Origin of the sequence: Echinicola pacifica DSM 19836 (genome assembly GCF_000373245.1) — a bacterium.
Classification (GTDB): Bacteria; Bacteroidota; Bacteroidia; order Cytophagales; family Cyclobacteriaceae; genus Echinicola; species Echinicola pacifica.
This window is the reverse complement of record NZ_KB890741.1, coordinates 1-57,671: the sequence shown is the minus strand read 5'-3', so window position 1 is coordinate 57,671 and position 57,671 is coordinate 1. Positions and strand designations below refer to the sequence as shown.

The following is a 57,671-nucleotide window of genomic DNA, read 5'->3' as shown; positions in this document are numbered from 1 at the left end:
CGTTCATAGCCAGTTTGATACCTTCTATAGAAGCTATCCAACTGCCGACTTATTGACTACAGAAAACACCGATATTCAAGGCCTACTTACCTTTGGCTTTAATTTCTAAAATAACTCATCATTTCTGATGAAAGATGCTCAGTGGATATATCATCTCCGCTGAGCATTATTTTTGCCTGTCGGTAAAACTCTTCCCTTCCAGTAAGCAGATCCTGCAATTTAAGGGTAATTTCCGCTGTATCTAGGCCCTTAAACATTGGCCGCTTACTAATCTCATCCTTTGTCAACCTTGCTAATAGTTCATCAAGACTAACCTCTAGGTAAACGGATACAGCAGAGGCATTAATAAGGTTAATATTATCATTGAAACAGGGCGCTCCCCCTCCTGTTGAAAGCACCATCCCTCCAGGGAGGCCCAGAAGTTTCTGTAAAACCTTGGTTTCCAGATTCCTGAAATACCCTTCACCTTTTTCCATGAAGATGGTTGGGATATCGCTTCCCTCCTCCTTGACCAGTTCGGCATCAAGGTCATAAAAATCAAAGCCCAGCTGGCTGGCCACGGCCCTTCCTAAGGTGGATTTGCCACTTCCGGGCATACCCATCAAAACTATCTTTACTGCGTCAATCATCTATTTTATTATATCAAGAACTTCTTCCGGAGAAGGTGCATTATTAATATGATATTTCTCGATCACGGTACCTTCCGCCAAGACGATCAGACCCGGGTTTGACCTGATCATAGTCTTCAGGACAGTCGCATCACCATAAAACGATGGAACCTGCCACCCATGCTCCTGGAGCAAAGCTTTGGTTTGCTCTGCCGAGGCGGCACTTATTACCCAAGTCTCGATTCCATCAATATTCATCAGTGCATCTAAGGCATCGAGTTTATCCCGATTCATCTTCTCAAAACTACTGATACATACCAATAGCTTATTCCCTTGGAGTGCCTGCTCAGTAAAATCTCCCTCGTCATTCCAAATCGCAAAATCTGATATCTTTGGTAAAGCCTCTGGGTTTTTAAGTTTCATATCTACAAACTCATAACTTTCATCTGTCGGGTATTCATCCAGAATAAGCTCCTCCCCCTCTTTTTTCATGATATAGCTATATTCCAGAACTCCAGAGGGTAACATTCCTTTCTGAATATTCACTCCATTCTTATAGGCTCTAAAATCAATGAAAGGCAGATTACGAATCGCAATAATGGATAAGATAAGAGATAATACTAGAGAGGAAACTACGATCACACCTCTAAATCCCCCTTGATGGTCTGCCAACTTTTTCTGCTGGAGAAATAATACCCCAATCATCACTACAAGGATTATATCTTTGATAAACGACTCCCAGGGAGTCAGTTTTATAGCATCCCCAAAGCAGCCACAATCTGTCACCTTATTAAAATAAGCGGAATAAAAAGTCAGAAAAGTAAAGAAGATGATCAATGCTAATAAGAGACTTAAGGTTAATTTTTTGCGATAATTAAGGAGCAGCATAACTCCTAAGCCCACCTCTAATACGATAAGTATGACGGAAATCGATAGAGAAAAAGGTTTCAACCACTCAAAGGCAGGCGCAATATCATGAGCGAATACCTCAAAATATTCCTCCATCTTGATGGAGGTTCCTACAGGGTCATTCACTTTTATTAATCCAGAAAAAACAAATAGGCCACCCACTAAATAGCGGAAAATATGGAGCAATACCTTCATCAATCGGTTATTTAAAATTCAACTTAATCAAACAAAACACAGAATAATTGATCATATCCTGATAGTTGGCGTCTAAGCCTTCGGATACTATAGTTTTGCCGCTATTATCTTCGATTTGCTTTACTCGATATAGCTTCATCAGGATAATATCGGTCATGGAGGAAACCCGCATATCTCGCCATGCTTCATCATAATCGTGATTTTTATTCTCCAGTAAACTTCTAGTATTCTCGACCCAATGGTCATAAAGAGGCTCCAGCTCGGCATAGGTAAGTTCCATACGATCATCCCCCAAAAGCTCCATCTGAATAAGAGCCATGAGGCAGTAGTTGATGATGCCAATGAACTCATCCTGAATGGGATCTTCGACCTTTTGAGTCCCTTTCTCTTGGATAGACCTGATGCGCTGCGCTTTAATAAAAATCTGATCCGTAATAGACGGAAGCCTTAAAATTCGCCAGGCTGTACCATAGTCAATGGTTTTCTTCTTAAAAAGTTCTTTACAAAGGGTGATAACTTGATTATATTCGCTTACAGTTTGCGTTTTCAAAGCAATAAATGGTTTTTAGATGAATAATATTCCCAGCGATACTTCCCAGATCGAAGATAGCTTATTTCCCACAAAAATAACACTTCAATCGAAAGGAAAGCTATTTCTGCTCGATGAACCTTGGGTAATGGGAATAATTAATATTACCCCTGACTCCTTCTATGCGGGCAGCAGGGTAAACCCACACACTGAGCAACTATTACGCAGTGCGGAGAAGCAGCTGCTGGAAGGAGCAAAGATTTTGGATTTAGGAGGCTACAGCAGTCGCCCAGGTGCAAAGGACGTCAGTACAGCGGATGAGCTGCATAGGATCATACCGGCTGTGAAGCTGCTAAAAAAAGAATTTCCCGAGGCCCTTCTATCCATCGACACTTTCCGCCACCAGGTGGCTGGAGAGGCGGTCAGCGCAGGTGCCGATATCATCAATGATATTTCTGGCGGCGAATTGGATCCGGAGATGATCCCTACCGTAGGCAAAATGGAGGTCCCTTATGTATGCATGCATATGAAAGGCAATCCCCAGGACATGCATGAGAAAACGGACTATATAGACCTGGAAAAAGAAATTTTATTCTTTTTTAACAAAAAACTGAACCAATGTCGACAAGCTGGCATTAAAGATGTAATACTTGACCCAGGTTTTGGCTTTGCTAAATCTCTAGATCAAAACTATAGGATTCTTAAAAATTTATCTTATTTTAAGAATATTAAATGCCCTATATTAGCAGGAGTATCAAGGAAATCTATGATTTACAAAGTTTTGGAGATCACTCCTGATGAAGCCTTAAATGGTACTACTGCACTGAATATGGCTGCACTGATAAATGGGGCTTCCATATTGAGAGTACATGATGTAAAACAAGCGTTAGAAACTATTAAACTATATAAACAAATTTACCCTTGAATCTACTTTTTAAAATAGGATTCCTTGACATTTCGATGGTCAACATAATAGACATTTCGCTGGTAAGCGTGCTGATTTATCAGGTCTATAAGTTGATGCGTGGAAGTGTGGCCATCAAGATTTTCTTAGGTTTTTTGTCAATTTACCTGGTTTACCTCGTAGTAAATGCCGCCAAGATGGAGCTTTTATCCAGTATTCTTGGGCAGTTTATGGGCGTTGGGGTGATCGCAGCTATTATTCTATTTGCCCCTGAAATCAGGAAGTTTCTCCTCATCATCGGTAGAAGTTCGATTTTATCAAATGAAAATGTTCTTCAAGAGCTCCTTTTTTGGAGAAAAAAAGAATCCAATGCCTTTAATATCACTCCGATCATTGACGCCTGCAAAAGTCTATCCGGTACCAGTACCGGCGCATTGATGGTGATGTCTAGAAATTCAGAGCTAAAATTCTATGCAGAAAGTGGTGATCTTATTGATGGGATGGTTTCTAAGAGGCTTTTGATAAGCATCTTCAATAAATACAGCCCGCTCCATGATGGCGCCGTAATCATCTATAATGGCAAAGTCAAAGCAGCAAGGTGTATCTTGCCCGTTACCGAAAAAGAAGTGCCTGCTCAATTTGGCCTTCGTCACCGCGCAGCTATAGGCATGTCAGAAGCTACCGACACCTTGGTACTTATCGTATCCGAAGAGACAGGGCAGGTATCTATGGCTAAAAATGGAAATATACTTCACAACCTATCCTTTCAGGAGGTCCGTGAAATCCTGAATAACTACCTTACTGGACAGGATATTGACGAGAAATTTGACTTTCTCAGTCCCTTTGAAAGCAAGAAATTTAAGCAAAGGCCAGCGGAAGCCTAAATAAAAGACAGGCTGCTAAAACATTAAAAGCAGGCCTTCTATCATTTGATGATGGAAGGCCTGCTTTCTTTTTATTCAGAATGATACCTCAGTATTGCTAAGCTGCTGAATCATGATCTGCTAATTCTTAATTGATTACTCCTAACTCCTTGCCAACTTCCACAAATGCCTTGATAGCGGTATCAAGGTGTTTTTGCTCATGGGCAGCAGAAATCTGAACTCTTATCCTTGCCTGCCCTTTAGGGACTACTGGATAATAAAAGCCAATCACATACACCCCTTTTTCCAATAACTTCTCCGCCATTTTCTGCGAAAGCGCTGCGTCATAGAGCATAATAGGCACTATCGGGTGCTCCCCTGGCTTAATATCAAACCCAGCTGCAGTCATTTCTTTTCTAAAATAAAGGGTATTTTCCTCCAATTTGTCTCGGAGCTCAGTGGTTTCGGAAAGCAAATCAAACACCTTAATTGAAGCACCAGTAATGGAAGGAGCTAGGGTATTAGAAAATAAATAAGGTCTGGAACGCTGGCGCAAAATATCAATAATCTCTTTTCTCCCTGAGGTAAATCCTCCAGAAGCTCCGCCTAGGGCCTTACCCAGGGTGCCAGTGATGATATCCATCTTCCCCATCACTCCTTTGAGCTCATGGACACCTCTGCCAGTCTTACCAACAAAACCTGTACTATGGCATTCATCAGACATGACCAGCGCATCATATTTCTCAGCCAGTTCCACTATTTTATCCAATTGAGCAACGGTACCATCCATAGAGAAAGCCCCATCAGTCACAATTATCTTCACTTTTGCACCTTTAGTATTAGCCTCCTGCAGTTGTGCTTCTAGGTCCGCCATATCATTATGCTTATATCTAAATCGCATGGCCTTACATAGACGAACGCCATCAATAATGGAAGCATGATTTAAAGCGTCAGAAATAATCGCGTCATCAGGCCCTAATAATGGCTCAAATACACCACCATTGGCATCAAAGGCGGCAGCATACAAAATAGTATCCTCAGTCCCTAGAAACTTAGATATCTTCTCTTCTAGTTCCTTGTGAATATCCTGAGTACCACAGATAAATCGAACGGAAGACATCCCGTAACCATGGCTATCGATCGCGGCTTTGGCCGCCTCTATTACCTTGGGGTGACTAGAAAGCCCCAAATAATTGTTAGCGCAGAAGTTTAGGACCTCCAAACCCGCTTCAGTGGTAATTTCTGCACCTTGGGGAGAGGTAATTACGCGCTCGTTTTTATACAAACCAGCCTCTTTAATTTCTTTCAGTTCCTTTTCTAATCTAGGTTTTAAACTTTCGTACATAGCATATTTGGATTTTAATTCGTATCATTATAGCTGAAAAGCTTTCATATAAAAGTAGTCCAAAATATTTACAATTGGTAAAAATGAATTTACTAATTTTGTTTTACACTGAATAAGACATTATTGGTCGCCTAATAAGGAGGAAAGTCCAGGAGTTACAATTATATAAAGTAAAAGCTCATGATTCAGCATGAGTTCATTGCTTAGGAGCATTTCATAGTTAGGAAAATAGTAAATCTATATTCATTTAGACATCCCCAAATATAAGAAAGTCCTGAAGTGCATAACTTGAGGTTTACAGAGATTATGGAAAGAATACTCATCACAGGAGCTGCTGGCCAATTGGGCTCCGAGCTTACCAGAACTTTGGCAGATATCTATGGTGGAGAGCAGGTAGTCGCCACTGATATCAATGCCAAGTCCGCTCATAAATTTGACTATTGCCAATTTAGGACCTTGGACGTAATGGACAAAGAGGCTATAGCTAGTATGGTGGAGACTGAAAAAATCACCCAGGTATATCACTTGGCAGCGATGCTCTCAGCTACTAGCGAGAAGAACCCTCTGATGGCCTGGAAGCTGAATATTGACAGCTTATTGAGCATATTGGAACTCGCTCGAACCAGCGGCTTAAACAAAATCTATTGGCCTTCCTCCATTGCCGTCTTTGGCCCCAATACTCCCGCAGTCAATACTCCGCAAGACTGTATCATGGATCCTAACACCGTATATGGCATCTCGAAACTTGCAGGAGAAAGATGGTGTCAATACTACTTCGAAAAATATGGGGTGGATGTGAGGAGTATTAGGTACCCGGGTTTAATAGGATATAAGTCTCTGCCTGGTGGCGGCACGACCGATTATGCCGTGGAAATTTTCCATAAAGCCTTAGCTGATGAGCATTTTGAATGCTTCTTGGAGGAAGACACCTCCCTTCCGATGATGTATATGGAAGACGCAATCCAAGCGACGATTCAGCTTATGCAAGCCCCGGCTTCTCAGGTCACGGTGCGCTCCAGCTATAATCTTGGTGGTATAAGCTTCACCCCGGATGATCTTTATCAGGCAATCAAAGTTCATCATCCAAATCTCAGTATTTCATACCATCCGGATTTTAGACAAAAAATCGCCGATACCTGGCCGGATAGCATTGATGATAGCATCGCTCAGAAAGACTGGGGATGGAAGCATAAATTCGATTTGGAAACAATGACTAAGGAAATTTTAGCTAATTTGCCTGCTCAATTGGCACATTTCAAATAAACTAATATGAGCAATCGTTTTCCAACTATCCTGATCCTCTTCAGCTTGCTAATCTGGAGCTGTGACTCTCCCACTTCTGAGACTACCAATGAAGGAGTCAGCACGGCCGATGCCCCCGCTGAACCCGCAGACAAGGCCTTAGAAACCGAGTCAGCAAAGTGGTACAACTATGAGGGGAACCTCCCTTGCGCCGACTGCAGCGCTATCAAGACTACCTTGCAACTGGAGAATAGTCCCGGTAAGACTTCTAGGGAGTACATTCTGGAGGAAGTATATATGGAAACGGCTGATGGAAATCGTAAATTTCAATCCACAGGTAAATATGAGGTCAGCTATGGCCTGGAAGGACACCCTGGCGCAATGGTGATCAGCCTTTTGGATGACCAGGGCCAAAAAATCAGACACTTCATGCAAGAAAATGATACCAATAAATTAACTCAATTGGACCAGGAAGGTATGCCGATAGAATCCGAATTGAACTATAGCTTGGTATTGATTAAATAACAAATATAAGTCTAGAAAAACATTTTTCATCTCGTGATAAAATCAAAAAAGGAGAACCAATAGATGGTTCTCCTTTTTTGATTTTTGACTAAAGATCTATGTATTATTTGCTCTGAAGGATAACTTCCGGATCAAGGCCCACAGATATCATTCCACTAGGATAAACAATCAAAGGTCTTTTGATCATACTGCTATGGCTTGCCAGAAGAGGCACAGCGGTCTTAGCATCCTCCAAGTGCACTTTTTCTTCCTCGGATAACTTCCGGAAGGTGGTGCCTCTTTTATTCACCACTTTCTCCAGGGCTATCGAATCCAAAAAACCATTGATCAGTTCTTCAGAGGGAGGATTTTTCTTATAATCAATAAATTCGTAGGCCACATCATTTTCTTCCAAAAGACGAAAAGTCTTTTTCATGGTGTCGCAATTTTTGATTCCATATACTTTGAGCACAGTCTTCGGCTTTAGGGATGACACATAAATTCCATAATTAAAGAGATAAGATCTCTTTTAGGGATTCTTCATTCGCCTGAAGAATATGATTGATCTCTTTATCTTTCAATGCAGTGCTAAGGAAGAGACTTTCAAACTGAGAAGGAGGAAGGTAAACGCCTCTTTTAAGCATGGCCTGAAAATACTTTCCAAACAACTCTGTATTTGAGGATTTTGCGGTTTCGAAATCTATCACTTCCTGATCCGTAAAAAACAGGCTATACATACTTCCCAGATGAGTCATAGTATAGCTTAAGCCTAGCTTCTCCAACGATTTTTTTACGCCAGTCACTAAGCGTGTACCGATGGTCTCCAGCTGCTCATACACCTCTGGGTGGTCGTTAAGATGGTCTAGCATCGCCATCCCGGCAGCCATAGCAATGGGATTCCCGGACAAGGTACCTGCTTGGTAAACGGGTCCAACCGGAGATACATAATCCATAATTTCCTTTTTGCCTCCATATGCGCCGACAGGCATTCCTCCACCGATAATTTTCCCCATGGTAGTAAGGTCAGGAATAACGCCAAAACGCTCTTGAGCACCTCCTGCAGCAAGGCGGAAACCTGTCATCACCTCATCAAATATCAATAGGATTCCTTCTTTGTCGCACAGGCTTCGTAAGCCTTCCAGAAAACCCTCTTTTGGCAAAACCAAACCCATATTCCCTGGAACAGGCTCTAAGATTATTGCAGCAATTTCCCCCTTATTAGCCTCAGCAAGCTGCTTTACTGCTTCAAGGTCATTATAAGGAGCGAGCAAAGTGTCCTTTGCCGTGCCAGTGGTGACCCCTGGGGAATTGGGAGCTCCCATGGTAATCGCACCCGAGCCGGCAGCGATCAAAAATGCATCTCCATGGCCATGGTAGTTACCTTCAAATTTGACGAATTTATCCCTACCTGTATATCCACGGGCAAGGCGAACGGCAGACATCGTCGCTTCTGTACCCGAGTTTACCATTCTTACTTTTTCTATGGATGGCACCATCTGGACGATTCTCTCAGCGATATGCACCTCTCTTGCTGTTGGCGCGCCAAAAGAAGTTCCATTTTCCATGGCTTTGATTATGGCTTCCTTAATTTCAGGATGATTATGACCAAGGATCATGGGCCCCCAGCTATTGATCAGCTCAATGAAGGCATTATCATCTTCATCATATAAATAGGCTCCATCTGCCCGCTTGATAAACAGGGGATCACCCCCTACGGCCTTGAAAGCCCTAACGGGGGAATTAACCCCTCCAGGAATAGAATGCTGAGCTTGGGAAAATAACGTCTTACTTTTACTGATATTCATGAAGTCAATTATTTTATTTCGATGAGTTTTCCTTTTTCCATTTTCAATACCGGCACATAGCGATTGGAATGGCTGTTTCCAAAATCCACCCCATAGCCTAGGCCACCAGTAGAATAGCCCCTCTGGTTTAAGTTCTTTTGGAAATCAAAGCCTTTGTTCGGGTTTATGGTGCTTGCCACCCATGAGGTCACATCGTATCCGATATAAGTGTTCGGACCAGGATAGGATTTATATTGTTCGTAGAATTTGGCTCTAAACTCCTCTGTTTCTGGATTATCAAAATTCACCATATTATTACCTAAATAATTAATATTGGCATCATCAAGCATCTCGAAATTGGCAAAATTAAAATACAACCAGCTGTCCATCACAAAGATGGGAACGGTGGTGCTGAGAGATTCCATTAGCGCAAGTGAAGGAGATGCGATATAAGGATCATCTGAGAAGATCACCACTTGATCCACTTTGGCGGTCATCCCAGGTTTCATGCCCGCACTTTCTAGGAAGCCTCGAATATTGCTGGAAGTCACTTTCTGGTTCAAGATAACCTGGTAGCCTTTTTTCCGCGCCTCATCTGCAAACTGGCTAGCCATCAACTCATCTCTTGAGGAGGCTGAGTAGGCCAAAGCTATGCGATTACCTTTCAGGTGCGATTTGGAATGAGCCAAAATCTTGTCCACAATAATTTCGGTGGAAGGTCTAAATAAGTAAGCGTATTCACTAGATCCTAATGTGGTACTGATATTAGAAAGGGGATTGATAAAGGGAATCTGATGCATATCTGCAAAGGTGGCCACCAGCTCTGTTTCCTCCGGATATATCGGGCCAATAATTATATTAGCCTGTTTAAAAAATGGATCCTGAAGTACTTTTCTGACCACATCATCTTTTCTCTCCGTGTCAAAAGTACGAACATTGATTTGGAGCCCTTTAGCTTTGGCTTCTTTCACCGCTAGTTCTATCCCTTGGTAAAGTTCAAACACAAAGTTATTAGACTTCAATCTTTTCACTCCCGATCCACCTTGATAATTAAATGGCAAAACCACGGCAATATCTAGGGTATTATTCTCCACTTTCTGCCAAGTTTGCTCTGTGCTTCCATCACCCGCCAGGTCCCTTTGATTAAGGTCATTAAGAATCTGCTTTTCGTTGGTGGTAAGAGAGGATTGTTTCAGTAGTAATTCTTTCAAAGCCAAGCTATATCCCTTATTGGACTGGTATGAGGGGAAATTGGCCACTAAAAGGCTCACACTGGCATTTTGACTGAGGTATTGATAAGAAGCCTTCGAGGCTTCTTCTTGGACCTCCGGAGATTTGATCTGATTGATTTGTTTTAGTCCATCTATGGCCTTGTTTTGGGCAAAATAAGATTGAGCCAATAGGAAATAAGCATCATCTTCCTTTTCCCATTTATAATTATCGATCAACTCCTGGAGGGTTGCCTGAGCCAGTTGGTATTGGTTATTCTTATAGGCTGCTCGCGCAAAGTGATAACGAGCATAAAGGGCCAATTGACCATAATTCTTGTAATCAAGATAGGGTCTCAACTCTTCCATAGCCTGCTGGGTCTGCCCGCTATCGATTAGTCTTACAGCGGAACTATAGCCCTTACCCGTCTGCTGCGCCGAAGCTGCAGTAGCAAAGAAGATCATGCAAGCGAAGAAAAGAAAATGTATTTTTTTCATAAGTATATCTACAATCATTTTAAAGTCAGAAAAGATCCTTGCTGTCTAATCTTCAAGATCACCTCCACCGTGGAGCGTCCAAAGAATCCGATACGGAGCCTATTCCTGAGGGACAATTCAAATTTTATTCCTTTTTTCAGATGGACTACGAATTTAAATGATTTTGACTCAAAAGCCCATAAAAAAAGCCTGATTTACATCAGGCTTAATTCATTATTCCCATTCGATAGTAGCCGGTGGCTTAGAGCTAATATCATATACTACTCTATTTACCCCTTTTACTTTATTGATAATTTCATTAGAAATCTTACCTAAAAACTCATACGGCAGATGCACCCAGTCAGCGGTCATGCCATCCACGGAAGCTACAGCCCTTAAGGCCACCACTTTCTCATAGGTCCTTTCGTCTCCCATAACCCCTACAGATTGTACAGGCAGTAAGATCGCTCCGGCTTGCCATACCTCATCATATAACTTATCATCTTTCAAGCCTTGGATGAAGATATGATCCACTTGCTGAAGTGTGGACACTTTCTCCGGAGTAATATCCCCCAAAATCCGAATCGCTAATCCCGGTCCCGGGAAAGGATGTCTTCCAACAATGGCTTCAGGAATCTGCAAGGCACGCCCCACTTCCCTTACTCCATCTTTAAACAAGGTATTCAAAGGCTCCACCACTTTCAACTTCATAAAATCTGGAAGGCCGCCCACATTATGGTGAGATTTGATGGTCGCTGAAGGTCCATTTACGGATACTGACTCGATCACATCGGGATAAATCGTACCCTGCCCTAACCACTTCACGCCTTCAATCTTATGTGCTTCATCATCAAACACCTCGATAAAGGTGTTTCCTATGGCCTTGCGCTTATCTTCAGGGTCGGTTTTCCCTGCCAAGGCATCATAAAAACGCTGAGCAGCATCGACTCCAATCACATTAAGTCCCAGGTCCTTATAGGAATGAAGCACTTCTTCGTATTCATTCTTTCTCAATAACCCATTGTCCACAAACACACAAACGAGGTTTTCGCCTATGGCTCGGTGAATCAGGGTCGCAGCAACAGAGGAATCTACACCTCCGGAAAGCCCCATAACCACCTTATCATTACCCAGCTTTTCTTTGAGCTCGGCGATGGTGGCATCTATAAATACATCAGAGGTCCAGTCCTGGCTACAGCCACATATCTGGACTACGAAGTTTCTTATCAGGTTTTTACCTTCTACAGAGTGCGTCACCTCAGGGTGAAATTGAATCCCATAAGTATGCTCATTTGGCACCTTAAAAGAGGCAACCTTTACCGATGAAGTACTGGAGATCACTTCCCATCCCTCAGGAAGTTCTTTGATCGTGTCACCATGGGACATCCATACCTGGGAGCCATGCGTCACTTCATGAAACAAATCATTATGCTTATCTATAAAATTCAGATTGGCGCGGCCATATTCTCGGATTTCTGAAGGAGCTACTGCTCCACCATACTTCTGTGCGAGAAGCTGAGAGCCATAACATACGCCCAAAAGAGGGAGTTTGCCTCTGAATTGATCAAGGTCAAGGTCTGGAGCACCATCATCTTTTACCGAGCATGGGCTGCCCGAAAGGATTACTCCTTTGATGTCTGAGGTGATTTCAGGAATGTTATTATAAGGGTGGATTTCACAATAAACGTCGAGTTCTCTAACTCTCCGTGCGATGAGCTGTGTGTATTGCGAACCAAAGTCAAGAATGAGTATCTGTTCTGCCATGCGCAAAGGTAATCACACTTACATTAATGGAAAAGCGCAACCCAAAAATTTCGAAATTATATTTGGAAAAAAAATATCCTTAGCCAATTCCATACTCATACCTCCCAGGCCATTTCTCAACCTGATTCTCAAAATCAGTCATCACAAATCTATGTCTTAAACCTAATCTATCTATTATAGCTTTTCCTCATTACTTTTAAAATCACGGCTAAAAAAGCTCGAAAAAAGCCTGCCTGAAAGTGCATTTCGGCATTGCTTGTTATTGTAATGGAAGATGTATTACTTTTATCAAAAAAATATTTAGTCTTGAAGGGGGAATTAGAAATCATCAATAATATCAGAGAAGGAGACGAGAAATCGTTCCAACTGCTATACCATGATTATTCTCCCAAGGTATATAATACCGCCCTAAGTTATACCAAAAGCAAGGAGGCTGCGGAGGAAGTCTGTCAGGATGTATTTATGAAGATTTATAAGAACGCCAGGCAATTTAAGGGCGAGTCCAGCCTCTCCACATGGATCTACCGCATCACGGTCAATACCGCCCTCAATCATCTCAAAAAGAACAAAAGGTTCTCTTTTTTCAGGACCGAACTTAAGGAGAAGGATAAGATTGACTTTGAGCATCCCGGCGTTCGTCTGGAAAATAAAGATTTATCTAAATTCCTCTTTAAGGCAATGGATACCTTACCGGAGAAACAAAAAACGGCCTTTATTCTTAGCTTTATAGAAGAGCTTCCGAGGCAAGAAGTCGCCGATATAATGGATCTAAGCCTGAAGGCTGTGGAGTCTCTATTACAGCGGGCAAAGAAAAATATGAGGCCGGTATTGGAAAAAATCTACCCCAACCGAAGGAAAAATTAATTAGCGCTGTCTAAGGAAACAAATGACTATAGGTAATCATGGAAAACGATAAAGAAAAATGGATTGAATCGGTCTTTTCAAGTATGGAAGGCAGCCAAAGGGCCCAGCCCAGCCCAGAGCTATTTGACAAGATCAGCGAGCAGTGCTTTACCCCTGAAAGGAAACTCAGTCCTTTTCAGTGGAAGGCCTCTGTAGCGGCTGCCGCAGCAATCATAATCATGAATACTTTTGCCTTTATCCAAAGCATTGACCAAGCAAAAGTCACCAATACGAGCCCCTCCAATACTGAGGAACAATCGCTAATTTCAAATTATAATTATTACGAATAATGACTCAATATCAACTATATAAATATGGAGCTATCGGCTTATTGATCATTAATATCCTGATGATAAGCTTCTTTTTCATCACTCGACCAAGCGCGCCCCCTATGCCAATGGGCCATGGTACCAATGCCGTGGATATCCTCCATTTATCCGAAAGCCAAAATCAGGAATTTCTGACGCTAGCAAAAAGCCATCAACAACTAATGCGTGAGCTGGATGGAGAAAAACGGGAACTACTTAAGCAGTATTTCGCCACGCTCAATACCAAAGATGAGGCATCATCAGAGGCGCTTTTATCTCATATAAAAGAAATAGAAGGCCAAAAAACTAAAAAAACTTTCCAACACTTAGAGGAGGTAAAATCCATCCTCAATGAGGATCAGAAGGCGATTTTCCCTGAATTCATGGATCAGGTTCTACAAATTATTTTAGGAAATCAACATAAAAACCCTGCCCCACCGAAGGATTTTTAAATGATGAAGGTCTAAAGGAGAAATTACTAACCTAATAATTTCTTTTATGAACCTTTCTAAAGCATCCCTTTTGATCCTGCTCCAAGTGAGTCTTAGCATGTGTGCATGTGATACTGACAATAATGCAGAAATGGATAATTCAGGTGAGCTACATCCAGCTTTTGCGGAATTTGACCAGGAAAATTTCACCATTTATCTCGATGGAAATAATGTGGTCATCGAATCCAACGGAATGCCAAACCACACCTCGCCCTACTGGTCAAATACTACGGAAAGATCCACGACAGATCCAATGGGAAATCAGATGGTCACTGAAGCAAAGGCAGAAAACCACCCGCTATTTGTGGAGCCCACCGTGACTTCCTTTGCCAGTATGGCCCCTGGCAATATTGATGATTTCAATGGATCCTATACCTTACGAGTGCCTGCCACGCCCGCCCTGGCAAGCTCCAGCTCCTCCACCGGCCTAGGTCCAATCGGGATAGCTATCAGCGGTGCCATGATTTATAATGACGAAGAAGGCCCCAATGTACCTTTAAACGACGCTGTGCCTTCTCTAGATTATTCTGCCGCACATACAGGCCCTCAGAGTTATCACTATCATCTGGAGCCACACGCCTGGTCTGAGGATGATGACACATTGATCGGGATCATGTCAGACGGCTTTTTCCTTTATGGTAGAAAGTGCCATTCTACCGCAACTTATCCCAGCGACTTGGATGAATCAGGAGGGCATATCTCCACCACGCAGCATGCAGAAGTGGCGGAATATCATTACCATATCCAAAATGAGCTTTTCTTAGGATCATTCTATTTATTATTCCCGGGCAACTATCAAGGAACACCTAATGCAATTCAATAGATTAATATTGATTTTAATCCTCCTAGCCTTTGGCTGCTCGGATCCTGGATATCTGGGATCCGGCAGTCCAGAGGCGTCGCAGGAAGTAGTGGCAGACTCGCTGCAGCTATATGCCAATGAAGGCTTGGTATATTATCAGGGAGCGCCATTCTCGGGCATTTCGGTTGCTTATTATCCTGACGGAACCAAGGCCGTTTCCATCGAATACAGTGAGGGCAAAAAAGAAGGAAAAGAATATCGTTGGTTCGAAAATTCCTTATTGAGCTATGAGGCGAATTATAGCCAAGGCAAAAAAAATGGAGCATCCCATACCTGGTGGCGCAATGGCCAGATGCGCTCCTCTTCACATTTCAAAGAAGGAATAGCCAATGGCACCCAGAGACAATGGTATGCCTCCGGAGCAAAATTTAAAGTCATTCAAATTCAAGACGGGAAGGAACTAGGTTTACAGCAATCATGGAGAGAAAATGGCAAAATCTACAATAACTATGAAGTGAAAGATGGGCGTATTTTCGGACTCAAACGATCTAAATTATGTTTCCAATTAAAAGATGGTGAACTCGCTGATTTATGATAAAACATACCGCAACGCTACTACTTATTATGGTCTGTCTATCTTGCAGCAGCCCTTCTAAAAAGGAAGCCAGTAATCCCAAAAATACACTTCCCTACTATTCGGAAGCCAGCTTCACCCCTATCTGGCTGGACTCCGACGATCCTGCAGTGAACCAATTGCATCGTATCCCGGAATTTAGTTTCACTAATCAAAATGGAGATACTATCAGCGAAAAAGACATGGTAGGAAAAATCTATATCGTGGATTTCTTCTTTACCAGCTGCCCGGGAATATGCCCAAAGATGACCTCCAATATGGCCATTTTACAAGAGAAATTCCTCGCTGACCCTAGGGTATATCTATTGTCTCATTCGGTAACCCCCGAAATGGATTCAGTACCCGTACTTAAGGAATATGCAGAAAGAAATGGAATTCTCGCCGAGAAGTGGAGCTTACTCACGGGGGATCAACAGGAAATATATCAGCTGGGAAGGCAGTCCTATTTTGTGGAGGAAGATTTAGGCTTAGAAAAATCCTCCACAGAATTTCTTCATACCGAAAATTTCGTCTTGATAGATACAGAAAGGCATATCAGAGGGATCTATAATGGCCTTAATACCGCTTCTATCCAACAGCTGATCGCAGATGTCAACACTTTGGGACAAGAACTTGTGGAAGAATGATTGACTTTCGACAATTTTCTTCTCATCAGAATCACTGACTTTGAGGATCCTACCCTTAAGCCACAGATTAGTTAATTGATTTTAAACTCCCGAATTCCAGAATCTTTAGTCATTACTTGGATGATTTTTTCAGCTCCTCTGGTGATCAACTTCAATTCCAAAATCTGATTGGAGGCATTGACGGTGACCTCATTCTTTGCATCGAAAGTACCATGAGTTTCCAAGGCGGAAAGGAAATAGTGTTTACCCTCACTTTGAGTCCTAAGGACCAGCCCCCTTTCATTCCTCAGGCTGAAATCTGGATCATGTGCCCCCAGCTCCACAAGTATCAACTTATCATCGCTGTCCGTCTGGCTGCTCCAGGTATAAAATCGATCATTCAATAACCAAGTAAACTGAGTCAATTCAGCATTGGCCTGTGCCTCACCCAAATTCCATAAATGCTCATAACCCTCAGCATTTCCTAAAGGTTTAAGCTGATTTTGGTGCGCCTGAATTGGGCTATTCAGATGAATGAATTGGCCATTAAAGTACAAGGGCAAGTCATATTGATGCGCTTCTTCTGATTCCACTTCAAATAAATCCAGAACCAGTGGATATTCAAAGGCCTCATCCTGCACCAAGGCCATGGTCCGAATAAACTTCACTCCAGGGTAAACTTCCGCAAGCTCAGCGCTGGCGACCTGTAAATTGGGCTCAGATACATCATAAAGAATCTCGGTAGGATAGGCCGCAGAGGCGACCTTATATTTCCCTTCAAAGTGACTTTTCTCATCCACCACCACGGTAGTATGGGCAATGGATTGCTTTGCCCAGGTGTTGTTCTCCTTCAAGTAATGGCCGCCGTATTTTGCCTCAATATTCAAGAACCGAGCGGCTCCATAATCACGAATCACCTCATTGCCATTGTCATAAAAAAGCCAGGTAAGCTTATCAAAATGCCCATGCCCCATACCCTGAGAAGTGTACTTATAGATCAAGGCGGCATCGTCCTTACTATTGGCTGAATATGGCCGGAAAATGGCTAATCCTCCTTCTTCGCCTTCTTTTCCATCTCTAAATCGGATCGAATTATAATCATAAGGAATGGCCTCCGACTTCGTAAGTGCTGCCATCGTCTCAAATCCAGCATCTATGGGAGCAAAACTCCCCTGATAAGCGGCAATGGAAAGTAATCTCGGATCTCCAGTTTCCTTATAGGCAATATCTATCCCAAAAACCATCTCCGAAGTTGTAAGATTCTTTTCCTTTAGCGCATCATTGATAGGAAAGAAATGACCATTATACGTAAGATCAATCGCCGCGTAGATGGCTTTGATCAAAATTCCATTTCTATATTCAAATATTTCCAGATCGGGATTATTATTAGCGATAGCCTGAGCAAAAACCACAAAAGGCATAAGCGCATATCGCTGATAGTAGGGCCCTTCAGTATAATATCCATCCGGTGAAAATAGCTGATTGAGCTGATTCAGAAAACCTCCTGAACCATCTGCGGCGCTGCCCTTGAGTGCCATTTGTACCCAATCGTCCTCCTCTAAGCTATACCCTGCCATCCCCACAGCCGCCAGCGCCCAGGTTCCATGGTTATGGATCTTATTAAAAGTCTCCTCACCATCCACAGAAAGAAAGTGAACATAGGGCTCAAAAAGCTCGGTCTTTAGATATTCTCTTTCCACAGGGCTTAGGTACGACTTGATCGCATCAAAACCTTGAACAGAGTACACCAACCAAACCGCATCATTCAGGCTCTGCCAAAATAGCTTGCCCGGCGTTTGCTCTTTTTTCTCAGGGTGCAAAGGCAGGCTTTTATACATAGCGGCATAGGCATCCAATAATTGCTTGCAATGCTCCGCATATTTATCTTCGCCCGTAAGCTTATAGAGCACTCCTGCCTCAAAAATCGCCTTTTGGTTTGCTTTATGCTGCTCATGAGTATAGCCTCCACCAGCATCTTTGGGTAAAGGAACCTGGAGGGGCTGAGCTATCAGCTCGGCCAAGTTCCTCTTCATCTTCTCGATCTGAGTCAGGGCCTTGGGCGAGCGCTTAGCCAATTCGGTATATAAGTCCCGCCCAGATTGCGTCAAAAGCAAGTGACTTTCCGCTGAAGGAATAGCTCCCTGACCAAAGCTCGCCCCTATCGATAGCCAAAGCAATAGCGTCCAGGCAACAGCATAGTGCATAGTTTATTATTAATTTTTGGGTGTCAACCTGAGCTCGGGCAAGTCGCTGGTATTATTAGAGAATAAAACCACTGGCTCACCCACCGTATGCGTCACCATCACTGGCTTAGACTTGGTCAGAGAATTGTCCTCAAACGACAACCACTGAACCCCATAAAAGTAAAACGAGGTCTCGTGTAGATTACGAGAGCTATTGCCCACTTCGCTTAGTTCGTTGCCTTTGGCATATACATAGGGACCAAAGGTACTCTCATCCGTTCCTCCACGGTAAATATCAATTACCTTATCCCCTATTTTGTCAAAGGAATTTCCATTCATAATGACATATTCCGCATTGTATTTTCCCAGATCGTCGGTTTCCTTTTCCAAACTAAGAATGGACCCGGTAAACTGCTTAAAAGCGGAGTTTTCGATCATTATAGTATCAGCAAAACTTCCTTTGGAGGCTTCTAAGAAATTAAAGGAATGATTGATGGTCATATCCACAAACTCACTATTGAGGACCTTGACTTTATAGTTCTTAAGGGTTCCCGCAGGTGTCACCTTGATCACGGCATTGCCCGCTGCATCCGCCGCCTGCCTTCCCGAAACCTGAAGATTTTCCAATTGTAAGCCTCCACCATTAAGGATTTCAAATAGGTGGGTTCCCTCAAAGCTAATACGGCTGTCCGCCGGAGAATCTCCTTTGATGGTAATTGGGAAACTAATATTCAGCACTCTATTTTGGTTATATTCACCTTCTGTCAGATGTAGAATATCCCCAGGGTTGGCCTCTTTTAGTGCTTCCGAGATGCTATTTAAGCCTGGCACCACCTCGATCTGCGTGCCTGTAGAGAAAACCATTTCCTGATTGGTCTTTGGGTACCAAGATACTCCGGTTAAGGACTTGTCCAGCATCACCAAATCTCTCGGTGCTCCCCTATCCTGACCCGCTGATTTAGGATAATAAAGTCCATTTTCAGCTTTCTCCAAAGGTATTTCAGCGATTGCAATCCCAGAAGGGATTAGTGGGGTGGAAACATTCGCACTATTATCCTCAAAGGAAATTCCATCAATCTTATCATAAGCCTTAAAAGGACTCTTCCCATCTTTATTAAGGATCAGATTATGTGTAAATAAACATCCCTCTGGAGTAGCCGTCCGCTCCTCATCACTTCCCACTGCCAACTCCATATGGGCCACATTAATGAATGAATTGCGGGCGATGGTTGCATTTTTTACCTGATGGTACCTGTTGATGGGTGAATCGTAGATCCCATTCATAATAGCAATACCAGCGCGGAATTTATCTCCTTCCAAATCCTGGAAATAGTTTTCCACGACTTTATGTTCGGCATTGATGATCCGCACCCCACCTGTTTCGGGCACATTATTGCCCAAAAAAATATTTCTTTCAATCAGATTTCCATTGCCATGACGAAGAGTAAGGGAGCCCTTTGACTCTAAAAACACATTGCCACGGATAATATTTTTACCTGACTTGATGGAAACAATCTCTGTTTCACCATTACATTTTTCGAAATAGTTATTCTCAATTACCGTATGAGATTCTGTCAGAGAATACTGACTCGTGCCCACTCGCAAGGTTTCACCACCATTGGAACCCAGAACTGGTCTTGGACCAAAATAATTATGATCGATGCGGTGGTGGTTATTTTGGCTGTCCTCAGAATTTAGACGAACCGCCATGGTCACGCCTTGATTTCTTTTTCCTTCCAGGTGATTATGGTCAAATCGATTATTCTGACCGTACATCATTACCCAGGAATCCTGATCATTTCTATTCGGCTTATTATAATTATCGATCACACACTCGGTCACCCGGGAGTTGAAAGCCAGATTTTTGCTGTCTTTACGGAAGGAAATCACCTCGCCAGTTTGGGTAAAGCCATTTTTAAATATCAGACCTTTCACCACCAAATACTGTCCGCTAAGGCTTAGATTGGAGTTGCCCTCCATACTGACCTTGCCCGGCTCTTCAGCCATCAGGACAATGGGTGCTTCTGCAGTCCCCGTTCCTTGAAACACCAATTCGGCATCTTTCCACACCCCATTGGCGAGTTTCAGTGTATCTCCAGGCCTGAGCTCTCCTAATGCCTTTTCGAATTCCTCCACATTATGAACGATCCTCCCCTCATCTTTACTCTGACAACTAAAAGGCATCACCAAGAGTGCCAATAGGAGAAAATAACAAGAGCTTACTTTAATGTTGTTAATCATTGGTTTGGGTTTAATTTTTGTGATTCTAAGGGCTTTAGCGACAGCGCTCGATCAGCGCCTGTCAGGCTAATTGGTTTAGAATCGAATGATTTAAGAGTTAATGTTTGATCATCAATTTCTATCAATAGATCAAATGTATTTTCAGGAATAAATTCATCATCACCAAGCTTAAGCACCTTCAAACCTATCACACAGAGCTGCTTTCCTTTGATGAAAATATAATCTGCCTGTACCGACAATTGCCGCAGGCTCAAGGATTGATAATGGAGATCCCAATCTCCCAATTGCATGGCTTCTCCCTCAGTAGAGATAGAAGTGCGCTCATCATATTTGCCATAAGGACGGATGATGGACACAAAATCAAATTCCTTCATGGGCTCAGACTGATAGGTAAGTCTATTTTTACCTTTGTCACCACCTATTAGCGCTTGAATTCTATTATTATTAAGCTGTATAATATCTAAACCTGAAGCATCCATATAATTAGCCCGCGCTATATACGGCGCATCTTCCAAGGTATAATTCCCTTGGAAATTCTGATAAAACTGATGAGGCTCTCCCCCTTCAAAGACGTCTTTGACCAACCAAAATTCGCCCGGGAAAAAGTAAATAGTACGCTGATAACTGACTCCCAAATCTGCATAACCATCATGAGTGGCGCTAAAAGCCTGAACATTCCCTTTAGGTTCCCAGACGGACACCGTGGAGCGAGGTAGTTTATTAAACTTCCCAAATCCACTTCCTCCCTGATTTCCACTCCACTCCAAACCTTGAGGAATGGAGTCCACTAGGGCCACATTTTTCACCCAAGAATTTTTGAAAAACTCATATTCCGGAAGTGGATATCGAACTTGATAGTTTGGAAGTACGGTGTTTCCATTGGCATAAATCTGAAATCCCAGAGCATCCCCATGTTGGTGATCGGGCTTAGTATCGGACAGTCCAGTACTGATGAGCATATAGAAGGAATCATCATTCCAGCCATCTCTGAACACGTAATATCCGGTGGAAGTCAGCGCGCTGGACTTATAAGTAGGCTTCTTCGTCTTTTTGTGCTGCAGCTGGGCGATGTCTTTTTGGCTCATGAGCCAATAATATTCCTCGGAAGGAACAGAGGAGGCAAAATAACCAAAAACTTCATCCTGAAATAAGGTATAGCCCAAGGCCATGGTTTCATTGAGGACATTGGTCGTGGCCATCGGCTGATCGGTATCATCCTGAATGACTGGAGCTTCTCCATTGGGAAAAGCAATCAAACTAATCGCCTTGAACATATCTTCCAGCTTCGCCTCCCAGGTTTTGGAGATGGGGCTATGGGTCAGCTGAGCCAGTTTATATACTCGGAAATAATTGTCAATATCCCCAATATGGTAATGATATGAACGCTCAAATTGGAATCCATCCTCATTGATTTCCTCTTGCAAGTGCTGTCCTAAAAGGTCAATAGCCCGGTCAAAGTATTTCGTATCCGCATCAAACTCAGAATATAGCATGGCAATTGAGGCTAGTGCCACCATGCCTTTGGTCTGATGATTGCCATATTGAAAATCCGTATTCGTCTGATAAAGGACCTCTGCATGATGCAGGAATGTACGGATAAGGGTGATCTGATCTTCCGGAAGATAATCCTCTGAGCCTAGAAACAGATGATGGGCAAGGAGCCAATTTTCCATTCTATTCCCTCCCCTGAAAGCCTCATAAGCGCCATTTCCATCTGCAATTATCTCAATTTCATGGCCTTGATAGGCGGCATTTAGCCCCTTCACTTGCTCCACAAAATACCCTAAAAGCTCCTTCTTGTCTTGTAAATAATAGGCAAAAGCCAAGTCTCCTGCTTTATGTTGTCTGAATAGGTGTCGGATGGCATAGGCATTCATCTCCACTCCTGCCTTATTAGTAAAAGGCAATTTCCAGGCCGTGGGAGCAGTAAAATCATTAAAATAGGAAGAGGCATCTTTTGCATGGCTTTTGGCAGCGGAAGGGTAAATGCTGTCATATTCGGCCATTCGGGAAGCTATATTCTTCCATGAAAAATAAAATCGTTCGCTAGATTTCTCTTTAAAATAATTCGCCAGTTTATCAATGGCACCTGCGCGGTCACCGCTAGCATACAATTCTTTAATCGCTTGGGCATTGGGAATGGTGCTCGGCAGTCCCTCAAAAAAAGCCTGCTCACTGGGCATAGGTATATCGTAGGTTTCAGTCTGTGCCTGGGCAACAAAACCTAGATGGAGGGCGAAAAGAGCTATAAAAAGGACGTAATATTTCATTAACTCAACAATAATAAAGATGAGGGTTCAACATGGATTAGTAGTTGGAATCGTATTCGCAAGTTTCGGTTTAAAATACCGAAGGCCTTATAATGTGCTTAAATCAATTCGGATGGAGACAGGGGCATAGCAAGGCTATGGAAATGTCGATGGTAAAGCGATCGGGCAGAGTTGAGGTCAAATCAGATCTTATGATCTATTCGCTATGCTGCGGGATGCTTGATATTGGTATAGGGTAAGATGAAAGTGCTGCGCACTAAAGCGGTAATCAGAGGGATCAAAAGCCTCATTAATATAGGAAAAGGGTGCCGGCCCAGTAAACCCAAAACATCCAGGCCGGCTTTCCCAACTCCAAATAATTACGGTGTCTGGTTAAATATATCCACCTCTCTTTGAGGAAGTGGGAGGTATAGTTTGTCGGATTGAACAGCGTCTATTCCGAAGGTGTATTCTGAATAGAATGCTTCCGTCTGAAACTGCTCGTCCAGGGTTTGCTCTACCAATCCATAATGGAGGAGATCATACCATCTTTGGTTTTCGAAGGCCAGTTCCAAGCGACGTTCCTGCAATAATTTATCAGTAAAATCATCTGCGGAAACAATTTCAGAAGCCTGATAAGCCTCCAAGCCGGCTCTTACTCTTACCTGGTTGAGGTAAGGAAGTGCCTCGGAGGTTCTTCCAACCTCATTGAGCGCCTCTGCATATAATAATAGGATATCTGCAAAACGAATAATCGGGAAGTCATTTTCTCCATCTTCACTAATGGCAACATCAGAGAAGAATTTATAAACATATGGATCGGCTATGAAAGAGCCATTTCCACCGAGATAACCGGTTTTGAAAGTAGTTTCTTTACGAAGATCAAAATCAGTGTATTGGCTTAGCAACTCATCTGTAGGACGATTGAAGTGATCTCCATCGCCGTTGACCACAAAAGAACCACTATTTAAGGGTGCAAAGTAATTTGCAAATGGAGAACCGATTCCCAGACCTCCCGCCTTATAGCGAACGGCAAATAGGATTTCATTATTCATCTCATTATTGATAGAGAATACCTGCTGGAAGGCATTAGTACCAGTGAGCAGTTGCGCACCACTATTCTGAATTAGGTCCTCGAATAGCGGGATCGCCGCATCGTAATCTTTGAGATCCCTATATACCTTAGCCAATAAGGCCTTGGCTGACCAGGAAGTAGCTTTCCCGATATCAGAAGAACCATAGCTAGTGGGCAATAAATCCACCGCCTTCGTAAGGTCCTCGATGATAAACTGATACAATGATTCCGTGCTGGCTACATTCATCTGGGTAGCTTCCTGAGCGGATATTCTTCTGTCCACCAAAAACACCTCACCAAATAACCTTACCAAATTGAAATAATGATAGGCTCTGAGGAAAGAAGCTTCGCCTTCCAATTGGTCACGAAGGCTTGGACTTTCTATATCCTGGAGACGGTCAGTCACCGTGTTGATTCTGGATATATTCTGATAAGTGTCTGCCCAGTAATTATAGATATGAAGATGCTCAGAGGTAAAGGTCATAAGATCCAGCTCCCGCAGGGGGATATAAGTATTACTGGAAGTCTGAGAATTATGCAGACGGGTATTGTCAGATCGCAGTTCCGTCAGGGCCCATTCATTGGCCAGTGGTGCCTGCAATCCATTATAACAAGCAACCATGGCGGTCACAAAATCGGCATCGGTCTGATAAAAAGACCCCTCACCTATTTCCGAAATCGGCTGAAGATCTAAGGACATATCACAGCTGGTGATCAGGCCTACCGAAATCAGAAATGTATAGATATGTTTATTTATATTTTTCATGGAAATTTGGGTTAAAAGCTAATGTCTAAACCGAACACAAATGCTCTAGGTACCGGGAAAGCTCCCCGCTGATATCCACTCACGAGAGGGGATTCATAAGATCCACTTGTAGATCTTGCCTCAGGGTTAATGCCTCTGTAGCCTTTGGAGGTGAAGTATAGAGCATTCTGAGCAGAGCCATACACCCTTATATTCTGCAGTTTGATCCGCTCCACCAGTGATTTCGGTAAGGTGTACCCAAGGATAATATCACGTACAGACACATATGATCCATCTTCTATCATATAATCCGTAAACTGCCAGCCTATACCGTTGGTGCTATAAGGGGTCTTACCATCACCTGGGTGCTCAGCAGAGATCCATCTGTTTTCGACATAAGCACGATTCATCCTTTTTGATTCGTTATAGTGGCCATCACCGTTGAACACATCGAGTCCTTGTACACCCTGAACTAAGATACTTAGGTCAAAATTGAAGAAGTTAAATGAGTTAGTTATACCCCAGGTAAAATCTGGAAAAGGATTTCCTAATACCACGCGATCATCATCATCGATTACTCCGTCACCATTTTCATCCGAAAGCCTCAGGCCTCCTGGACGGTCCAGACTGTTGCTGGCATTGGCGTCTATTTCCTCCTGAGAATTCCATACCCCGATCGTCTTGTATCCAAAAAACTGGATATACGGCTGACCTACCTGGGCGAGGTAAACTTCCTGTCTTTCACCATAACTTAGCAAACGATCCTCACCGCTGAATTCCACGAGCTTATTCTTAACCCTTGCAAAATTGAAGGAGGTTTGCCACTGGAAATTACTGGTATTGATATTATTAAGGCTCAACTCCAATTCGAAACCATTGTTTTCTACCTTACCGATATTATTCCAGAACTCATTATAGCCGGTAAAAGCCAAGGTCGGTTGTTTCAGCAATAATTGGTCGGTAACAGAATTATAAAATTCAGCAGAAAGGAAGAATCGGTTACTTAAAAACCCAAGATCCATTCCTATATTATAAGAGAAGGTTCTTTCCCAGGCAATAGCCTTATTTGCCAGCGTTTCGCCAGACTGTGCTAAGCCCGGTACGAGAACTCCAGTACCAGAGCCGAAGCTGTAGTTATTCGAATAAAGTCGGTTTACAGAGGCATAATTTTCAATATCATTATTTCCCGTCACCCCGTAACTACCTCTAAGCTTCAACATATCGATCACCTGGCTGGACTTCAGGAAGTCTTCCTCAGACAGCACCCAGCCTGCGGAAACAGAAGGGAACCAGCCCCATCGATTTTCCGGACCAAATACTGAACTACCATCAGTACGTGTACTTGCGGAGAACAAATACCTGTTTTTGAAGGAATAGGTCACCCTCGCAAGATAAGATAAGAGCAGGTTTTCGTCCTTAAGGGTATAGGTATCACCAAGATCCAGGACAGTGGCGCCATTCAAGGTTGGCACATAGTCTGTAGGGAAATTGGTACCCACAATGCTTGCATAAGTATTGGTCACACGCTGAGCCGTGAAGCCTGCCAAGGCCGAGAAGTCATGCTCACCAAAGGTTTTGGCGTAGTTCAGGATATTTTCTGACAACAAATCGATTCGCAATCTGCTTTCATAAGCCCCGCGATTAGGATCACCCGCCCGGTTTGTTCCTTCATTTCTGTACTCCTCCCCTACGGTATTGGTGACATATGCACCTTGAGTGGCTTTGAAGAATAAGTTCTTGTTGAAGTCCAACTGGAAATAGGTGGATCCCATCAGGCGATATTGATTTTTGGTACGGCTATCATTATCGCTGATGAAGCGTGGGTTATTATTGGAAGTATTCCAAGGTCTGGCCACGACGGACATATCCTCTCCCGCGGGAGTGGTATAGACATAAGTCAAGTTATTAAAGTGGCGGCCGTGAGCCCAATCTCCTTCAGGGATTCCTGTAAGGGCAGAAGTTTCTGCTGTATGTCGTACCGGCATGAAAGAGGGCGTTCTGAAATAATCTGTAAAATTAGACGCCGGAAGGATATTCTTCGTATAAGAAGGGTTTACATTGACCCCGATTTTCAATATTTTATTAAGTCTGGCATCCAGTTTCAGACGAGCGTTGAAGCGTTGGTAATCGTTATTGATTAGCATGCCCTTCTCATCATTATAGCCACCAGAGATCATATAGGTCACATCCTTTTTGCCTCCAGAGGCACTTAGCTGATAGCTGCTGATAACTCCCTGACGGAGACCTTCTTGCTGCCAGTCGGTATTATCACCTACAGACCAAGCGGCTTCCTCATGGGAGGTAGGACCGACTCCGCCCAGCGCCTCTTCTGCCCACAGCATCTCGGTATATTCCGTAGAGGTCAGCATATCATGGACCTTATATGGGTTCTTTACCCCGGCATACATCTTGAAGTTGAACTTAGGCTTATCTACTACGCCACTTTTGGTGGTGACGATGATCACACCATTTGCACCTCTAGACCCATAGATGGCAGCAGAAGCAGCATCTTTAAGCACTTCGATGGATTCTATATCATTGGGATTGATAAAGGACAAGCCATCAGGAGTAGGATAGCCATCCACAACTACTAAGGGCTCATTACTTGCTCCAATGGAGGCATTGCCACGCACCCGGATGGAGGGGGATACGCCCGCTTCAGAAGTCGTGTTTTGAATTTGCACGCCGGCGATTTTACCTTGCAGTGCTTGGTCAGCTTGAGTTACCGGGATCTCCCCTAGACGCTCATCCTGCAATTTTGATACTGCACCGGTAACGTGAGATTTTTTCTGGGTACCATACCCTACTACCACAAACTCATCCAGCTGCTTCAGGTCCTCCTCAAGCACTACGTTGAATTGATTTTTGTTTCCTACTGGAATTTCTTGGGTTGCATAGCCGATAAAAGAAAAAATAAGAATATCTGTTGGCGCTGCATTGATCTTAAAATTACCTTCAAGGTCTGTAACTGTGACATTTGAAGTGCCTTTGACAATAACGTTGGCACCAGGAATGGACTCCCCTGTATTGTCTGTAACTTGGCCTGAAATAGGCGAGGTATTGGCGGTTTGGAAAGCAAACCCTTGGGCTAATTGGCTAAAAAACAGGCCAATTATTAATGAAACGACGGCTATATAATTCACCTGCCCATTCCGTTTTTCTGATGGTAATGGTTTTCTCATTTTGGGTATGAAATTGTTTAAATAAAATTAGTTTGTATGAGAGGAACCAGGAATGGTAAAGAGGGCGAAATTGATATTCCTATTTTTTTTGTACTTTTGAATATCTATTAGGGAAACTACAATGAAGGACCTCGACAATCTTTAAGAGTAGCTCTTACATTCCTGATGGTAAAACTTGGTGGATTCTATCCACCATTTTTTTTTATCATAGGCATTTTACTTTTTAGAAATGATATCTGATAAATGGTTTTTCATTGCAGCTTCAGCTGCAGATGCATCCTGATGGATAATGTGCTTCAAAATCTCCTTGTGTTCCAGCAATGCTCCGAATGGCTTTCCTCCTCCGCATACATTATGCTTGGTGAAGTGCGTCAGAATATCGGGTGTCACGACCAGCATTAGCGATTTCAGAACGTTGTTCTTACTTGCCTCAGCGATCTTAATGTGAAACAACAGATCCTCATCAATCCCCTGAGCTCCGGATTTAACCTTGCTCTCATAGAGCTCCAAGGCCTCCTCCATGGCGATCACATCCTCGGCCGTTCTCCTTTCAGCTGCTAAACGCACCGTCTGGGACTCAAGGATAAGTCGCGTCTCAATCAATGAATGAAAATCGCTGCCTTCCATCTTCAACACATCCGTAATCAAGCCCTCCAAGGCCGTGATGCCCAAACCGGCAATCACCGTCCCACTCTGAGGTTGCGTTCTTACTATGCCATAAAACTCCAATTTCTTGATCGCTTCACGCACATAGGTTCTGCTGATACCTAATTTTTCGGATAACTTGCGCTCGGGAGGTAGCTTATCTCCCGGATTCAGCTCGCCTGAAAGAATTAAATCACGGATCTGACTTATAATCACATCTACGGGATGCTCAAGTTTAATCTCCTTAAAATTGTTTAATGCTTCCATAGGTGTTTTGGTTAACCAATTTTTGGTTGACCAATTTTAAGCAAAAAATTCACTTCCACCAAAAAAAAATAACAAATATTTTACTTTATTTTTTAGGCTCTGGTGTAAAAGCCCTCAATTAGGGTTTTTAACCCTATTTCAATATTTCAGGCCCATCAGATTTGTGCACAAATGGATGACCACCAATTAGCTATAACGCTATGAATTGGTGAGAAAGATACTGTAAATATATCATCTTTTGAAAATATATCTTCTCTATAAATTATATTTAACACTCTGATCCTCTTTATTTCCTACCAAGTCTCTTGAAATTATAAGTCCAAATTTTACCTAAAAGAAAACGAGGATCTTCATCACAGAAGTGGGCTTGCAGACCATGTCTTCCCCACGGGGCAATATTCCTTAAAAAAACACACCACGTCCCTCGCAAAAATTAATCCAGGCTTAGCTAAATTTCCGAATCTAATACCTGCTCAGGCTGAGCCAAATCATTAATGCATCTTTTGGCTTGAGTGCGGTAGTTTTTATTCAGCCTTCGGCAAAAATAATCAAGTTCACAGGACAAGCTTCCGCCTAGGTAATCAAAAAAAAATGCCATTGCAGGGAAGCTGATGATAATCTTGCATGATAGATTATTCATCAGCCGCTTACAATGGCAAATCAACAATAAACAAAAGAGGCTTATTACTTATCCTCCGCTTCCACGAGCTCAGGCCAGCAGCAGGGGCCTGGAATACGGGGACTTCGGGTAGGCTAGTCCGAATTGGACTCCACTACCTGAGGTCTCCAAGCTTCCCTGAGCTCCTCCACCGATCGCAAAAGGAAGGGTTTATAGTGTCATCAATTAAACCACCACTTTAGTAGTTCCACCACCTTCGAGGGTGATACTTACCGGAGCGTTGGTTTTCCATGAACCGCCAGTGAAATCAGGCACATCGATAGAAGTGGCGCGGTTAGCGACAGACCACTCAGAAAGTGGCGATATCGCGCTCCACAATGCGGCATCATAGACATCCTGGTCTAATGGCAGGCCATTTCTCAGGCAATCCACCAGTCTCCAGGTCATCATAAAGTCCATCCCACCGTGACCACCAATTTGCTTGGCCATCTCACCTACTTTTTTGGTGATTTCCGGGGTATATTTTTCTTCAAGGTCTTTCATTTGCTCATCAGTAAACCACTGATGGCCTGTAGCGACTCCTTGTTTTGGCCATTTCTGAGCAATTCCCTTGGTACCGCTTACCAGGTGAATTCTAGAATACGGGCGTGGCGAGGTCACATCATGCTGAATCATGATGGACTTACCTTTTTTGGTTTTCACCATAGTGGTATTCATATTTCCACGGAAATCCATATTGGCATAGGAGGCAAAGAAATCATCCTCTTTGGCCAGGTCCTGAGCATGACTTCTCATCATAAAATCATTGCTGGACAAGGAAGTAAGGTAATCCATTTGATCTCCTCTGTTGATATCCATAATCTGGCAGATCGGTCCCAGGCCATGGGTGGCATATAGATTACCATCTCTGGTAGCATTTTCCTTCAATCTCCACATGTCTTGGTAGCCCTTCTTGCTGAAGTTTAGCCCAAGCAAATCATGGAGGTAAGCACCTTCTCCATGGATAACATCCCCAAAGAAGCCATCTCTAGCCATGTTGAGTGTCATCATCTCAAAGAAGTCATAGCAGCAGTTTTCCATCATCATGCAGTGCTTTTTGGTACGCTCAGAAGTCTCTACCAGCTCCCAGCATTCCTCTAAGGTCTTAGCCGCAGGCACTTCTATGGCCACGTGCTTACCCGCTTCCATGGCATATACAGCCATTGGAACGTGCCAATCCCAAGGGGTAAGGATAAAAATAATGTCGAGATCATCGCGGTCCACCATCTGCTTCCATGCATAGGCAGAGCCTGAATAGGTCTCAGGATTATGGTCAGTTCCTTTCAGAGATTCTTTTACTTTGGCGACATTGTCGGGCAGCAAATCACAGATTGCTTTAATCTCCACGCCTTGGATTTTACTCATTCGCTCTACATGACCTGGGCCACGCATACCCAGACCTATAAAGCCAGCACGAACCACATCGAGTTTTGGTGCTGAATAGCCTGACATATTGAAGCGCTGCTCATGGCCACGCTTGCTTTGAACCAACACCTTGTCGAGTTCTTTTTGATTGAAACCAGTCAAGCCTGAACCAACTAATCCCATTCCGGCGAGTCCGGAAAGCTTAAGAAAATCTCTTCTATTATTACTCATAATCCCTTTTGTTTATTATTGCTATATATCTATAAGTATCTTATTATTCAAAATTATAAAGTGTCACATTATGGTCAGGAGCAGCGAAATACAGATTATTCTTTGTCAAAACTTCTGCAGCCACTAAACTTCCATTCATTCATTCATTAAAATAAAGTTTATGGAGATCAAAATGTAAATCCATAAACCTCCTTAGCATTGGAATAGAAGATCTTTTCCAATACTGAATCCGGCAAGTCGAGCCCCTTGAAAGTCCCCGAAAATTCCGGGGCTTCCAACTCTTCTTTTCCGGCAAAGAAAGCCCAATGAAATTCCCAAAGGTGCTTAAATCGCTGGGCGACCTCCACGGCAGGCATTGATCCATCATCGATCAGGTCGGTACCGTACATGATTCTATCCTGGTACTTAATCATAAATTCCCGTACATCCTCCCAGTTGGTTTGAGCCTGCAGCTGCAGGTGGCAAACGCGCTCGGCCAGGTCAGTAAGCAGCTGAGGATATCGATCCATGCGCTGCGCTACTTCCTCTATACTCCACTCCATGCTCAGCAAGTGTAAACCTACAAATCGCAGCTTAGGGTGGCGCTGGAGGATAGCATCGCGTGCCTCCATTTGTCTCTGATAAGAGGGACATTCCGGATGCAGATGCATATGGTATTGGGGATGTTTAGAAAAATAATCTCTATCCGAATTAACGGTCATCTCCTCCAAGGGCAGCCAGCAATTCTTGGGTTCTCCCTGATGGCCAATTAGCAAAATCTGGTTTTGTTCCAGAAAATCAAGTACGGGCTTCAGCCTAAGGTCATCGATCATAATATAATTCCCCTGAGCATCCTTGACGTCCATTCCGATATTCTTCCAGATTTTCACACCTGCAGCGCCATTATCCAAGCCTTTTTGGATTTGATGAATGGCCTTTTGGGCCCATCCGTCCTCATGCATACCTTCCGCATCAAATGAGGTAATAAACCTAACCCGACCCGGATACTTCTCCTCTATTGCCCGGGCAGTTTCTCCTTGCTTCTCCACGCTATCGAAATGCGGGATTTGGGTATTGATCGAAAGGAAGCCCGCATTATACCTTTCCGCTAATTTCATCTTTTCCTCAGAGAGGCTATTTAAGTGCACATGTGCATCAATAAAAGGACGAATCATGAAGGTATTATTTTTTGTTTTTCATTATATTAAGCTTGTATTCCACGAGTTCGGTAACCGCCTTGGTTGCGAATGGGAACACTTTACGCAGGTCAATTTCCTCATTATCTCTCAGCTGTTGCTGCAAGGTTTTCATGAAGATATTTTTGATTTCTGTGGCCAGGTTTACTTTCACGATTCCTCGGGAGATGGCCTCTCTCAGCTGGCTTTCGGGCACCCCAGAGCTTCCATGTAACACCAAGGTGGCCTCTGTCACTTCTGCGATGGCACTTAGCCTATCAAACTGCAATTTAGGCTCCTCTTTATAAAAACCATGGGCTGTGCCAATAGAAATTGCCAAAGCATCTACACCGGTAGCTTCTACAAAGGCTTTGGCTTCGTCAGCTGTGGTAAATCCAGCATGCTCATGAGACTGCCCCAATTTGGCGACATAGCCAAGTTCGGCCTCCACATTAGCACCATATTTATGGGCCCTCTTCACCACTTCTGAGGTGATTTTTACATTCTCCTCAAATGGCAGCTCGCTCCCATCTATCATGACTGAATCGAAACCCGCATCCAGGCATGCCTGTGCGAGATCCACACTTCCGCCATGGTCCAAATGAATCCAACCTTCTACCCCATGCTCGGCCAAAGCCGCGCGTCCCAAGGCCACCGCTGTATTCAGCCCCATATAGTCAATGGAGCTTTTGGTGAGCTGTAGGATTACTGGCTCACCGAGGTTGGATGCTGCAGTAAGCACGCCGTTTAAGGTTTCGTAATTATAAAAGTTGGTTGCCAATAGCCCACGTTTATGCTGTTGGAATTCCTGTAATTTACTTTTTAATTTCATCACGATTGATTAGATATCTTCTTTGAAAATTTTTTGTGCATTTGTTTTCAGGTCGCTGAAGGAGGAGAATGCTCCCGTGCCCCCATGACCTGTTGTATTCAGTGCTCCCATCAGGTTGCCGTATTTCAGTGATTCCTCCCAGGAGGATCCCTGAATATATTTGCAAATAAAGCCGGCATTGAAGGAGTCTCCTGCTCCGATAGCATCCACAAAGTGCTTATGAGAATAAACGGGGGCAGTGATCCGCTCGCCATTTTGGGCGAGCAGTGAGCCTTCCGTTCCCATCTTTACCGCAATGGCCTTTGCGTAAGGCTCCAATACGGCAATCCCCTCTTCCACGCTGGCCGCATGACTAAGACCAAGAAGCTCTGACTTATTGGGCATAAATACATCCACATGAGGCAAACAGGCTTTATAGTCAAAATCCCATTGCCCGTCAGGGTCCACTTGTAGGTCCAGGGAAGTGGATAAGCCATATTCTTTTGCTGTGGCAAAAATCTTGACAATATCCTTTTGCAGTCCTTTTTGCAGAAAGTAATTGGACAGGTGAAAATGCTTATACTTTGAGGCTTCCTCCCAGTCTATATCCTCTAGGCTCATCTCAGACATTGCTCCACAATAGGTGACATTTGCCCGGTCCTGATCGTAATTCATCACCACAGTAAGGCCGGTTTTGGAAGCCGTCGCCTCCACTATGCTGGAGGTATCCACGGATTTATCCGAAAGGGAATCGATCACTAATTTCCCGAAATCATCCTTACCGATCTTCCCGCAGAAGGCGGTGCCGGTGCCTAATACCGAAATATTGGAGGCAAAAATTGCGGATGAGCTCCCCAAGGTAATGGTCATATCTGAAGCCACTTTTTCGGAGCCCATCTCAGGAAAACCATCTATATGATTGAGGATTAAATCCACATTCAATTCTCCAACCACAAACAAGTCCTTATTACGCATATTTCAATTCATTAATCTCCACCATGGGGAGGAGTTTTTGTACATCTGATTTATGGAGCATCCCGAGTTCGGGTCTCAGGCAGTTGGCTGCGCCAAAAGCCACCCCGTAGCGGGCGATCTCAGCGACCGAAAGTCCACGATCCAAGGCATAAGCAATGCCAGCAGTGAGGCAGTCTCCGCAACCCACGGTGCTGATCACTTCATCCAAATGCAATCTGGCATGGAATATCTTCCCTAAATAACTTAAATATAATCCTTCTGCTCCTTTGGTATAGGCTATTAGATCGACCTTGGTACTTAATTTGCCCATCACCTTCTCCACTTCTCCTGATCCGCAAATATCCTCAGCCTCGTGGGCATTTAGATGCATGCCAAACACTTTTGACTCGAGGGCTTTGGAAAGGTGCTTACCAGAGCAGTCCACGATCACTTTTCCACCTGCATCAGCAGAGGCGGCTACTGCCAATTGATAGGCATTTTCAGGACTGTCTTTTGGCCATGATCCAGAGATCACCACCACATCCCCTTGAGACTGGGACTTCAGGATGTCTGCTATTAATTGGTCAAACTCCGACTTAGAAATAGAAGGTCCAGGCTCCAAAAGCTCGGTATGATGCAGGGACGGATTTGCGGAAATAAAGGTATAGCTCTTTCGGTTATTCGCTGCCAGCACCGGCCCGGCCGTGCTCACGCCATAGGCTTCGCAGGCTTGACGCATCCACTGGCCTGTCGCTCCGCCCCAAAAGGCCAGCAAGCTACTTTCACCAGCAAACTCCGCGATAGCCAGGGCTACGTGGGTTCCTTTGCCACCGGGAAACTCCTGAACGCTGTTCATCCTATTGACTTTCCCCAGCTCCATGGAATCTAGGCTGGCGTAGGTATCAACCGAAAGGTTTGGACAGACTGAAATAACCATTATATCTTATTTTGAATAAATTTTCACTCCTTGAACTACCCTGGAAATGGCCCCGCTGGTGGAAGGATTATCCGGCTGCAAGCCCATTTCTAAGCATTTATAGAAACCTAATAATTGGCCCATTAAGGTAGCAGGAAGTACGTTAAAATACCCTGTTGAATTTTGTTTTTCTGAATCGATTTTCAATATCGAGTGCGGCGTAGCCCCATTGGTAGCCCCAAAGCTTATGGTCGCAATGGACCTTTTGTCAGCGGCGATATTCCCCACCAAGTCTTCCTCGTATTTTGCCACATGAGGGTCCGAGGATAATAAATACACCACGATGGATTCTTCATTGGCCACTGCCTTAGGACCATGCCTGAATCCCAAAAAGGAATCGTGCTTACAGACCACTTCTCCATCGGTAAGCTCTTGAAGTTTCAAATGGCATTCTCTTGCGATCCCGAGCATAGGTCCGGAACCTAAGAAGATCACTCGCTTGAATTCGCGCTGAGCGACCGCAAGAAAGTCCCCTAATCTATTGGTCAGCATATCGTCCGTCACGGCAATCGCCGCTTCTAAGGAACCTTTCAACTGAGCTCTTTCCTTGCCTGCGGACACCAAGAGGGCTGTCAAAAGCATGGAAGTAAAACTCCCCGTCATCGCCAAACTCACATCATTTGCCTCTTTTGGCAGAACCACTGCATGACAATTGCCCCCACATTCGCTGGCATATTCTGCCAGCTTTCCTTCTGGGTTGCAGGTAATAATCAGATGATAGATATCGCTAATATGCTGATCTGCCAATCTTACCGCCTCCACACTTTCGGGGCTATTGCCTGATCGCGCAAAAGAAACTAAGAGCGTGGGCGCATCTTTAATGAAAAATAACTCTGGATGCGTCACCAAATCTGTAGTCGCAATCGCCTGAGTCAACACACCCGTCATCTTCTGGAATGGGCCTTGGGCAGATTCACCAATGAAAGCGGAGGATCCTGCGCCTGTCAAAATCACCCTAGCCTTAGCCTTAGATAAAAAATTGTCCATGAAGCCATCCAGTGCGTTGGACTGAGATAGTACCAATTCATAGACGTCTTCCCAAAGTGCCGGTTGGCCAGAAATCTCCCTTGCAGTATGCTCTGCCCCAGATTTCCGAACTTCCTCTACTCCTAAATTTAAATAACTTGTCTCTATCATGAGTTAACGTTTTTTAAAACCACTCCACTACTTTCGTTTTGTTACTAATCAAATTAAACGAAATAAAACGAAAACTAAAAACCTTCACTTCATTTTTTTAATATTTTTTCACTTCTTTTAGGATAAAAACGACCTTCAGCTCAAGCGCTAAATTATAGTCACCAGGGAGCATTGCTTTTTTCAGCCCTATTTTTCCCAATAAAAAAGGCCACTGGAATCCCACTGGCCTTTATAAAAGCATACTATTTCTGATGAACAAATAAGTGCTATTATTCTATATACTTAAAGTTATAATTGGGGTCAAGGTCCGTCAAAAATGAATAGATCAGGTCGATGACGGCCGTGATATCCTGCTTACTGGCTGTCTCCACGGTGGTATGCATGTATTTTAGTGGCAGCGAGATAAGCGCTGAGGGCACGCCGTCATTGGAATAGGCAAAAGCATCCGTATCGGTACCAGTGGCACGGGAGGCTGCTGCACGCTGAAAGTCGATCTTATGTTTCTTAGCTGAATCAATAATAAGATCGAGAAGTTTCTTATGAACCGAAGCCCCATAGGTAAGCACGGGGCCTTTACCGGCGACCTGCTCTCCGCTCGTGATTTTATTATACATCGGAGCGGTGGTATCATGGCAGACATCCGTGATCACGGCCACATTTGGTTTGATGCGATTGGCGATCATTCCTGCACCTTTTAGTCCTATCTCCTCCTGTACAGCATTCACCACGTATAAGGCAAAGGGGAGTTTCTTGCCCGTTTCATGTAATTTGCGAAGCACCTCAGCGATCATATAGCCGCCGATCCTATTATCCAAGGCTCTGCCGGCATAGAACTTACCGTTGAGCTCCATCAGGTCATCTTTGAAAGTCACCACGCAGCCGACATGAATCCCCAGGGTCTCCACTTCATCCTTTGATCGGGCGCCCACGTCTATGAATATGTTCTCCAAACTTGGCTTTTCTTCCTTATCTCCTTTGCGCACATGGATGGCAGGCCATCCAAATACTCCAGGGATGATCTTCTCATCTGTATGAATATTCACCCTCATGGATGGCGCGATCATATGATCTGAGCCACCGTTTCGCCGCACATAGATATAGCCTTCCGGGGTGATATAATTTACAAACCAGCTAATCTCATCTGCATGAGCTTCTATCACCACTTTGAAGGCCGCTCCCGGATTTACCACGCCCACCGCGGTGCCATAGCTGTCTGTAAAGTATTCGTCCGCATAGGGCCGGATATAGTCTAGCCATATCTGCTGACCAGAAGCCTCAAAACCAGTCGGTGAGGCATTATTAAGGTATTTATAAAGAAATTTCTCGTGATCTTGCATCATTATATTTTCCATTATTTTTTGTTGTAAAACTAAATTCCTGTCCCCAAGCCCTGACTTTTAATTCTCTTACTTACACACAAAACCTACCTCCAAACATCAAATTAAATATCCCGCAGAGGCGAATATCATCGACCCTGTATAGTGATATTAGGCCTTAGCCTTGCAGAATGTAAGAATATTCTTCGCCATAGCTACCTAAGGCTAAAAATAGCAGGATTGGGATTCTCCATTTCTCACAAAATATATTCCTTTTTCGATGAAAAACATACTACTTGATCAGGGAGAAAGCATGGATTTAGATAACTAATCCTAAATCAGCGAATTACCATTGTCAACTTATAAAGGAATATTGCCATGTTTTTTTCGAGGAAGGCTATCTACTTTATTGGCTAGCATCTTATAAGCTTTGATGAGTTTTTCTCGGGTTTCGGAGGGCTTTATTACCTCATCAATATATCCTCGATGGGCGGCTTTATAGGGATTGGCAAATTTCCGGGTATAGGCATCTATTTTCTCTTGAAGTTTTTCCTGCGGATCGTCTGCGGCGGCGATTTCTTTTTTGAAGATAATCTGCGCGGCTCCTTGTGCGCCCATCACGGCGATTTCGGCCCCTGGCCAGGCAAAATTCAGGTCCGCCCCGATATGTTTAGAATTCATCACATCATAGGCTCCCCCGTAGGCTTTACGGGTGATGACGGTAAGTCTAGGTACGGTCGCCTCCGAAAAAGCATACAGCAACTTGGCCCCATTGGTGATAATTCCATTCCACTCCTGATCAGTTCCAGGCAGAAATCCCGGCACATCCACGAGCACCAGCAAGGGAATATTAAAGCTATCGCAAAATCTCACAAACCTTGCGGCTTTGACCGAGGCATCATTGTCCAAAACTCCCGCTAATGACTGGGGCTGATTCCCCACCACGCCGATACTTCTCCCCGCAATACGGACAAATCCAGTAATAATATTTTCAGCGAACTTCTGATGAACCTCCAGGAAGGTCCCATTATCGGCGAGCTCCGCCACCACCATTTTCATATCATAGGGATGGTTAGGATTATCCGGGATAATAGTATCTAATTTGGGCCGCAATTCATTTTGACCCAGGTCATAATCTAATAAGGGCACCTCGTCCTCACAGTTTTGGGGAATATAGCTGAGCAGTGATTTGATATGCTGAATACAAATGGCCTCATTGCCGCAGGAGAAATGAGTCACCCCACTTTTGACGCTGTGGGCGCTTGCACCGCCGAGGTCCTCCGCGCTGACATTCTCCTGGGTGACCGTCTTGACCACATTGGGCCCCGTCACAAACATATAGCTGGTGCCCTCGACCATAAAAATAAAATCGGTAATGGCGGGAGAGTACACTGCCCCTCCGGCACATGGCCCCATGATGGCGGAGAGCTGCGGGATGACACCCGAAGCTCTGGTATTTCTATAAAAAATATCCGCATAGCCCCCCAGAGAGTTTACCCCTTCCTGAATTCTCGCCCCGCCAGAATCATTCAATCCGATAATCGGTGCGCCATTTTTCATGGCCATATCCATTATTTTACAGATTTTCTCCGCGTGGGTTTCTGACAAGGATCCTCCAAAGACCGTAAAATCCTGGGAATAAACATATACCAAGCGGCCATGGATCTCACCATACCCGGTCACCACTCCATCCCCCAAATAGTATTCTTTATCCAGGCCGAAGTCTTTGCATCGGTGCATCTTAAACCTGTCAATTTCCTGAAAAGACCCCTCATCGAGCAGGAGTTCCAGCCGTTCGCGAGCGGTGAGCTTTCCTTTATCATGTTGTGCCTGGACCCGGAGAGGGCCGCCGCCTTGCAGAGCCTCGGCATTTTTACGTTCCAGTAAGGCTTGTTTTTCGCTATTTCCAGGCAGAGTATAGATGCCTTTGGTTGGGCTTTTCATGGGTCTTTTGGTATCGGTTATTTAGTACAATATAAGGATCAGTCCTTAAGCAAAGAAATATTTAAATTCTAAATTATAATCCTACTCACCTACGTAGAGCTACTTATATCTACTCATATCTACTTAAGACCGCACATAACTGGTGAATATCATAAGGCATTTTAAATAAACTTTTTATATTCGCACAACTAAAAAAGGGGGCTAGATGATACGAGACAAAGCAGCCATCATAGATATGGGTACCAATACCTTTCACCTGTTATTGGTTGAATTAGGAGAAAATCAATTTGAGGTACTTTTTAAGGAGAAGATTCCTGTAAAAGTGGGCCAAAAAGGGATTACAAAAAACGAAATTCATCCAGATGCCAGGAAAAGGGCACTCCATACTATGGGCCATTTCAGGAATCTGATCGACGGCGAAGGGATCAAAGACATCCATGCTTTTGCTACCAGCGCTGTGCGCAATGCCCATAATGGCAATGAGCTGGTCCAAACGATCAAAGAAAATTTCGATATAGAGGTCAATGTCATTGATGGAGACCAAGAGGCGCTGCTGATCTACGAAGGTATCCGCTACAGCGGCTCGCTCAATGATGAGGTCAGCCTGATGATGGATATCGGTGGAGGCTCGGTAGAGTTTATCATCGGAGATCAGGACAAGGCCCTATGGAGAAAGAGTTTCGAAATCGGCGGACAGCGTATGCTTGATCTATTCCACTATCATGACCCCATCCACCTAGAGGAAATCGACAATCTCAATAGTTACCTAGAAGAGCGATTAAGCCCACTTATTTCCGCCATAATGAAGTACAAGCCTAGTCGCTTGGTGGGTGCCTCAGGGACCTTTGACACGCTTACGGACATGTATTTTGCCTCCTCCCATCAGTCCAAGAAAAAAACAGACACGGTATTCCATCTTCCAAAAGAGGCTTTTCAGCACCTTTCCCAGCAGGTAATCTCGCTCAATAAACAAGAGCGCCTGCTGATCCCCGGCATGATCCCAATGAGAGTGGATATGATTGTGGTCGCTTCTTGTCTGATCAAATATATTTTGAAATTTGTGGATGCTCCCGAACTAATCTGCTCCAATTATGCATTAAAAGAAGGTGTGATTTCTAAAATCATGCGTAATGAAGCGATCATTTCTGCACCCTCAATGGTAAAGACCTAAGCCAATAAAAACAGGCAAATAACATCGCCTCAAATCATCCTTGAATCAATAAGATATAATAATACGGAGTTCACATTTTAAAGAAATCATGGTATTTGAATTCAATAAACTATTTGCATTTACTAAGAATATTTTTCTAAAAATGGGCTGTCCTGAGGAAGACGCCCAATCAGCCACGGAAGTATTGCTTTCGGCAGACTTAAGAGGGGTCGATTCCCACGGGGTGGCCAGGCTCTCTGGCTATGTACGTCTCTGGGAAGCAGGGCGAATCAATACCAATCCAAAAGTAAAAACCGTCCATGAGACCCCAAGCACGGCGGTGATCGACGGTGACGGAGGTTTAGGCCTAGTCGTGGCCCCCATCGCCATGCAGGTAGCCATCGAAAAGGCACGCATTGCAGGGACGGGCTGGGTATCCGTAAAAAACTCCAATCACTACGGAATCGCTGGACATCATGCCCTGAAAGCCGTAAGTGAAGACATGATCGGCATGTCCATGACCAATGCCAGCCCACTGGTGAGCCCTACTTTCTCTAAGGAGAGACTACTGGGTACTAACCCGATCGCTGTGGCTATCCCTGCGGGAGAAGAGCCGCCATTCGTAGCAGATATGGCCACCACCACTGCTGCCAACGGAAAACTAGAGATTTTACAAAGAAAAAATCAGGATGCGCCAGAAGGCTGGATCCAGGATAAAGAAGGCAAGCCCACCACCAATGCTTATGGGGTAAAAGAAGGCGGTGCCCTCCTCCCCTTGGGTGGAGACCGAGAGCATGGCTCTCACAAAGGCTACGCACTGGGATCTATCGTCGATATCTTTTCTGCTGTGCTCTCTGGAGCCAATTACGGACCTTGGGTACCTCCATTTGTCGCCTTCCTGGAGCCCGACCCTAACCCTGTTGGGGAAGGAATAGGCCACTTCTTTGGCGCGATGAGAGTGGACGCTTTTAGACCGGCAGACGAATTTAAAAGTCATATGGACAACTGGATCCGTAGGTTCAGAAGCGCAGAGACCACTCCCGGAAATGATAAGGTGCTTATCCCAGGCGATCCCGAAAGAGCCCTGGAAACCGAAAGAATGGCGAATGGCATCCCCTTATTGGAGCCTGTCCAAAAAGATCTCGCCTCGCTAGGAGAAAAATTTGGTGTCGATTTTAATTTCGACAACCTATAAGTAAAGGTGGCTAGATTTTAAAAACACTTTTATCCTAACTTATAGCTACCCTCGTTTCTATTTATCATCAGCTATCGCACCAGTCGATTGACTGTAGGAGGAGATATAGACAGAACCCTTATTATTAAGGTGACTGTAGCGCAGCAATAAAAGAATTTTAGGATCTAGCCATTTGATATTTTTTTTGTATTAAAGAAAAATAAAATTGCATTTTTTTACACTTCCACTCCGCTAGGGAGCTCGGCTAAGAATACATAGATAAGGCACAGGACCCACCCTAACCAATTCATTAATTACTAGACAGATAGGCAGGGTATTAGTAAAAAGGGGACCTCCAGGGAATTCTTTTCAAAAGAACAGAAAGGGCTAGAGGAACCAAAAATTGAAATAAAGCCCTAAGCAGTCAGTCCCTTACATTTTTGTTTAAGCCATATACTTTTACTAAATTTTAATTTTAGGATCAATCAATTTTCCCTAACTTAAACGTATGTCTAGATTTCATCACTACCAAACCTTGATCGAGTGGACCGGGAATACCGGCATGGGCACTCGTGGCTATATGGCCTATCAAAGGAATTTTGAAGTAAAAACAGAAGGAAAAGCGAAGCTAATGGGCAGTTCAGACCCTCAATTCAGGGGTGATGCTAGCCGCCACAATCCGGAAGAGCTATTCCTTTCCAGCATAGCATCCTGCCATATGTTATGGTATTTGCATCTGTGTGCGGAAGCGGGAGTGAGCGTGGTTCATTATGAGGACCATGCAGAAGGGATCATGACAGAAAATAAAAACGGATCGGGGCAGTTTTCCGAGGTGGTATTATACCCCGTGGTGACGGTAGAATCCGAAGACATGAAGCATAAGGCAATGGAGATCCATAAAGGAGCCCATGAGCACTGTTTCATTGCCAACAGCTGTAATTTCCCTATTAAGCAAAAACCTGTGATCAGGATCGCGAATAAGAAGCAATCCTTCACTAATTCCTAATCTAGGTCAGGGCAAAGAAACAAAGGTGAGGGCTATATAAAGTCCTCACCTTTGTTTTTGGCATCCGCCACGAATTCCTTGAATTTTTTCTCCGCGTCCAATTTACAGATCAGCAGCACATTATCTGATTCTGTCACGAGGTAATTGTCCAATCCATGGACTACCACGAGTTTTTGGGGGGAGACTTTTATGAAACTATTGGTGGTATCATATAGCATGGCATTGGCTTCCACCACATTATTGGCATTGTCTCTGTCTTTGAGTTTATGGATACTCAGCCAGGAGCCCAGGTCGGACCAGCCATAATCGCCAAGAATAAGGTACACGCTATCGGACTTCTCCATGATCCCAAGGTCGATGGTTATATTTTTGACTAGGGAATAGGCTCTTTTGACAAACTCCTCTTGATCCTGGGAGAAAAAATAGGCGGTTCCTTCTTCAAATACCTCGGCCATTTCAGGCAGGTACTTTTCGAAAGCCTGGATGATGGCTTTATTTTTCCATACAAAAGTCCCGCTATTCCATGCAAAATCCCCACTATCCAGGAAAGCCTTGGCCAGTTTGGCATCGGGTTTTTCGGTAAAGGTTTTTACTTTTTTGACGGGTTTATCCTGATCAATATATTGCACATAGCCATAGGCGGTATCAGGCCTTACGGGTTTGATGCCGATATTTATAAGGTGGTCGTCGGTTTCGGCTTCGGCAAGGGCAAGGGCCATGGTTCTATGGAAGGCCACTTCATCCATGATCAGGTGATCTGAAGGGCTCACGATAACCCGTGCGTTTTCATCTTTTTTCTGAATGACGTAGCTGGCATAAGCGATGCAGGTGGCGGTATTTCTCCGAAGGGGCTCTCCTAGTACCTGCTCGGGCAGCAAGTCCGGCAGCTGCTCGCTCACCAGTCCCACATAAGCTTGGTTGGTGACTACATAAATCCGCTCTGGTCGAGTCATTTTCACGTAGCGGTCATAGGTCATCTGGAGCAATGTCCGTCCGGTCCCCAGGAGATCGAGAAACTGTTTGGGATATTCATTCCGGCTATAAGGCCAAAATTTGGAGCCTATTCCTCCCGCAAGAATAACGATATATGGTTTATTTTGCATGTTTAGTTTAGACAATCCCCTCTTTCATTATATCGTGAATATGGATAAATCCAGCCACTTTGGATTGGTCCATGACGACCAATTGGGTGATATTATATTGTTTCATCAGATTAAGCGCTCTGACGGCATATTCTGATTTTTGTATTGTTTTTGGGTTTTTTGTCATTATATCTTTGGCGGTTAGGCCTTTTAACTCGGTATGATTTTCAAGCATTCTCCGTAGATCTCCATCGGTCACGATACCCTGCAGGAGGAATTCCTGATTCCAGACGGCTGTAGCCCCAAGTCTTTTACCACTTATTTCTATAATCACCTCCGCCAGGGAAGCGTCCATAGAAACTACTGGCAACTGGTCTTTGATGGCGATATCTCCGACGGTCAGGTAGAGTTGTTTGCCCAAGGCACCACCTGGATGGTATTTTGCAAAATCATCACTACTAAATCCTCTCGCTTCCAAGAGGCAAACGGCAAGAGCATCACCCATCGCCATATGGGCGGTGGTGCTGGTGGTGGGAGCCAGATTAAGTGGGCATGCTTCCTCGGCGATGGTCGCATTGAGCACAAAATCTGCCTGTTGGGCTAGAAAGCTACTGGTATTACTTACCAGAGCTGCTAGACGGGACCCCATTCTTTTGAGCATAGGCACTAAAACCTTTACCTCTGGAGTATTTCCACTTTTAGAAATACAAATTACAAAATCTTCTTTTTGAATCATACCTAAATCTCCATGAATAGCATCTGCGGCATGCATAAATAAAGCGGGAGTTCCGGTAGAATTGAGGGTTGCGACGATTTTAGTGGCCACAATGGCGCTTTTGCCAACCCCGGTAATCACCACCCTTCCTTTGGTGTTGAGAATCTCTTCCACACAGGATTCAAAATCGCTATCGATGTTGGGGATAAGATTTTGAAGAGCGTCTGCTTCCGTTTGCAGAACTTTGATGGCGCTATTTCTAATATTTTTTATTATCTTCAATTTTACCGAGGTTATTAATTAAATTTGTACAAAGGTAAAATTATTTGCTTTAAAAATTTAATGAAAAGCGTTCGGCATATCATTAAAAAGACAGAATGGAGTGGATATAAAAATAAAAGAAAACCTCAAAAAGATTTTTGGTTTCAGTCAGTTTAGAGGAAACCAGGAATTAATCGTTGATAACATACTCAAAGGCAATAACACCTTTGTGATCATGCCCACAGGGGCAGGAAAATCCCTATGCTATCAACTGCCAGCCGTCACCATTGGTGGGACGGCTATTGTCATATCCCCCTTGATCGCTTTGATGAAAAATCAAGTGGATCAATTGAATGCATTTGGCATCAATGCCCACTTTCTAAACTCCACTTTGAGCAAGTCTGAATCCAATAGGGTGAAGAAAGAAGTCTTAAGTGGGGACACCAAACTACTCTATGTCGCTCCTGAGTCTCTTACCAAAGAGGAGAATATGGAGTTCCTGAAAACTGCTCAACTCAGTTTTGTAGCCATAGATGAGGCGCACTGTATCTCAGAATGGGGGCATGACTTCCGTCCAGAATACCGAAAAATCAAACAGATCATCGGTCAGATAGGTGAAAACCTACCCATAATCGCGCTTACAGCCACTGCTACCCCTAAGGTACAGCAGGATATTCAGCGCAATTTGAATATGGAAGAAGCTGACTTGTTCAAGTCATCCTTTAACAGAACCAATTTATTCTATGAGGTTCGGCCAAAGGTAAAGACGGACACCAAGAAGCAGCTCATCAAATACGTAAAACATCATAAAGGAAAATCTGGTATTATTTACTGCCTCAGCAGGAAGAAAGTAGAAGAGATCGCCGAACTCCTCCGGGTAAACGGCATCAATGCTGCGCCTTATCATGCAGGCCTGGACTCAGCGGTTCGGATCAAAAACCAGGATGACTTCCTCAATGAGGAGCTGGACGTGGTAGTCGCCACCATTGCCTTTGGGATGGGGATTGACAAGCCTGATGTCCGCTATGTGATTCACTATGATGTACCAAAATCCCTCGAGGGATACTATCAGGAAACTGGACGGGCAGGAAGAGATGGCCTCGAAGGTCACTGTCTGATGTTTTACAAATATGACGATATTCTAAAACTCGAGAAGTTCAATAAAGATAAGCCAGTCAATGAAAGGGAGAATGCGAAAGTTCTCCTTCAGGAAATGGCCGCTTATGCCGAAAGCTCCGTTTGCCGTCGCAAGGTACTACTTCATTATTTTGGCGAAAGTCTAAAAGATGACTGTGGATACTGCGATAACTGCAAGAAGAAAAGAGAGGAGTTTCCCGGGAAAGATGATATCCTCATCGCTATCGAAGCGGTGAAGGAAACCCATCAGCGATTCAACCTGGAGCATATAGTCAATGTAATCCGAGGGGAGCAAAATGAGTATATGGAGAGCTATAAGCATGATGGGCTCAAGATCTTTGGGATGGGAAAAGACAAGGATGAACGGCATTGGAAATCCGTCCTTCGCCAAGCCATGATCATGGGACTACTAAGCAAGGACATCGAGAACTATGGTGTCATCAGGCTATCTCCCAAGAGTGAGGAATATATGGATTCTCCCTACGAGGTAACCCTGACCAAGGATCATAATTTCGAGGAGATGATCGAAAATGATGAGGCCGAGGTACTCAGCAATACGGGTAAGGCATATGACGAGAAGCTCTTTGACCTGCTGAAAGTGGAGCGAAAAAAGGTGGCGAAGTCAAAAGGGCTGCCTCCCTATGTGATCTTCCAAGACCCTTCATTGGAGGAGATGGCGACAGTATATCCTACCAGTCGTGAAGAACTCGCCCAAATAAATGGGGTGGGAATGGGAAAAGTCACTAAATTTGGGGCGCCGTTCCTTAAGCTAATTACCACTTATGTAGAGGAGAACGAAATTATTACCGCCTCAGACGTTGTGGTCAAGACTGCAGGCACCCGATCAAAAGTAAAGATTTCTATCATTCAGCAGATCGATCGAAAAATCGATTTGGATGAAATCGCCAGCAACCTCAATATAGATATGTCTGAGTTGCTGCATGAAATCGAGCAAATTATATACAGCGGTACCAAGCTGAACATAAATTACTATATAGAAAATATCATGGATGATGAACGAGAGGACATCCTTCATGACTATTTTATGTCTGCAGACAGTGACAAAATCAGAGAGGCATTAAACGAACTTGAAGATGATGACTTTGGTGAGGAAGAGATCCGGGTCTATAGAATCAAGTTTATATCAGATCATGCCAATTAAAATTTAGCGTTAAATTCATGAATATATTATTATTAGGAAGCGGCGGAAGAGAACACGCTTTCGCCCATAAAATCACCAACAGTCCTAAATGTAACCAATTATATGTGGCCCCGGGAAATGCCGGTACCGCAGCGATAGCCACCAATGTGGACTTGGGAATCACCGACTTTCCAGCGATCAAGGAATTTATACTGAAACACTCCATTGATATGCTAGTGGTGGGGCCTGAGGAGCCTTTGGTAAAGGGAGTAGCTGATTACTTCGCAGCAGAGGAAGAAACAAAGAACTTGCCCGTGGTGGGGCCTCAGCAATTGGGCGCTACACTGGAAGGCAGCAAGGACTTTTCTAAGCAGTTCATGCAAAGAAATAATGTGCCTACTGCGGCATCAGCGACATTCACCAAGGAAACTATTGAGGAGGGATTAGACTTTATTAGACAGCAACGCTTACCTGTGGTATTGAAGGCTGATGGCCTGGCTGCAGGAAAAGGGGTATTGATCTGCGAAACGCTGGAAGATGCCGAGCAGTCTTTTAATGAGATGTTGCTGGAAAGTAAATTTGGCTCAGCCTCAGACAAAGTAGTCGTTGAGGAATTCCTGAAAGGGATCGAACTGTCGGTATTCGTCGCTACAGATGGCAAAAGCTATAAGATATTGCCGGAGGCCAAAGACTATAAGCGCATCGGCGAACAAGACACGGGCCTCAACACCGGTGGAATGGGAGCGGTAAGCCCGGTACCTTTTGCCAAGGGAGATTTCCTCCAGAAGGTAGAAGAAAAGGTGGTGATCCCCACCATCAATGGACTTACTAAGGAGAATATCGATTATAAGGGATTTGTATTCATCGGATTGATGAATATGGAGGGAGAACCTTATGTGATCGAGTACAATGTGAGAATGGGAGATCCTGAAACTCAAGCGGTACTTCCAAGAATCAAAAGTGATTTTGTGGACTTACTATATGCAATGGGCACAGGCACCCTGGATCAATATAAAATAGAATTGGAGGACTTCTACACCACCACGATAGTGATGGTGGCGGGAGGATATCCAGGCGCTTATGAGAAAAACCTCCCGATAGAAGGGCTGGAATCATCAACAAGTGAAAGCATCACTTTCCATGCGGGCACCACTTCCAAAGAGGATAAAGTGGTCACCAATGGAGGGCGCGTAATGGGCATCACCGGTAAGGGGCACTCGATAGAGGAAGCACTTTCCAATGCCTATACCCGGGTGGAACAGATCACCTGGAAGGATGTGTACTACCGAAAAGATATCGGTCAGGACATCATAAATTATGGCAAATAAAGTCATAATTCTTATACGAGGAAGCCGGAAATCCGGCCTCCCTAAAATATAGATAATGTGATATGGCAGGATGTAGTAGCTGCTCGACCACCAGTGGTGGAGGGTGTCAAAATAATGGCACCTGCGGAACGAGCGATTGTAATAAAATGAATTCCTTTGATTGGCTTTCTCATATGGGAATCCCAACAGTGGATAATTTTGATTTTGTCGAGATAAAATTCAAAGGAGGACGAAAAGATTATTTCCGAAATGTAAACCACCTGAAATTACACACAGGAGACCCTGTGGTGGTGGATGTACCTAATGGACATCATATCGGATATGTCTCCTTACAGGGAGAGCTAGTCCGTCTGCAAATGCAGAAGAGAAAGATCAAAAACGACGATAATATCACCAAAATTTACCGTGTAGCCTCCCCAAAAGATATAGAAAAATGGGAGGAAGCGAAAAACAGGGAGGTACCTACCCTGTATCGTACCAAGCAGATCATCGATGAGGTAAGCCTGCAAATGAAGCTATCTGATGTGGAATACCAAGCAGATAACTCCAAAGCTACCTTTTTCTACTCTGCCGAAGACCGGGTCGATTTTCGGGAATTGATAAAAGTGCTGGCCTCGGAATTTAAAATCCGGGTAGAAATGCGCCAAATCAGTCTTCGTCAGGAGGCTGGACGCCTTGGTGGTATTGGGGTCTGCGGCAGGGAACTCTGCTGCTCCACCTGGATCCACGACTTCAAGAGCGTGAGTACCTCCGCAGCGAGGTATCAAAACCTATCCCTCAATCCTACCAAGCTATCTGGGCAGTGCGGAAGACTGAAATGTTGTCTAAATTATGAATTAGACACCTATATGAATGCCTTGGAGGATGTGCCAAATGTCGAAAAACCATTGCTGACCGAAGCAGGTCAGGCAAAATTGCAGAAGACAGATATCTTCCGTAAGCTGATGTGGTTTAGCTATAATAATGAAAACAACTGGCACTCCATCGACTGTGTTAGGGTGAAGGAAATCATCGCCATGAATGAGCAAGGACTGAAGCCTTTCAGCCTCGAATCCAACGAAATGATGGATCTGGAGGACGAAAAAGAAAGCTCAAACCTAGACCTCGAAGTACTGGATAAGAAATTCAGCACCAAGAATAAAAGAAAGAAAAAGCGTAAGCCTAGACCAAAGCCATTGGAAAACAATGGAGGCGAAGCTCAGGCCAGACCTCAAAATCCTCAAAATACTGGAACTCCAGGGAATAGGGATAAAAATCAAAAGCGAAGAAATAATCCTAACAGAAGGAGAAACGACGCCAATAAGCCTGCGGGAAGTGCTGGAGCGAGGCCCAATCCCAATGCCGCTAATGCGCCAAAGCAGCCGCAAGCACCAAAAACCGGTGGCAATCCAGCGGCAAATGCTGGTAATGGAGCTGGCGCAAAGCCTAAACCTAATAAGAGACGAAATAATAATAACCGTAAAAAAGGCCCGCGTGGAAACCAAAATAACGGACCGTCAACTAATGAAAGTTAAGCATACCCTTGGCAGAATATGCCTGTGGCTGATTACAGGAGGTCTAATGATCTCCTGCGATCAAGCCAGGCTAGTGGAAGAGTACCAAAGCTTCGAAGAGTTATCCTGGCCAGCTGAGGACACGCTCTCATTTATGGTCCCGGCCATCCCAAATGAAGGTGCTCTGGCGACCCTCCGTGTGAAATATAATGAGGAATACGATTATCACAATCTATACCTCCGATATATACTCAGGGATAGCACTGGCAGTATCCAAACCAATAAGCTGATCTATTTGAAGCTTTTTGACCCTAAATCAGGCAAGCCACTGGGCAGTGGATATGGCAATAGCTTCACCGTGGTGGACACCCTGCCTAGTCTAAAAGCGACGGCACTGCAAAACTCAAAAATGCAGTTTATTCAATACATGAGAAGTAATGCCCTGGACGGAATAGAGTCTTTAGGAATAAAAATAGAAAAAGGGATGAATTGATTCATCCCTTTTTCTATTTGCTCTAAACTACGCTTACGTGGTCTGCTGACTGCCAGATTTTAATGGTGATTTTCTTTAGGGGAAAGTTTTGTTTGCATCAAGTCTTCCTTATCCAACCAATATTGGCGGCTGAATACCTGAATCACTGACCAGCCTTTGGACCTCAATAAACGCGGATGATAAACAAATGCCTCCTTGGCCGATCGGGCATTAAACAGCCGATCATCATCCGTAAGAATGGCCGCCACCAAGCCTCCATCCTCTTTTACTAATTCAAGATCAATAATCCTGGAATGCTTTGCACTTTGGACAAGGTGAGCGCCATATTTCCCCTCCAGCTTATTCTTCAAATACCATGACACCTCAAACCCACTAGGAGACTGCTCCTGAATCGAGGCTTGCATGCCTTCACTGATATTACGAGCAAAGCCCAAATAATCGGACAGCATTTTCACCCCCGGATTGAGCAGCTGTCTGGGTTTAAAATCCTCTGGCTCAATACTTGTGACCACCACGATTTTTTGCTTGGCTCGCGTGATCGCTACATTTAACCTGTTTATGCCTCCCGCCTTGGACAATAAGCCAAAGTTAGCCACCAATTTCCCCGCTTTATTTTTGGCATAGCCAATGGAAAATATCACAGTATCAAATTCATCACCTTGCACATTTTCGATATTCTTCACCTTCACCCTTGCCTTCTGCAAATCTCTATGCGCTGCTATCAAGCCAGCTAGCAGATCCATCTGGAAATAATTAAAGGTTACCACCCCTATGCTGGCCTCCGGATCCTCGCTAAGAATAATCTTAAGCTGATGCAAAACCTCCTCTGCCTCCACCTGATTCATCTGCTTATCCCATACCCCTGTGGTCTTCACATATTTATAAACCTCCGCCTGAGACTGGACCTGAGAAATATCAGGCACCATCGCCAGTTTATTATTATAAAAATGCTGGTTCGAAAAAGCAATTAATGAAAAGTACTTGCTTCGGTAATGGCCTTCAAGGATAATTTTCTTAAAATAAAGCGAAGCCAAATCCAATAAGGACTCCGTCTCCAGCTCTATGGATTCCTCTGGAGCATCCAGCCTTGTAGCATACAGATCGTAAGGAGAAAGCTGCTGACTATCTCCAGCGATCACTACCTGCTTTCCTCGTAACATGGCCGGCAGGCCTCGCTCTGCAAAACACTGAGACGACTCATCAAAAACCACCAAATCAAACTTCGTCTCCAGTGGGAATACCGCAGAAACCGTCTCTGGTGATGCCAACCAGCAAGGCACCAAGCGCAGCACCTCTTCATCAAAACTCTCCATCAATTTCCTCAGGCTCCACAGTCGTTTCTTCTTGGTCACCTGATGAAGGAGCTCCCGATAAGTCACCAAGTGATTGAGGCGGTTGTATTCTAAGCGGGAGAAGGTGTTCTCACGAAGCCTTAATTCGGCCAAAAACTTAGTTGCCGCCAGCTTCTCATCCACCGCCTTTCCAAATTCATCAATGATATCCTTCAGACGAGGAAGGCTTACCTCCTGCAATACGGGGTACTTCGCTTCTATATGCTCTATCCAGCTGAGTTTTAGCCCTGCCAGAAAGATCCCTTTTAATTCTTCAAAGGATTTATCGGGAAATTCATCCAACAGTTTTCTGATCACCTCCAAATCCACTGCTCTAAGTTTTCTTTTCAGACGATCTAAGGCCACTATTTCGGTAAAATTAGAGGTAATGGTATCTCTTATCAGGTCCAGGCGATGCTTATCATTGGTGGTCAGCAGGTGTTTGATCTGAATATCGCTAAAATACTGCCTCCACACTGCGGATTTGAAAGCAATCAGCTCATTGATTCCGATCAGCTCATGGATAATCTGCCTGAACTGATCGTAATCGGCTCTTTCGAAAATCAGATAGGGAGTCAAAACCCCTAAGTCCTCCAAGGCAAACCGGGCCTTTACGGCCTCCTGAAGCACATGAAACTTATGGTTAAATTCAGTAAAACCAAATGGTTTTTCGGGTAAATCCACCCAGGGTTTCCTATCCAGCAGGGTATATTGATGATTTATATTGAGCCGATTTTCCAGCATCTTCCGCAAGGTGGAAAGGCCATTACGGTCATGTGGAAGCTCATTATGATTGAGCAGATTCCAGACCTGCTTATACTCCTTCTTATAAAGCTTCAGGGAAAGAGACTTCCACCAGGAATCCTTCATACCGATAACGTGAAGGACTTTCTGGTAGGTGGACTCCACTTCCTCGTCCTTTACGGACCACTCTATTCCCTCCTCCGAAAAGAGCTTCTTGATAATATCCTCCTTATTCTCGAGCCACAAAACATCCAGTTCGCCGATGGGGTATTTCATAAGCTCCTTCAAGGCCTCAAAGATCTCCTCATTCCGTATTAAGGACTGCAGGCTTTGCAGGCGGTCCTTATATTCGAAGGATTGATATACAAGAGGAAATTCAAACGGCTGAAAGAGTAAATCCCCCAGAATCATTTCTGCGGTGTTCTTCAGTTCTTTGATCTCCTCCAGGTTTTCCTTGAATCGATAAATAGCATTGGCTGTAAATTCAGAGAAATCCACCCGGTGCAGCCAAAATGAATCCGCCTGCTCATACTTAGGGTAGAAATAAAGGTAATCCTTCAAATCCCTCAGGAATTCATCCAGATCATTCCAATGAAAATATTTATAATACTGCGTTAGGTTGATATGCTCCTCCCCAACAGAAGAGCTCATGTATAATTCTTTCACGGGAACGCCACATTCCTCCGTATTAAAGAGTGCATGTCTATAATCCTCAAGAATCTCGGCGTGGTTTTCGATCCTACGGACCGTCTGGCTAAACTCCCTTTCGAGCTGAATCGCATCCAGTCCCCGATTCAGTTCCTGGTAAGATTCCAGGGATTGGATCTGGCTTTCCAGCTGCGCAAAGACGACACCTCTATCCGCTCGAAAATCATGCACAGGAGCCAAAAAAGCGCCATATCCCAGAGATCCTAGCCTTTGGGAGACCACATCAAGGGCAGCTTTCTTTTGAGAGACCACTAGGACTTTCTTTCCACGGCTGATGAAGTCAGACACCAGATTGGAGATCAATTGGGACTTGCCTGAGCCGGGAGGGCCCTCTACCACACAAGAACCGCCTTCCCTTACCATTCTCATCACTTCTTCCTGACTCGCATCCAGAGGTAAGGTATTCAGTAAATTGGCGTCTGCAGTTTGGACGGTATCTTCGTCGGGCCTGAAGCGCTCAGAAAACAAAGCCTCCAAATCCGTCTCTCCGGAGGTGGCGATGAGTTTTTCATAATCATTAATAAGAAAGGAGCTTTTTTGAGAAAACTGTCCCAAGACGGCATAGGGCTTCAGCTTTAGCAGTCCTGGCTTATATTCCTGCTGAGCTTCTGCCAGACTTATGGGAGGAATGTCAATGATCTTATCCTCGAAAAGTTCTCCGGTAAAATTGACGCTAAGCTCCTTTTTTAGGTATTGGTATAATTCGGTCCGGAAGGGTGTCGGCTCGCGAGGAAACTGATCCAGGGGATTTTCCCACCAATCCTCCTTAAAAGGCTCCCCCAAGGAGTGGGAATAGGCCAGCAAAAAGCTCTTATTAAGGATGGGCTGATCTCCGGCATCCTTCTTCAGCACCCATTTTTTTCCTTCTTTCGCTAGATTAAGGGGGAATAAGACCAAAGGACAGCGGATCACTTGCCCATTCATCAGCATTCCTTCCACAAAGGGCCAGCCGAGATACAGGCTTTGCTCGCCAGATTCCTCTTCTGCAATCTTTACCGATTGGCTGATTCTTTGGACTCTGGCGGAGAGCAGGTTTAGGTCTTTATCTCTGGGGTCCTCAGAAGGTAGAAAGGGTATCTTTTTTTTCCGACCCAGAATATCTGAGATATATAAAAAAGGTTTGGCATGGTGAAAACCTTCAAGCTCGGCCAGGCTCACCATTTGATTGATGGTAAGCTTGGGCAGGAAGATGGATTTGTTTTTGGAAGACAGGTCCACCAATCTATTCCTATAAGCTTGAAATATTTTCTTTGCCATTACTATTTATTTAAATGGAGAGTCGGCCTCCTTCGCCATATGGTTATACACAATTCCATCCATTATCCCAGGAATCCATTTATTCAAAAACACCGCCAATTTTCCTTCTCGGGTCAATACGATATCGCGTTTCTTTTTGAGGGTGGCTTTTAGGATATGAGCGGCGACCTCTTCTGCGGTCATCATGGCGGTTTCATTTCGGGGTGATTCCCCTTGGCTGCTTCCATCTGCGGTCAAGGCCTTGTTTCGGATATTGGAAGCGGTAAAGCCGGGACAGGCCACCAATACATGGACGCCCCGCTTCATCACCTCGGTACGAAGGGATTCCATAAATCCATTCATCGCAAACTTACTTGCGGTATAGGCAGTGCGAGCTGGGGTACCACGAAACCCATTGATGGAGCTTACCCCAATCACCGAGCCCTTGGATTTTAGTATTTCAGGCAGGCAATATTTAGTAGCATAGACGGTTCCCCAGAAGTTGATATTCATCACCTCATGAAATACCTTGGTATCCAGCTCCTCAAATAATGCTCTCATGGAAATGCCTGCATTATTTATTAGTATATCGATTTTACCAAAATGAGAACTGACTTTTTCGGCCATCATTTTATTGTCTTCCTCACTGGAGGCTTCAGCCAATATCCCTAAGCAGTCGATGCCTTTTTTCTGTAATAAGACCAACGTATTATCCAGATTGGCCTGGCTTCTTCCTGTAATGGCCACTTTTGCTCCTTCTTCACCAAAAGCCATCGCGCAGGCCTTACCAATTCCCGACGTGGCTCCTGTAATCAATACAACCTTGTCCTTAAATTTCATTTTCTAATTTTCTTTAAGCCTAAATATAATGAATTCGACCAATTCCGATAAAACTATACTCATTTCCTGATTAAAAAAATCATTCGAGAAAGCATAATCTTCTTCCTGACAATGGGATATATGCCAAAATAGTTTCCCTAAGTCTGGCGGAATATCCTTTGCCCTCCCGGTCTGCCAGAAGGAAACTGATCGATAGCATGATCTCATTTATACCCATAGCAATTTATATACCCTTATCAAAGACCATTTAGCTGCCAGGGAAGGGGAGTGCTGGAGCGCACAATTTCCGAATGAGGGATATTTATTTTTATATTATAGGGCAGTCAGGATTCTAAGCTTGCAATCCTTGGTCAAATTCCATTTTTAATGATTAATTTTGCAGCCTATGTCAAGAAAGATGAAAAATAAGGTCATAGAAAACCTTACTATCGAAAGAATAGCCACTGAGGGCAAGAGCGTCGCACACCATGAGGGGAAAGTGGTCTTCGTACAAAACGTGGCCCCGGGAGATGTGGTGGACGTACGTATTACCCGTGGCAAAAGCACTTTTATGGAAGGCGAGGCCATTAAGATCCATCAATATTCCCCCGATAGGGTGGAGCCTTTTTGCTCCCACTTTGGGGTATGCGGTGGCTGCAAGTGGCAGCATATCAACTATGAGCTACAGATGTCCTATAAGCGCCAGCAGGTCATTGACCAGTTTCAGCGGATAGGTAAACTCCCTGTACCTGAGGTGCAGCCAATCATTGGCTCGGCCAATACCCAATATTATCGTAATAAGCTTGATTTCACCTTTTCCAATAACCGCTGGCTCACCCGTGAGGAAATAGATTCCGGAAAGGAATTTGAGCGAAATGCCTTAGGCTTTCACATCCCTAAGCGATTTGACAAGATCGTGGATGTGGAGCATTGCTACCTTCAGGGAAACCTCTCCAACGAGGTGAGAAATGCTCTCAGGGATTTTGCCCTTGAAAATGGCATTAGTTTCTTTGATATGATCCAGCAAAAAGGGCTCCTACGTAATCTTATCATTAGGACCAGTACTACTGGAGAAATAATGGTGATCGTGCAGTTTGGTGAGGATCAGCCCGAAAATATCCAAAAAGTAATGGAGTTTCTCAGTGGACGATTCCCTGAACTCACTTCTTTGCTCTATATCATCAACTTGAAGAAAAACGAAACCTTCCATGATCAGGACATTCATACGTTTATGGGTCGTGATTATATCGTAGAGGAGATGGAGGGGCTGGAGTTTAGAATCGGGCCTAAGTCTTTTTACCAGACCAACTCCCTTCAAGCCTATGAGCTGTATAAGGTCGCGAGGGAGTTTGCGGGTCTTACCGGGGAAGAAGTGGTTTATGATTTGTACACCGGCACAGGCACGATCGCGAATTTTGTGGCCAAAAATGCTAAGCAGGTCATCGGTATAGAGTATGTGGAAGCGGCGATTGAGGATGCGAAGGTAAATGCGAAGGTCAACGGGCTGGAGAATACCCTCTTCTATGCAGGGGATATGAAAGACATGTTGAATGATGAGTTTATCGCTTCTCATGCTGCGCCGGATGTGATCATCACTGATCCCCCTCGAGCGGGTATGCATGAGGATGTGGTGAATATGCTGCTGAAACTCGAAGCACCAAAAATCGTGTATGTTAGCTGCAATCCTGCCACTCAGGCCCGTGATGTAGCCTTACTAGGTGAGAAATACAAATTGGATATCGTGCAGCCGGTGGATATGTTTCCGCAGACCTATCACGTAGAAAATGTAGTATTATTGACTTTAAATAAATAATAATATGAGAGAAGATAATGATCCGGAATTGAATGGCAAGTACCTTGGCACGATTACCAAGGACTTTATCAAAGTCTCAGATACTTTAAAAGAAGCTTCCTACCAGGTCCGCAGCCGGAAATTTTCCCAATTCCCGGTGTTTCCCGTTTGTAAAACGGCCCAGCCTATAGGGCAATTATTGATAGGGAATACGGATATAAAAGTGGATTGGAATTATTATATCACGTATTTGGATGAATTTATCCAGCGTAAGCTGGTTACGGAGGATTCTCTGGAGGATTTCAAAAAATCCTATAAAGACCCCGATGAGTATTGTTGTTTATTTGTGGTGGATGAGGATTTCACAAGTTTTGTATATATCCCCTACCCCAACGACTAAAAAAAAGCAGTCCCGGATCTATATTCCGGGACTGCTTTTTTACTTTATACTAAGTCTTAATCGGCTATTTTTTCCAGTTATTAAAAAAAATGCTCGTTCTATATTCTCCAGAAATGTTTACTGTTTCTTGCCCTTGATAGAGCGCATGGCAGGGTTAGAATATATTTTGCGGATGGTAGCTACGCAGCCTACGCTCTCTGCATCATCAATGGCGTAGGTATAGGTATAAATTCCAGAATAGGCCGCATCCTGATCATCCAAGGTTTCTATAAGGTTATAGAAACCATTTTCTCCATAATCGACAGGAGTTCCCGTTCCTACTATTGCTCCTTCTATTTCTAAAGTGGTATTAGAAGTCGCATCGGTCCCATTTCCATTGGTGGTTGTACCAGGAGAGGAAGTCGCACCATTGATTCCCTCCATATAGCTGATCAGTCCAGATTCCTTAGAGTC

47 protein-coding genes (1 of these 47 running past the window's edge) are annotated in these 57,671 nt (G+C 44.1%); 20 read left to right on the top strand and 27 right to left on the bottom strand.

The window, feature by feature from the left end:
- Positions 1 to 109, top strand: the 3' portion of a protein-coding gene (locus B050_RS0109510; protein ID WP_044202210.1) for an OmpP1/FadL family transporter. Its footprint begins 1,391 nt before the window's first position; the window shows 109 of its 1,500 coding nt (coding positions 1,392–1,500); its start codon lies off the left edge, out of view; it ends in the stop codon at positions 107 to 109.
- On the opposite strand, the gene B050_RS0109505 is transcribed toward B050_RS0109510, so the two are convergent.
- The 3 genes from B050_RS0109505 to B050_RS0109495 are packed head-to-tail and all read right to left on the bottom strand — an operon-like array spanning position 99 to position 2,262.
- A complete protein-coding gene (locus B050_RS0109505) occupies positions 99 to 629 on the bottom strand; it encodes a shikimate kinase (RefSeq protein ID WP_018473684.1) in 531 nt (176 codons plus the stop codon). The genes B050_RS0109510 and B050_RS0109505 overlap by 11 nt on opposite strands.
- Entirely contained in the window at positions 630 to 1,712 is a 1,083-nt protein-coding gene (locus B050_RS0109500; protein WP_018473683.1) for a BT_3928 family protein, read from the bottom strand.
- Positions 1,713 to 1,719: 7 nt separating this feature from the next.
- The gene (locus tag B050_RS0109495) at positions 1,720 to 2,262 is read right to left on the bottom strand and encodes a DUF1599 domain-containing protein (RefSeq protein WP_018473682.1); all 543 of its coding nucleotides are present in this window, start codon (positions 2,260 to 2,262) and stop codon (positions 1,720 to 1,722) included.
- A gap of 19 nt (positions 2,263 to 2,281) precedes the next feature.
- On the opposite strand from B050_RS0109495, the gene folP reads away from it, so the two are divergent.
- Together folP and cdaA are read left to right on the top strand one after the other, a co-directional pair.
- Entirely contained in the window at positions 2,282 to 3,166 is an 885-nt protein-coding gene (folP, locus tag B050_RS0109490; protein ID WP_018473681.1) for a dihydropteroate synthase, read from the top strand.
- Positions 3,163 to 4,029: a diadenylate cyclase CdaA gene (gene cdaA, locus B050_RS0109485; protein ID WP_018473680.1), complete on the top strand. Its 867-nt coding sequence runs from the start codon at positions 3,163 to 3,165 to the stop codon at positions 4,027 to 4,029. Before folP ends, cdaA begins: the two co-directional genes overlap by 4 nt.
- 127 nt (positions 4,030 to 4,156) lie before the next feature.
- Here the strand turns inward: cdaA and kbl are convergent, their stop codons facing one another.
- Positions 4,157 to 5,353, bottom strand: coding sequence for a glycine C-acetyltransferase (gene kbl, locus B050_RS0109480; protein ID WP_018473679.1), 1,197 nt, complete (start codon positions 5,351 to 5,353; stop codon positions 4,157 to 4,159).
- A gap of 306 nt (positions 5,354 to 5,659) precedes the next feature.
- Between kbl and B050_RS0109475 the strand changes: the two genes are divergently transcribed.
- Complete coding sequence (locus B050_RS0109475) at positions 5,660 to 6,616, top strand: NAD-dependent epimerase/dehydratase family protein (protein ID WP_018473678.1); 957 nt, start codon at positions 5,660 to 5,662, stop codon at positions 6,614 to 6,616.
- Between the two features lie 6 nt (positions 6,617 to 6,622).
- Positions 6,623 to 7,120: a copper resistance protein NlpE gene (locus tag B050_RS0109470; RefSeq protein ID WP_018473677.1), complete on the top strand. Its 498-nt coding sequence runs from the start codon at positions 6,623 to 6,625 to the stop codon at positions 7,118 to 7,120.
- A 103-nt stretch (positions 7,121 to 7,223) separates the two neighbouring features.
- Here B050_RS0109470 and B050_RS0109465 read toward each other — a convergent pair whose 3' ends face one another.
- The 4 genes from B050_RS0109465 to guaA form a co-directional block, all read right to left on the bottom strand.
- The gene (locus B050_RS0109465; RefSeq protein ID WP_018473676.1) at positions 7,224 to 7,571 is read right to left on the bottom strand and encodes a Spx/MgsR family RNA polymerase-binding regulatory protein; all 348 of its coding nucleotides are present in this window, start codon (positions 7,569 to 7,571) and stop codon (positions 7,224 to 7,226) included.
- Positions 7,572 to 7,608: 37 nt separating this feature from the next.
- Positions 7,609 to 8,904 (bottom strand): glutamate-1-semialdehyde 2,1-aminomutase, encoded by a 1,296-nt coding sequence (gene hemL / locus B050_RS0109460; RefSeq protein ID WP_018473675.1) that lies wholly within the window; start codon positions 8,902 to 8,904, stop codon positions 7,609 to 7,611.
- An 8-nt stretch (positions 8,905 to 8,912) separates the two neighbouring features.
- Complete coding sequence (locus tag B050_RS0109455) at positions 8,913 to 10,589, bottom strand: ABC transporter substrate-binding protein (protein ID WP_026235766.1); 1,677 nt, start codon at positions 10,587 to 10,589, stop codon at positions 8,913 to 8,915.
- 213 nt (positions 10,590 to 10,802) lie between these two features.
- Complete coding sequence (guaA, locus tag B050_RS0109445; protein WP_018473673.1) at positions 10,803 to 12,332, bottom strand: glutamine-hydrolyzing GMP synthase; 1,530 nt, start codon at positions 12,330 to 12,332, stop codon at positions 10,803 to 10,805.
- Positions 12,333 to 12,638: 306 nt separating this feature from the next.
- Between guaA and B050_RS0109435 the strand changes: the two genes are divergently transcribed.
- From B050_RS0109435 to B050_RS0109410, 6 genes are read left to right on the top strand one after another with little or no spacing between them, the layout of a single operon-like run.
- Positions 12,639 to 13,196, top strand: a complete 558-nt coding sequence (locus B050_RS0109435; RefSeq protein ID WP_229802495.1) for an RNA polymerase sigma factor — start codon at positions 12,639 to 12,641, stop codon at positions 13,194 to 13,196.
- 38 nt (positions 13,197 to 13,234) lie between these two features.
- Positions 13,235 to 13,525 (top strand): hypothetical protein, encoded by a 291-nt coding sequence (locus B050_RS0109430; protein ID WP_018473670.1) that lies wholly within the window; start codon positions 13,235 to 13,237, stop codon positions 13,523 to 13,525.
- Positions 13,525 to 13,995, top strand: a complete 471-nt coding sequence (locus B050_RS0109425) for a hypothetical protein (RefSeq protein WP_018473669.1) — start codon at positions 13,525 to 13,527, stop codon at positions 13,993 to 13,995. The genes B050_RS0109430 and B050_RS0109425 overlap by 1 nt, the downstream gene beginning before the upstream one ends.
- A 46-nt stretch (positions 13,996 to 14,041) precedes the next feature.
- Entirely contained in the window at positions 14,042 to 14,857 is an 816-nt protein-coding gene (locus B050_RS0109420) for a YHYH protein (RefSeq protein WP_026235764.1), read from the top strand.
- Positions 14,844 to 15,431: a toxin-antitoxin system YwqK family antitoxin gene (locus tag B050_RS0109415; RefSeq protein ID WP_018473667.1), complete on the top strand. Its 588-nt coding sequence runs from the start codon at positions 14,844 to 14,846 to the stop codon at positions 15,429 to 15,431. Before B050_RS0109420 ends, B050_RS0109415 begins: the two co-directional genes overlap by 14 nt.
- Positions 15,428 to 16,096, top strand: coding sequence for an SCO family protein (locus B050_RS0109410; RefSeq protein ID WP_157492676.1), 669 nt, complete (start codon positions 15,428 to 15,430; stop codon positions 16,094 to 16,096). The genes B050_RS0109415 and B050_RS0109410 overlap by 4 nt, the downstream gene beginning before the upstream one ends.
- A gap of 71 nt (positions 16,097 to 16,167) precedes the next feature.
- Here the strand turns inward: B050_RS0109410 and B050_RS0109405 are convergent, their stop codons facing one another.
- The 14 genes from B050_RS0109405 to B050_RS0109325 form a co-directional block, all read right to left on the bottom strand.
- Entirely contained in the window at positions 16,168 to 18,279 is a 2,112-nt protein-coding gene (locus tag B050_RS0109405; RefSeq protein ID WP_018473665.1) for an alginate lyase family protein, read from the bottom strand.
- A 9-nt stretch (positions 18,280 to 18,288) separates the two neighbouring features.
- A complete protein-coding gene (locus B050_RS0109400; RefSeq protein WP_018473664.1) occupies positions 18,289 to 20,499 on the bottom strand; it encodes a polysaccharide lyase 6 family protein in 2,211 nt (736 codons plus the stop codon).
- Positions 20,496 to 22,769, bottom strand: a complete 2,274-nt coding sequence (locus tag B050_RS22210; RefSeq protein WP_083923260.1) for a heparinase II/III family protein — start codon at positions 22,767 to 22,769, stop codon at positions 20,496 to 20,498. The genes B050_RS0109400 and B050_RS22210 overlap by 4 nt, the downstream gene beginning before the upstream one ends.
- A 359-nt stretch (positions 22,770 to 23,128) precedes the next feature.
- On the bottom strand, positions 23,129 to 24,589 hold the full coding sequence (locus tag B050_RS0109385) for a RagB/SusD family nutrient uptake outer membrane protein (RefSeq protein WP_018473662.1): 1,461 nt from the start codon (positions 24,587 to 24,589) through the stop codon (positions 23,129 to 23,131).
- 11 nt (positions 24,590 to 24,600) lie between these two features.
- Positions 24,601 to 27,750 carry a SusC/RagA family TonB-linked outer membrane protein gene (locus B050_RS0109380; RefSeq protein ID WP_018473661.1) on the bottom strand — a complete coding sequence of 1,050 codons (3,150 nt, stop codon included), beginning with the start codon at positions 27,748 to 27,750 and terminating at the stop codon, positions 24,601 to 24,603.
- A gap of 216 nt (positions 27,751 to 27,966) precedes the next feature.
- Positions 27,967 to 28,662 (bottom strand): FadR/GntR family transcriptional regulator, encoded by a 696-nt coding sequence (locus tag B050_RS0109375; protein WP_018473660.1) that lies wholly within the window; start codon positions 28,660 to 28,662, stop codon positions 27,967 to 27,969.
- 844 nt (positions 28,663 to 29,506) lie between these two features.
- Positions 29,507 to 30,916, bottom strand: coding sequence for a Gfo/Idh/MocA family protein (locus B050_RS0109365; RefSeq protein WP_018473658.1), 1,410 nt, complete (start codon positions 30,914 to 30,916; stop codon positions 29,507 to 29,509).
- Positions 30,917 to 31,083: 167 nt separating this feature from the next.
- On the bottom strand, positions 31,084 to 32,070 hold the full coding sequence (locus B050_RS0109360) for an amidohydrolase family protein (RefSeq protein ID WP_018473657.1): 987 nt from the start codon (positions 32,068 to 32,070) through the stop codon (positions 31,084 to 31,086).
- 7 nt (positions 32,071 to 32,077) lie between these two features.
- Positions 32,078 to 32,902: a class II fructose-bisphosphate aldolase gene (locus B050_RS0109355; protein WP_018473656.1), complete on the bottom strand. Its 825-nt coding sequence runs from the start codon at positions 32,900 to 32,902 to the stop codon at positions 32,078 to 32,080.
- 9 nt (positions 32,903 to 32,911) lie between these two features.
- Entirely contained in the window at positions 32,912 to 33,856 is a 945-nt protein-coding gene (locus tag B050_RS0109350) for a carbohydrate kinase family protein (protein ID WP_018473655.1), read from the bottom strand.
- Positions 33,849 to 34,772: a 1-phosphofructokinase family hexose kinase gene (locus B050_RS0109345; RefSeq protein WP_018473654.1), complete on the bottom strand. Its 924-nt coding sequence runs from the start codon at positions 34,770 to 34,772 to the stop codon at positions 33,849 to 33,851. Before B050_RS0109345 ends, B050_RS0109350 begins: the two co-directional genes overlap by 8 nt.
- 6 nt (positions 34,773 to 34,778) lie before the next feature.
- Positions 34,779 to 35,948, bottom strand: coding sequence for an SIS domain-containing protein (locus B050_RS0109340; RefSeq protein ID WP_018473653.1), 1,170 nt, complete (start codon positions 35,946 to 35,948; stop codon positions 34,779 to 34,781).
- A gap of 269 nt (positions 35,949 to 36,217) precedes the next feature.
- Complete coding sequence (locus tag B050_RS0109330) at positions 36,218 to 37,285, bottom strand: M42 family metallopeptidase (RefSeq protein WP_026235763.1); 1,068 nt, start codon at positions 37,283 to 37,285, stop codon at positions 36,218 to 36,220.
- Positions 37,286 to 37,624: 339 nt separating this feature from the next.
- Entirely contained in the window at positions 37,625 to 39,208 is a 1,584-nt protein-coding gene (locus B050_RS0109325; protein ID WP_018473650.1) for an acyl-CoA carboxylase subunit beta, read from the bottom strand.
- A gap of 205 nt (positions 39,209 to 39,413) precedes the next feature.
- Between B050_RS0109325 and B050_RS0109320 the strand changes: the two genes are divergently transcribed.
- The 3 genes from B050_RS0109320 to B050_RS0109310 all read left to right on the top strand — a co-directional run bounded on the left by B050_RS0109320 (position 39,414) and on the right by B050_RS0109310 (position 42,538).
- The gene (locus B050_RS0109320) at positions 39,414 to 40,379 is read left to right on the top strand and encodes a Ppx/GppA phosphatase family protein (RefSeq protein WP_018473649.1); all 966 of its coding nucleotides are present in this window, start codon (positions 39,414 to 39,416) and stop codon (positions 40,377 to 40,379) included.
- 88 nt (positions 40,380 to 40,467) lie between these two features.
- On the top strand, positions 40,468 to 41,553 hold the full coding sequence (locus tag B050_RS0109315; protein ID WP_018473648.1) for an Ldh family oxidoreductase: 1,086 nt from the start codon (positions 40,468 to 40,470) through the stop codon (positions 41,551 to 41,553).
- A 487-nt stretch (positions 41,554 to 42,040) separates the two neighbouring features.
- The gene (locus B050_RS0109310; protein WP_018473647.1) at positions 42,041 to 42,538 is read left to right on the top strand and encodes an OsmC family protein; all 498 of its coding nucleotides are present in this window, start codon (positions 42,041 to 42,043) and stop codon (positions 42,536 to 42,538) included.
- A gap of 32 nt (positions 42,539 to 42,570) precedes the next feature.
- Here B050_RS0109310 and B050_RS0109305 read toward each other — a convergent pair whose 3' ends face one another.
- Together B050_RS0109305 and B050_RS0109300 are read right to left on the bottom strand one after the other, a co-directional pair.
- Entirely contained in the window at positions 42,571 to 43,641 is a 1,071-nt protein-coding gene (locus B050_RS0109305) for a mannose-1-phosphate guanylyltransferase (protein WP_018473646.1), read from the bottom strand.
- Positions 43,642 to 43,648: 7 nt separating this feature from the next.
- Entirely contained in the window at positions 43,649 to 44,617 is a 969-nt protein-coding gene (locus B050_RS0109300) for a KpsF/GutQ family sugar-phosphate isomerase (RefSeq protein WP_018473645.1), read from the bottom strand.
- A gap of 100 nt (positions 44,618 to 44,717) precedes the next feature.
- Between B050_RS0109300 and recQ the strand changes: the two genes are divergently transcribed.
- From recQ to B050_RS0109280, 4 genes are all read left to right on the top strand, one after another.
- Positions 44,718 to 46,895: a DNA helicase RecQ gene (gene recQ, locus B050_RS0109295; protein WP_018473644.1), complete on the top strand. Its 2,178-nt coding sequence runs from the start codon at positions 44,718 to 44,720 to the stop codon at positions 46,893 to 46,895.
- Positions 46,896 to 46,912: 17 nt separating this feature from the next.
- Positions 46,913 to 48,202: a phosphoribosylamine--glycine ligase gene (gene purD, locus B050_RS0109290; protein ID WP_018473643.1), complete on the top strand. Its 1,290-nt coding sequence runs from the start codon at positions 46,913 to 46,915 to the stop codon at positions 48,200 to 48,202.
- A 146-nt stretch (positions 48,203 to 48,348) separates the two neighbouring features.
- Complete coding sequence (locus B050_RS0109285; protein ID WP_018473642.1) at positions 48,349 to 49,716, top strand: PSP1 domain-containing protein; 1,368 nt, start codon at positions 48,349 to 48,351, stop codon at positions 49,714 to 49,716.
- A complete protein-coding gene (locus B050_RS0109280; RefSeq protein WP_018473641.1) occupies positions 49,706 to 50,188 on the top strand; it encodes a gliding motility lipoprotein GldH in 483 nt (160 codons plus the stop codon). The genes B050_RS0109285 and B050_RS0109280 overlap by 11 nt, the downstream gene beginning before the upstream one ends.
- Positions 50,189 to 50,247: 59 nt before the next feature.
- Here B050_RS0109280 and B050_RS0109275 read toward each other — a convergent pair whose 3' ends face one another.
- Positions 50,248 to 54,228 carry an AAA domain-containing protein gene (locus B050_RS0109275; RefSeq protein ID WP_018473640.1) on the bottom strand — a complete coding sequence of 1,327 codons (3,981 nt, stop codon included), beginning with the start codon at positions 54,226 to 54,228 and terminating at the stop codon, positions 50,248 to 50,250.
- A 6-nt stretch (positions 54,229 to 54,234) separates the two neighbouring features.
- Positions 54,235 to 55,047 (bottom strand): SDR family oxidoreductase, encoded by an 813-nt coding sequence (locus B050_RS0109270; protein ID WP_018473639.1) that lies wholly within the window; start codon positions 55,045 to 55,047, stop codon positions 54,235 to 54,237.
- Positions 55,048 to 55,432: 385 nt separating this feature from the next.
- On the opposite strand from B050_RS0109270, the gene rlmD reads away from it, so the two are divergent.
- Together rlmD and B050_RS0109260 are read left to right on the top strand one after the other, a co-directional pair.
- Positions 55,433 to 56,839: a 23S rRNA (uracil(1939)-C(5))-methyltransferase RlmD gene (rlmD, locus tag B050_RS0109265; protein WP_026235762.1), complete on the top strand. Its 1,407-nt coding sequence runs from the start codon at positions 55,433 to 55,435 to the stop codon at positions 56,837 to 56,839.
- Positions 56,840 to 56,843: 4 nt separating this feature from the next.
- Positions 56,844 to 57,218, top strand: a complete 375-nt coding sequence (locus tag B050_RS0109260) for a hypothetical protein (protein ID WP_018473636.1) — start codon at positions 56,844 to 56,846, stop codon at positions 57,216 to 57,218.
- Between the two features lie 117 nt (positions 57,219 to 57,335).
- On the opposite strand, the gene B050_RS22205 is transcribed toward B050_RS0109260, so the two are convergent.
- Positions 57,336 to 57,671, bottom strand: a 336-nt coding sequence (locus B050_RS22205) for a hypothetical protein (RefSeq protein ID WP_044202201.1), incomplete at its 5' end; no start/stop codon positions are given.

Excerpts from the sequence above, each read along its gene's own strand:
- B050_RS0109505 (WP_018473684.1), bottom strand. The coding sequence starts at position 629 with ATGATTGACGCAGTAAAGATAGTTTTGATGGGTATGCCCGGAAGTGGC.
- B050_RS0109500 (WP_018473683.1), bottom strand. The coding sequence starts at position 1,712 with ATGAAGGTATTGCTCCATATTTTCCGCTATTTAGTGGGTGGCCTATTT.
- folP (WP_018473681.1), top strand. The coding sequence starts at position 2,282 with ATGAATAATATTCCCAGCGATACTTCCCAGATCGAAGATAGCTTATTT.
- kbl (WP_018473679.1), bottom strand. The coding sequence starts at position 5,353 with ATGTACGAAAGTTTAAAACCTAGATTAGAAAAGGAACTGAAAGAAATT.
- B050_RS0109475 (WP_018473678.1), top strand. The coding sequence starts at position 5,660 with ATGGAAAGAATACTCATCACAGGAGCTGCTGGCCAATTGGGCTCCGAG.
- B050_RS0109470 (WP_018473677.1), top strand. The coding sequence starts at position 6,623 with ATGAGCAATCGTTTTCCAACTATCCTGATCCTCTTCAGCTTGCTAATC.
- hemL (WP_018473675.1), bottom strand. The coding sequence starts at position 8,904 with ATGAATATCAGTAAAAGTAAGACGTTATTTTCCCAAGCTCAGCATTCT.
- B050_RS0109455 (WP_026235766.1), bottom strand. The coding sequence starts at position 10,589 with ATGAAAAAAATACATTTTCTTTTCTTCGCTTGCATGATCTTCTTTGCT.
- guaA (WP_018473673.1), bottom strand. The coding sequence starts at position 12,332 with ATGGCAGAACAGATACTCATTCTTGACTTTGGTTCGCAATACACACAG.
- B050_RS0109430 (WP_018473670.1), top strand. The coding sequence starts at position 13,235 with ATGGAAAACGATAAAGAAAAATGGATTGAATCGGTCTTTTCAAGTATG.
- B050_RS0109425 (WP_018473669.1), top strand. The coding sequence starts at position 13,525 with ATGACTCAATATCAACTATATAAATATGGAGCTATCGGCTTATTGATC.
- B050_RS0109420 (WP_026235764.1), top strand. The coding sequence starts at position 14,042 with ATGAACCTTTCTAAAGCATCCCTTTTGATCCTGCTCCAAGTGAGTCTT.
- B050_RS0109415 (WP_018473667.1), top strand. The coding sequence starts at position 14,844 with ATGCAATTCAATAGATTAATATTGATTTTAATCCTCCTAGCCTTTGGC.
- B050_RS0109410 (WP_157492676.1), top strand. The coding sequence starts at position 15,428 with ATGATAAAACATACCGCAACGCTACTACTTATTATGGTCTGTCTATCT.
- B050_RS0109405 (WP_018473665.1), bottom strand. The coding sequence starts at position 18,279 with ATGCACTATGCTGTTGCCTGGACGCTATTGCTTTGGCTATCGATAGGG.
- B050_RS0109400 (WP_018473664.1), bottom strand. The coding sequence starts at position 20,499 with ATGATTAACAACATTAAAGTAAGCTCTTGTTATTTTCTCCTATTGGCA.
- B050_RS22210 (WP_083923260.1), bottom strand. The coding sequence starts at position 22,769 with ATGAAATATTACGTCCTTTTTATAGCTCTTTTCGCCCTCCATCTAGGT.
- B050_RS0109385 (WP_018473662.1), bottom strand. The coding sequence starts at position 24,589 with ATGAAAAATATAAATAAACATATCTATACATTTCTGATTTCGGTAGGC.
- B050_RS0109380 (WP_018473661.1), bottom strand. The coding sequence starts at position 27,750 with ATGAGAAAACCATTACCATCAGAAAAACGGAATGGGCAGGTGAATTAT.
- B050_RS0109375 (WP_018473660.1), bottom strand. The coding sequence starts at position 28,662 with ATGGAAGCATTAAACAATTTTAAGGAGATTAAACTTGAGCATCCCGTA.
- B050_RS0109365 (WP_018473658.1), bottom strand. The coding sequence starts at position 30,916 with ATGAGTAATAATAGAAGAGATTTTCTTAAGCTTTCCGGACTCGCCGGA.
- B050_RS0109360 (WP_018473657.1), bottom strand. The coding sequence starts at position 32,070 with ATGATTCGTCCTTTTATTGATGCACATGTGCACTTAAATAGCCTCTCT.
- B050_RS0109355 (WP_018473656.1), bottom strand. The coding sequence starts at position 32,902 with ATGAAATTAAAAAGTAAATTACAGGAATTCCAACAGCATAAACGTGGG.
- B050_RS0109350 (WP_018473655.1), bottom strand. The coding sequence starts at position 33,856 with ATGCGTAATAAGGACTTGTTTGTGGTTGGAGAATTGAATGTGGATTTA.
- B050_RS0109345 (WP_018473654.1), bottom strand. The coding sequence starts at position 34,772 with ATGGTTATTTCAGTCTGTCCAAACCTTTCGGTTGATACCTACGCCAGC.
- B050_RS0109340 (WP_018473653.1), bottom strand. The coding sequence starts at position 35,948 with ATGATAGAGACAAGTTATTTAAATTTAGGAGTAGAGGAAGTTCGGAAA.
- B050_RS0109330 (WP_026235763.1), bottom strand. The coding sequence starts at position 37,285 with ATGCAAGATCACGAGAAATTTCTTTATAAATACCTTAATAATGCCTCA.
- B050_RS0109325 (WP_018473650.1), bottom strand. The coding sequence starts at position 39,208 with ATGAAAAGCCCAACCAAAGGCATCTATACTCTGCCTGGAAATAGCGAA.
- B050_RS0109320 (WP_018473649.1), top strand. The coding sequence starts at position 39,414 with ATGATACGAGACAAAGCAGCCATCATAGATATGGGTACCAATACCTTT.
- B050_RS0109315 (WP_018473648.1), top strand. The coding sequence starts at position 40,468 with ATGGTATTTGAATTCAATAAACTATTTGCATTTACTAAGAATATTTTT.
- B050_RS0109310 (WP_018473647.1), top strand. The coding sequence starts at position 42,041 with ATGTCTAGATTTCATCACTACCAAACCTTGATCGAGTGGACCGGGAAT.
- B050_RS0109305 (WP_018473646.1), bottom strand. The coding sequence starts at position 43,641 with ATGCAAAATAAACCATATATCGTTATTCTTGCGGGAGGAATAGGCTCC.
- purD (WP_018473643.1), top strand. The coding sequence starts at position 46,913 with ATGAATATATTATTATTAGGAAGCGGCGGAAGAGAACACGCTTTCGCC.
- B050_RS0109285 (WP_018473642.1), top strand. The coding sequence starts at position 48,349 with ATGAATTCCTTTGATTGGCTTTCTCATATGGGAATCCCAACAGTGGAT.
- B050_RS0109280 (WP_018473641.1), top strand. The coding sequence starts at position 49,706 with ATGAAAGTTAAGCATACCCTTGGCAGAATATGCCTGTGGCTGATTACA.
- B050_RS0109275 (WP_018473640.1), bottom strand. The coding sequence starts at position 54,228 with ATGGCAAAGAAAATATTTCAAGCTTATAGGAATAGATTGGTGGACCTG.
- B050_RS0109270 (WP_018473639.1), bottom strand. The coding sequence starts at position 55,047 with ATGAAATTTAAGGACAAGGTTGTATTGATTACAGGAGCCACGTCGGGA.
- rlmD (WP_026235762.1), top strand. The coding sequence starts at position 55,433 with ATGTCAAGAAAGATGAAAAATAAGGTCATAGAAAACCTTACTATCGAA.
- B050_RS0109260 (WP_018473636.1), top strand. The coding sequence starts at position 56,844 with ATGAGAGAAGATAATGATCCGGAATTGAATGGCAAGTACCTTGGCACG.